This window comes from Mycobacterium sp. NGS66 (assembly GCF_059812225.1).
The window spans coordinates 1-56,385 of record NZ_JCALCG010000022.1 but is presented as its reverse complement, the minus strand read 5'-3'; the positions used below and the strand labels follow the sequence as shown (position 1 = coordinate 56,385).

At 66.5% G+C, this 56,385-nt stretch carries 55 protein-coding genes and 2 pseudogenes (1 of these 57 only partly in view); 39 read left to right on the top strand and 18 right to left on the bottom strand.

What is annotated here, in order from left to right; all coding sequences use genetic code 11:
• A protein-coding gene (locus AC5Y2L_RS27680; protein WP_499945564.1) for a class I SAM-dependent methyltransferase crosses the window boundary here: on the bottom strand, window positions 1-137 show its 5' portion. Its footprint begins 520 nt before the window's first position; only the first 137 of its 657 coding nucleotides appear in the window; it begins with the start codon at window positions 135-137; the stop codon falls past the left edge of the window.
• 148 nt (window positions 138-285) lie between these two features.
• Between AC5Y2L_RS27680 and AC5Y2L_RS27675 the strand changes: the two genes are divergently transcribed.
• The 3 genes from AC5Y2L_RS27675 to AC5Y2L_RS27665 all read left to right on the top strand — a co-directional run bounded on the left by AC5Y2L_RS27675 (window position 286) and on the right by AC5Y2L_RS27665 (window position 3,909).
• Window positions 286-1,809 carry a multicopper oxidase family protein gene (locus AC5Y2L_RS27675; protein WP_499945562.1) on the top strand — a complete coding sequence of 508 codons (1,524 nt, stop codon included), beginning with the start codon at window positions 286-288 and terminating at the stop codon, window positions 1,807-1,809.
• A 298-nt stretch (window positions 1,810-2,107) separates the two neighbouring features.
• On the top strand, window positions 2,108-2,404 hold the full coding sequence (locus AC5Y2L_RS27670) for a PE family protein (protein WP_499945560.1): 297 nt from the start codon (window positions 2,108-2,110) through the stop codon (window positions 2,402-2,404).
• Window positions 2,405-2,406: 2 nt separating this feature from the next.
• Complete coding sequence (locus tag AC5Y2L_RS27665) at window positions 2,407-3,909, top strand: PPE family protein (protein WP_499945558.1); 1,503 nt, start codon at window positions 2,407-2,409, stop codon at window positions 3,907-3,909.
• Window positions 3,910-4,304: 395 nt separating this feature from the next.
• On the opposite strand, the gene AC5Y2L_RS27660 is transcribed toward AC5Y2L_RS27665, so the two are convergent.
• Window positions 4,305-6,275 (bottom strand): heavy metal translocating P-type ATPase, encoded by a 1,971-nt coding sequence (locus AC5Y2L_RS27660; RefSeq protein ID WP_499945554.1) that lies wholly within the window; start codon window positions 6,273-6,275, stop codon window positions 4,305-4,307.
• Between the two features lie 95 nt (window positions 6,276-6,370).
• On the opposite strand from AC5Y2L_RS27660, the gene AC5Y2L_RS27655 reads away from it, so the two are divergent.
• The 3 genes from AC5Y2L_RS27655 to AC5Y2L_RS27645 all read left to right on the top strand — a co-directional run bounded on the left by AC5Y2L_RS27655 (window position 6,371) and on the right by AC5Y2L_RS27645 (window position 7,723).
• The gene (locus AC5Y2L_RS27655) at window positions 6,371-6,733 is read left to right on the top strand and encodes an ArsR/SmtB family transcription factor (RefSeq protein ID WP_499945551.1); all 363 of its coding nucleotides are present in this window, start codon (window positions 6,371-6,373) and stop codon (window positions 6,731-6,733) included.
• A 220-nt stretch (window positions 6,734-6,953) separates the two neighbouring features.
• Complete coding sequence (gene ricR, locus AC5Y2L_RS27650) at window positions 6,954-7,244, top strand: copper-sensing transcriptional repressor RicR (protein WP_499945549.1); 291 nt, start codon at window positions 6,954-6,956, stop codon at window positions 7,242-7,244.
• Window positions 7,245-7,390: 146 nt separating this feature from the next.
• A complete protein-coding gene (locus tag AC5Y2L_RS27645; protein ID WP_499945547.1) occupies window positions 7,391-7,723 on the top strand; it encodes a hypothetical protein in 333 nt (110 codons plus the stop codon).
• Window positions 7,724-8,223: 500 nt separating this feature from the next.
• Here AC5Y2L_RS27645 and AC5Y2L_RS27640 read toward each other — a convergent pair whose 3' ends face one another.
• Entirely contained in the window at window positions 8,224-8,391 is a 168-nt protein-coding gene (locus tag AC5Y2L_RS27640; RefSeq protein WP_499945545.1) for a hypothetical protein, read from the bottom strand.
• A 274-nt stretch (window positions 8,392-8,665) separates the two neighbouring features.
• Here AC5Y2L_RS27640 and AC5Y2L_RS27635 point away from each other — a divergent pair, with 274 nt between their 5' ends.
• Together AC5Y2L_RS27635 and AC5Y2L_RS27630 are read left to right on the top strand one after the other, a co-directional pair.
• Window positions 8,666-9,718 (top strand): site-specific integrase, encoded by a 1,053-nt coding sequence (locus tag AC5Y2L_RS27635; protein WP_499945543.1) that lies wholly within the window; start codon window positions 8,666-8,668, stop codon window positions 9,716-9,718.
• Between the two features lie 199 nt (window positions 9,719-9,917).
• Window positions 9,918-10,256: a hypothetical protein gene (locus tag AC5Y2L_RS27630; protein WP_499945541.1), complete on the top strand. Its 339-nt coding sequence runs from the start codon at window positions 9,918-9,920 to the stop codon at window positions 10,254-10,256.
• A 337-nt stretch (window positions 10,257-10,593) separates the two neighbouring features.
• Here AC5Y2L_RS27630 and AC5Y2L_RS27625 read toward each other — a convergent pair.
• Window positions 10,594-11,936: pseudogene (locus AC5Y2L_RS27625) on the bottom strand (IS256 family transposase).
• 302 nt (window positions 11,937-12,238) lie between these two features.
• Between AC5Y2L_RS27625 and AC5Y2L_RS27620 the strand changes: the two are divergent.
• The 3 genes from AC5Y2L_RS27620 (at window position 12,239) to AC5Y2L_RS27610 (ending at window position 14,668) form a co-directional block, all read left to right on the top strand.
• Window positions 12,239-12,538, top strand: a complete 300-nt coding sequence (locus AC5Y2L_RS27620) for a hypothetical protein (protein ID WP_499945538.1) — start codon at window positions 12,239-12,241, stop codon at window positions 12,536-12,538.
• A 76-nt stretch (window positions 12,539-12,614) separates the two neighbouring features.
• On the top strand, window positions 12,615-13,124 hold the full coding sequence (locus AC5Y2L_RS27615) for a hypothetical protein (RefSeq protein ID WP_499945534.1): 510 nt from the start codon (window positions 12,615-12,617) through the stop codon (window positions 13,122-13,124).
• Window positions 13,125-13,129: 5 nt separating this feature from the next.
• Entirely contained in the window at window positions 13,130-14,668 is a 1,539-nt protein-coding gene (locus tag AC5Y2L_RS27610) for a hypothetical protein (protein ID WP_499945532.1), read from the top strand.
• Here AC5Y2L_RS27610 and AC5Y2L_RS27605 read toward each other — a convergent pair.
• Complete coding sequence (locus AC5Y2L_RS27605) at window positions 14,665-14,955, bottom strand: hypothetical protein (RefSeq protein ID WP_499945529.1); 291 nt, start codon at window positions 14,953-14,955, stop codon at window positions 14,665-14,667. The two genes, AC5Y2L_RS27610 and AC5Y2L_RS27605, sit on opposite strands and share 4 nt — an antisense overlap.
• A gap of 99 nt (window positions 14,956-15,054) precedes the next feature.
• On the opposite strand from AC5Y2L_RS27605, the gene AC5Y2L_RS27600 reads away from it, so the two are divergent.
• Window positions 15,055-15,480: a hypothetical protein gene (locus tag AC5Y2L_RS27600; protein WP_499945527.1), complete on the top strand. Its 426-nt coding sequence runs from the start codon at window positions 15,055-15,057 to the stop codon at window positions 15,478-15,480.
• Window positions 15,481-15,498: 18 nt separating this feature from the next.
• Here the strand turns inward: AC5Y2L_RS27600 and AC5Y2L_RS27595 are convergent, their stop codons facing one another.
• A complete protein-coding gene (locus AC5Y2L_RS27595) occupies window positions 15,499-16,359 on the bottom strand; it encodes a ParB/RepB/Spo0J family partition protein (RefSeq protein WP_499945525.1) in 861 nt (286 codons plus the stop codon).
• A complete protein-coding gene (locus AC5Y2L_RS27590) occupies window positions 16,359-17,072 on the bottom strand; it encodes a nucleotide-binding protein (protein WP_499945522.1) in 714 nt (237 codons plus the stop codon). The genes AC5Y2L_RS27595 and AC5Y2L_RS27590 overlap by 1 nt, the downstream gene beginning before the upstream one ends.
• Window positions 17,073-17,812: 740 nt before the next feature.
• On the opposite strand from AC5Y2L_RS27590, the gene AC5Y2L_RS27585 reads away from it, so the two are divergent.
• Complete coding sequence (locus AC5Y2L_RS27585; RefSeq protein ID WP_499945519.1) at window positions 17,813-18,607, top strand: ParA family protein; 795 nt, start codon at window positions 17,813-17,815, stop codon at window positions 18,605-18,607.
• Window positions 18,600-18,992: a hypothetical protein gene (locus AC5Y2L_RS27580; protein WP_499945515.1), complete on the top strand. Its 393-nt coding sequence runs from the start codon at window positions 18,600-18,602 to the stop codon at window positions 18,990-18,992. The genes AC5Y2L_RS27585 and AC5Y2L_RS27580 overlap by 8 nt, the downstream gene beginning before the upstream one ends.
• A 173-nt stretch (window positions 18,993-19,165) precedes the next feature.
• On the opposite strand, the gene AC5Y2L_RS27575 is transcribed toward AC5Y2L_RS27580, so the two are convergent.
• Complete coding sequence (locus AC5Y2L_RS27575; RefSeq protein WP_499945512.1) at window positions 19,166-21,076, bottom strand: hypothetical protein; 1,911 nt, start codon at window positions 21,074-21,076, stop codon at window positions 19,166-19,168.
• A gap of 2 nt (window positions 21,077-21,078) precedes the next feature.
• Window positions 21,079-21,774 (bottom strand): hypothetical protein, encoded by a 696-nt coding sequence (locus tag AC5Y2L_RS27570; protein ID WP_499945506.1) that lies wholly within the window; start codon window positions 21,772-21,774, stop codon window positions 21,079-21,081.
• A gap of 564 nt (window positions 21,775-22,338) precedes the next feature.
• On the opposite strand from AC5Y2L_RS27570, the gene AC5Y2L_RS27565 reads away from it, so the two are divergent.
• From AC5Y2L_RS27565 to AC5Y2L_RS27545, 5 genes are all read left to right on the top strand, one after another.
• Complete coding sequence (locus tag AC5Y2L_RS27565; RefSeq protein WP_499945504.1) at window positions 22,339-23,808, top strand: DUF4226 domain-containing protein; 1,470 nt, start codon at window positions 22,339-22,341, stop codon at window positions 23,806-23,808.
• Between the two features lie 9 nt (window positions 23,809-23,817).
• Window positions 23,818-24,162 carry a hypothetical protein gene (locus tag AC5Y2L_RS27560; protein ID WP_499945503.1) on the top strand — a complete coding sequence of 115 codons (345 nt, stop codon included), beginning with the start codon at window positions 23,818-23,820 and terminating at the stop codon, window positions 24,160-24,162.
• A 91-nt stretch (window positions 24,163-24,253) separates the two neighbouring features.
• Window positions 24,254-24,559 carry a type VII secretion target gene (locus AC5Y2L_RS27555; protein WP_499945499.1) on the top strand — a complete coding sequence of 102 codons (306 nt, stop codon included), beginning with the start codon at window positions 24,254-24,256 and terminating at the stop codon, window positions 24,557-24,559.
• A 130-nt stretch (window positions 24,560-24,689) separates the two neighbouring features.
• Window positions 24,690-26,261: a PPE domain-containing protein gene (locus tag AC5Y2L_RS27550; protein ID WP_499945497.1), complete on the top strand. Its 1,572-nt coding sequence runs from the start codon at window positions 24,690-24,692 to the stop codon at window positions 26,259-26,261.
• Window positions 26,254-26,544 (top strand): hypothetical protein, encoded by a 291-nt coding sequence (locus AC5Y2L_RS27545; RefSeq protein ID WP_499945495.1) that lies wholly within the window; start codon window positions 26,254-26,256, stop codon window positions 26,542-26,544. Before AC5Y2L_RS27550 ends, AC5Y2L_RS27545 begins: the two co-directional genes overlap by 8 nt.
• 58 nt (window positions 26,545-26,602) lie before the next feature.
• Here the strand turns inward: AC5Y2L_RS27545 and AC5Y2L_RS27540 are convergent, their stop codons facing one another.
• The 3 genes from AC5Y2L_RS27540 to AC5Y2L_RS27530 all read right to left on the bottom strand — a co-directional run bounded on the left by AC5Y2L_RS27540 (window position 26,603) and on the right by AC5Y2L_RS27530 (window position 28,824).
• Complete coding sequence (locus AC5Y2L_RS27540; RefSeq protein ID WP_499945493.1) at window positions 26,603-27,802, bottom strand: helix-turn-helix domain-containing protein; 1,200 nt, start codon at window positions 27,800-27,802, stop codon at window positions 26,603-26,605.
• 249 nt (window positions 27,803-28,051) lie between these two features.
• Window positions 28,052-28,252: a toxin-antitoxin system gene (locus tag AC5Y2L_RS27535; protein ID WP_499945491.1), complete on the bottom strand. Its 201-nt coding sequence runs from the start codon at window positions 28,250-28,252 to the stop codon at window positions 28,052-28,054.
• Between the two features lie 143 nt (window positions 28,253-28,395).
• On the bottom strand, window positions 28,396-28,824 hold the full coding sequence (locus AC5Y2L_RS27530) for a WhiB family transcriptional regulator (protein WP_499945490.1): 429 nt from the start codon (window positions 28,822-28,824) through the stop codon (window positions 28,396-28,398).
• A gap of 279 nt (window positions 28,825-29,103) precedes the next feature.
• Between AC5Y2L_RS27530 and AC5Y2L_RS27525 the strand changes: the two genes are divergently transcribed.
• The gene (locus AC5Y2L_RS27525) at window positions 29,104-29,619 is read left to right on the top strand and encodes a helix-turn-helix domain-containing protein (protein WP_499945488.1); all 516 of its coding nucleotides are present in this window, start codon (window positions 29,104-29,106) and stop codon (window positions 29,617-29,619) included.
• Window positions 29,620-29,629: 10 nt separating this feature from the next.
• A complete protein-coding gene (locus AC5Y2L_RS27520) occupies window positions 29,630-30,325 on the top strand; it encodes a hypothetical protein (RefSeq protein ID WP_499945486.1) in 696 nt (231 codons plus the stop codon).
• Between the two features lie 22 nt (window positions 30,326-30,347).
• Here AC5Y2L_RS27520 and AC5Y2L_RS27515 read toward each other — a convergent pair whose 3' ends face one another.
• Window positions 30,348-30,719, bottom strand: coding sequence for a hypothetical protein (locus tag AC5Y2L_RS27515; RefSeq protein WP_499945484.1), 372 nt, complete (start codon window positions 30,717-30,719; stop codon window positions 30,348-30,350).
• Here AC5Y2L_RS27515 and AC5Y2L_RS27510 point away from each other — a divergent pair.
• The gene (locus AC5Y2L_RS27510) at window positions 30,718-31,218 is read left to right on the top strand and encodes a helix-turn-helix domain-containing protein (protein ID WP_499945482.1); all 501 of its coding nucleotides are present in this window, start codon (window positions 30,718-30,720) and stop codon (window positions 31,216-31,218) included. The genes AC5Y2L_RS27515 and AC5Y2L_RS27510 overlap by 2 nt on opposite strands.
• A 154-nt stretch (window positions 31,219-31,372) precedes the next feature.
• Here AC5Y2L_RS27510 and AC5Y2L_RS27505 read toward each other — a convergent pair whose 3' ends face one another.
• Complete coding sequence (locus AC5Y2L_RS27505) at window positions 31,373-31,903, bottom strand: hypothetical protein (protein ID WP_499945480.1); 531 nt, start codon at window positions 31,901-31,903, stop codon at window positions 31,373-31,375.
• Between the two features lie 110 nt (window positions 31,904-32,013).
• Between AC5Y2L_RS27505 and AC5Y2L_RS27500 the strand changes: the two genes are divergently transcribed.
• The gene (locus tag AC5Y2L_RS27500) at window positions 32,014-32,154 is read left to right on the top strand and encodes a hypothetical protein (protein ID WP_499945478.1); all 141 of its coding nucleotides are present in this window, start codon (window positions 32,014-32,016) and stop codon (window positions 32,152-32,154) included.
• A 35-nt stretch (window positions 32,155-32,189) separates the two neighbouring features.
• Here the strand turns inward: AC5Y2L_RS27500 and AC5Y2L_RS27495 are convergent, their stop codons facing one another.
• Window positions 32,190-33,269: a hypothetical protein gene (locus AC5Y2L_RS27495; protein ID WP_499945476.1), complete on the bottom strand. Its 1,080-nt coding sequence runs from the start codon at window positions 33,267-33,269 to the stop codon at window positions 32,190-32,192.
• Window positions 33,270-33,487: 218 nt separating this feature from the next.
• Between AC5Y2L_RS27495 and AC5Y2L_RS27490 the strand changes: the two genes are divergently transcribed.
• The 7 genes from AC5Y2L_RS27490 (at window position 33,488) to eccCa (ending at window position 43,942) form a co-directional block, all read left to right on the top strand.
• Window positions 33,488-33,763, top strand: a complete 276-nt coding sequence (locus AC5Y2L_RS27490; RefSeq protein ID WP_499945474.1) for a hypothetical protein — start codon at window positions 33,488-33,490, stop codon at window positions 33,761-33,763.
• Between the two features lie 195 nt (window positions 33,764-33,958).
• Window positions 33,959-34,408: a hypothetical protein gene (locus AC5Y2L_RS27485; RefSeq protein WP_499945472.1), complete on the top strand. Its 450-nt coding sequence runs from the start codon at window positions 33,959-33,961 to the stop codon at window positions 34,406-34,408.
• Between the two features lie 8 nt (window positions 34,409-34,416).
• Entirely contained in the window at window positions 34,417-36,783 is a 2,367-nt protein-coding gene (locus AC5Y2L_RS27480; protein ID WP_499945468.1) for an EspK C-terminal domain-containing protein, read from the top strand.
• A 5-nt stretch (window positions 36,784-36,788) separates the two neighbouring features.
• Window positions 36,789-36,986 (top strand): hypothetical protein, encoded by a 198-nt coding sequence (locus AC5Y2L_RS27475; protein WP_499945464.1) that lies wholly within the window; start codon window positions 36,789-36,791, stop codon window positions 36,984-36,986.
• 142 nt (window positions 36,987-37,128) lie between these two features.
• Window positions 37,129-38,208: a VldE C-terminal domain-containing protein gene (locus tag AC5Y2L_RS27470; RefSeq protein WP_499945462.1), complete on the top strand. Its 1,080-nt coding sequence runs from the start codon at window positions 37,129-37,131 to the stop codon at window positions 38,206-38,208.
• Window positions 38,205-39,743, top strand: coding sequence for a type VII secretion protein EccB (eccB, locus tag AC5Y2L_RS27465; RefSeq protein ID WP_499945460.1), 1,539 nt, complete (start codon window positions 38,205-38,207; stop codon window positions 39,741-39,743). The genes AC5Y2L_RS27470 and eccB overlap by 4 nt, the downstream gene beginning before the upstream one ends.
• Window positions 39,740-43,942 carry a type VII secretion protein EccCa gene (gene eccCa / locus AC5Y2L_RS27460; RefSeq protein WP_499945458.1) on the top strand — a complete coding sequence of 1,401 codons (4,203 nt, stop codon included), beginning with the start codon at window positions 39,740-39,742 and terminating at the stop codon, window positions 43,940-43,942. Before eccB ends, eccCa begins: the two co-directional genes overlap by 4 nt.
• A gap of 22 nt (window positions 43,943-43,964) precedes the next feature.
• Here the strand turns inward: eccCa and AC5Y2L_RS27455 are convergent, their stop codons facing one another.
• Window positions 43,965-45,479 carry an RNA-guided endonuclease InsQ/TnpB family protein gene (locus AC5Y2L_RS27455; RefSeq protein WP_499945456.1) on the bottom strand — a complete coding sequence of 505 codons (1,515 nt, stop codon included), beginning with the start codon at window positions 45,477-45,479 and terminating at the stop codon, window positions 43,965-43,967.
• Entirely contained in the window at window positions 45,476-45,823 is a 348-nt protein-coding gene (gene tnpA, locus AC5Y2L_RS27450) for an IS200/IS605 family transposase (RefSeq protein WP_499945454.1), read from the bottom strand. Before tnpA ends, AC5Y2L_RS27455 begins: the two co-directional genes overlap by 4 nt.
• 310 nt (window positions 45,824-46,133) lie before the next feature.
• Between tnpA and AC5Y2L_RS27445 the strand changes: the two genes are divergently transcribed.
• The 9 genes from AC5Y2L_RS27445 (at window position 46,134) to eccE (ending at window position 55,669) form a co-directional block, all read left to right on the top strand.
• On the top strand, window positions 46,134-46,430 hold the full coding sequence (locus AC5Y2L_RS27445; RefSeq protein ID WP_499945452.1) for a PE family protein: 297 nt from the start codon (window positions 46,134-46,136) through the stop codon (window positions 46,428-46,430).
• A gap of 20 nt (window positions 46,431-46,450) precedes the next feature.
• A complete protein-coding gene (locus AC5Y2L_RS27440) occupies window positions 46,451-47,629 on the top strand; it encodes a PPE family protein (protein ID WP_499945450.1) in 1,179 nt (392 codons plus the stop codon).
• 147 nt (window positions 47,630-47,776) lie between these two features.
• Window positions 47,777-48,073: a WXG100 family type VII secretion target gene (locus AC5Y2L_RS27435; protein ID WP_499939929.1), complete on the top strand. Its 297-nt coding sequence runs from the start codon at window positions 47,777-47,779 to the stop codon at window positions 48,071-48,073.
• Between the two features lie 43 nt (window positions 48,074-48,116).
• The gene (locus AC5Y2L_RS27430) at window positions 48,117-48,407 is read left to right on the top strand and encodes a WXG100 family type VII secretion target (RefSeq protein WP_499939931.1); all 291 of its coding nucleotides are present in this window, start codon (window positions 48,117-48,119) and stop codon (window positions 48,405-48,407) included.
• Between the two features lie 80 nt (window positions 48,408-48,487).
• Window positions 48,488-49,402, top strand: a complete 915-nt coding sequence (locus AC5Y2L_RS27425; RefSeq protein WP_499945442.1) for an ESX secretion-associated protein EspG — start codon at window positions 48,488-48,490, stop codon at window positions 49,400-49,402.
• Between the two features lie 118 nt (window positions 49,403-49,520).
• The gene (locus AC5Y2L_RS27420; protein ID WP_499945438.1) at window positions 49,521-50,846 is read left to right on the top strand and encodes a MinD/ParA family ATP-binding protein; all 1,326 of its coding nucleotides are present in this window, start codon (window positions 49,521-49,523) and stop codon (window positions 50,844-50,846) included.
• A complete protein-coding gene (gene eccD / locus AC5Y2L_RS27415) occupies window positions 50,843-52,357 on the top strand; it encodes a type VII secretion integral membrane protein EccD (RefSeq protein ID WP_499945434.1) in 1,515 nt (504 codons plus the stop codon). Before AC5Y2L_RS27420 ends, eccD begins: the two co-directional genes overlap by 4 nt.
• A 10-nt stretch (window positions 52,358-52,367) precedes the next feature.
• Entirely contained in the window at window positions 52,368-54,095 is a 1,728-nt protein-coding gene (mycP, locus tag AC5Y2L_RS27410; protein ID WP_499945431.1) for a type VII secretion-associated serine protease mycosin, read from the top strand.
• Window positions 54,092-55,669, top strand: a complete 1,578-nt coding sequence (gene eccE / locus AC5Y2L_RS27405; protein ID WP_499945429.1) for a type VII secretion protein EccE — start codon at window positions 54,092-54,094, stop codon at window positions 55,667-55,669. The genes mycP and eccE overlap by 4 nt, the downstream gene beginning before the upstream one ends.
• Window positions 55,670-55,952: 283 nt before the next feature.
• Here eccE and AC5Y2L_RS27400 read toward each other — a convergent pair.
• Window positions 55,953-56,385, bottom strand: a pseudogene (locus tag AC5Y2L_RS27400) (hypothetical protein); the annotation flags it as partial.

Genomic DNA, 56,385 nt, shown 5'->3' with positions numbered 1-56,385 from the left:
AGTTGGACAAACACGCGGGCGCGTCGTCCCAGGAACCACACGTCGGTGATGAGTTCATAGCTGCGGGGATAGTTGATGAGCCACCCAGTGCCGTCACCGTGGTGGTGATGAGCAAACGGTCTTTGTGTCAACCCCATCGCCAAGCCCTTCCTAGATACTCATCACTACGGTCAAATTTGAGGTACGGCATACCCCTATAGAGTACCCTTTCATATCGGGATGAGTCGCCGGCTCTCCGCGTAGTGAGCGGAGTACCTAACGACATACCGGATGAAGGGAGCCCGTATGGGCGGGTCAACCATCGATGAGGTGACGCTGAGCAGGCGTGGGTTCATGGCCGCCACAGTCGCCGGCGGGTTCGCGCTGGCCGCCTGTGGCCGGCCCGGCAATCCGAAAAGTAACAGCAAGACGGCGATGGCGGCCGCGATCGCCACCGCCGAGGCGGCTCGTCCACACACCGGACGGACCGTAGCGGCATCGTTGACGCCCGGTCCTGCGACGGTCGACCTCGGTGGTGTCGCCGTGCGCACGCTGGCCTACGGCAACGCCATCCCGGGTCCACTCATTCGCGCCAATGTTGGCGACGAGCTCGCAATCACGGTCGCCAACCGGCTCAACTCCCCCACCTCGGTGCACTGGCACGGCATCGCGCTGCGCAACGACATGGACGGCGTCGAACCCGCCACCCCCAACATCGCGGCCGGACGCGACTTCACCTATCGGTTCTCAGCACCCCATCCGGGCACCTACTGGGCGCACCCGCACGTCGGCCTAGACGCCGACTATGGCCTGTATCTGCCCGTGATCATCGACGACCCCGCCGAGCCCGGCCGCTACGACGCCGAATGGATCGTCGTACTCGATGATTGGACCGACGGCATCGGCCAAACCCCCGCCCAGCTCTACGACGACCTGACCAATCAGCGCAGGCCGAGCGTGAGCAATATGCCCGGCATGGACAACATGCCGCCGATGGAGATGGGCGGCACCGGGACCAGCAGCCTGCTCGGCGGCGATGCCGGCGATATTGCGTACCCGTACTACCTGATCAACGGTCGGATCCCCGCCGCTGCCACTACGTTTGGCGCCAAGCCCGGACAGCGCATCCGCATCCGCATCATCAACGCAGGCTCCGACACGGCCTTCCGTGTCGCGTTGGCCGGTCACTCGATGACCGTCACCCACACCGACGGCTACCCCATAGTGCCCGCCGAGGTCGACGCCTTGCTGATCGGCATGGCCGAACGGTACGACGTCATCGTTACCGTCGGTGACGGTGTTTTCCCGCTGGTCGCGCTCGCCGAAGGCAAAAACGCCCTAGCGCGCGCGCTGCTGTCCACCGGCGCTGGTAGCGCTCCTGACTTGGGATTTGAGCCGCCCGAACTGAACAAGCGAGTCGGGACTGTCGAGATGTTCTCCGCGGCACCGCAAGTCGACATGGGTCAGGTCAAACCCGACGTCAACCTTCCGGTCGTCCTCAACGGCGACATGATGAAATACGACTGGATGATCAATGACAAGCCCTACAGCAAGACCACGCCGCTGCAGATCCGACAGGGTCAGCGAGCCACGTTGACGTTCGACAACACCACAATGATGTGGCACCCCATGCACCTGCACGGCCACACCTTCCAGATGATCAAGCCCGACGGCACGCCCGGCCCGCGCAAAGACACCGTCGCCGTACTGCCCAAGCAGAAATCGACCGCCGTCCTCATCGCGGACAATCCCGGTACCTGGGTGTTGCACTGCCACAATACTTATCACCAAGAAGCCGGCATGATGACCAGCCTCAACTACCTCACCTGACCGGTCCCAGCGGGCGGCGCCAGGGCGCCAGTGTTAGCGTCGCCGACCCCGGCCGGAGCGCCGAACTGCGAACCTAACGGTCCCCACCTACCAAAGTCAGATCGCCGGCATCGAATGCTGACATCGCTGCCGACAGCACCGGAGCGGCGGCTCGGGGCGGTCGTCCTTTCCGGGACGCGGATCGCGGTCGGCGCTTCCAAACCTTCCATCGTTGTGGTATCCATCTAACGATAATGACAATCATATTCAACTATCTCCGGGCTGAGGTGTGTGAGCACCGTGATTGAAGAGGTGTGCCATGAGGTCGCACGTCGTTCCCGAGTGCCCGACCCACACCGGTGCCGCTGCCGAAGCGTTGACAGCGCAGCTGCTGGGCGCGCATGCCGGTGCTGTGCCACCGATTACGCCGGCGCTGCCGTCGGTGGCTGATCCAACCTTTTTGCCGAGCGCTGCTGAGTTGAGCATTTGCCGCAGTGAGCACGCGGCCGCAGCACAAGGCGTGAACGAACTCGGCCGTCCGGGTTCCGGGTGGCTAAGTCCGGCCAGGTACGCAACCGGCGACGCGGCGTCGTCGTGTCTGATCGTGCGTAGCTGACCATGACCGCGCCCATCTGGATGGCCTTTCCGCCGGAGGTGCATTCGGCGTTGCTGAGCAGTGGGCCAGGGCCGGGACCGCTGTTAGCGGCGGCAGTTACCTGGTCATCGCTGAGCGCCGAATACGCATCGGTGGCAGACGCACTCGGTGCGATAGTGGCGACGGTGCAAGCCGGACCATGGGAGGGCCCAAGCGCGGCGCAGTATGTGGCCGCACACGCACCGTATCTGGCGTGGCTGACGCAAGCCAGCACCAACAGCGCCGCCGCGGCCACCCGGCATGAGACCGTGGCCGCCGCCTACACCGGCGCGTTAGCGGCGATGCCGACGCTGGCCGAGCTGGCCGCCAACCACGCGACCCACGCGGTACTGGTGGCGACCAATTTCTTCGGGATCAATACCATCCCGATCGCGCTTAACGAAGCCGACTATGCGCGGATGTGGACTCAAGCGGCCACCACGATGAGCACCTATCAGGCTGTCTCCGACACGGCGGTGGCATCGACGCCGCAAACCACACCGGCGCCAACGATCATGAAATCCGACAGCAATACCGGCTCCAGCACCGGCTGCACCGGCACCGATCCGTGGACGGGCAGCACCGTGGACGTCTTTTGCCCCGACGATCCGCGGTTCTATACCGACTGGATGAATGAACTATTTGGTGAGCAAATTCCCGACCTCATCAACACCATCCTGACAAACCCTTCTCAGGTGCCCACCCTCCTCGCCTTGATGGAGGCCGATTTCATGTTCCACGTGCAGGCGATGGTCTCCTACTTCGCTCAATCACCTCAGTTGCTGACGGTCGGCCTCGGCCTGGTGATCGCCAACCTAGGCGCAATCGTCAGCCTGGGAGCGGCGGGCGGCCTGGCGGGGCTCGCTGGTCTGGCAGCGGCGCCGGCGCCATCCCCAGCTGTTGACACGGTCCCCGTCGAGCCCACATTGCCGGCCGTTGGACTCACACCGATCTCCTCGACGGTCATAAGCACAGCGACGGCCCCGACTGCCAGTTCTGCGCCCATGTCCAGCGCCGCCCCGGCGGCCAGCGCCCCCCCACCGTCGCCGCCGCCGACTGCCACCGTGGGTTTCGGCTATCCCTACCTGGTGGACCCACCCGGCGTCGGGGCCGGCACCGGGATGGGCGCCAGCAGCAGCTCCAGTGCCAAAAGGAAAGCGCCGGAGCCCGATTCCGCCGCGGCGGCGGCAGCCGCGGCCGCGCGCGAGCAGGCCCGGGCCCGACGCCGGCAGCGGGGAAAGCGGCGGGGGCATGGCGACGAGGTGATGAACATGAATGTCGAGGTTGAGGCAGACTGGGGCGCGCCGCCGGACGAGGAGCCTATCGCGTCGACGACGGCCTCAGACCAGGACGCCGGACCACTGGGATTCGCTGGAACGGTACGCAAGGAGACCACCGCGGAGGCGGCGGGGTTGACCACGCTGCCCGGCGATGAATTCGGCGGTGGCCCGCCCATGCCGATGGTGCCGAGCACCTGGAGATCATGACGAGCCCGGGGCCAGAGCAGATACCACTGACCGTCGATTTCGCCCGGGTCTGCTGGCGCAGTACAGGTATGTCGAAACCGGCGGTATTCCTGACCGAGCCAGCACAGGGGCTCTCGTTAATGAGAGTGCACTTGTGGCCGGCGGTTATCCGTGGTTGAGCGCCGTGCCGATGCAGTGAGGCGGGCGATCCTAGGTTTGGGATCGGGTGACTGTTCTTTCGCGTTCCGCCGGCCCATCGAGTTGACGATCGCGGCGTCGCGTCACGCATGTTTCCCGGTCATTTGGCCGCCTTCGCGACCTCGGTTTCAGCGGCCGCATCTTCTGGGTCGGCGCCGCGAAGGCCGAATAGCGCGCCGCCAATCAGACAAATTACTTACCTGCCCACAGGCAGCGCGTCAGCCCGTCGCTGCCCGGCGCCAGGTGCGGCCGGTGAGTAGCCGGAGACCGTTGAGGCCGACGATGACAGTGGAGCCTTCGTGGCCGGCGACACCCAGCGGCAGCGGCAAGGTGCCGACAAGGTCCCAGATGACCAACGCGGTGATGAAGGTGGCGGCGATGATCAGGTTGGCGGCCACCACCCGACGTGCTTGACGGGACAGCTTGATGACGGTGGGTATGGCGGTCAGGTCGTCGCGGACAACGACGGCGCCGGCGGTTTGCAAGGTCAGGTCGGATCCCGCACCGCCCATGGCGATTCCGGTGTGCGCTGCCGCCAGGGCAGGGGCGTCGTTTATGCCGTCTCCGACCACCGTGACCTTCTGCCCGCGAGCTTGTAGCTGGTGAACGGCGGCGACCTTGTCGTCAGGGAGCAGCCCGGCGCGCACATCTGTGATGCCGAGCTGTGCGGCAAGCCGCTCAGCGCTGGCCTGGTTGTCTCCGGTGATCAACACCGGGGGCATCGCGGTGAGCTCGCGCGCGGCTTCGACCGCAGTGCCGGCTTCGGGGCGCAGTTGGTCGCTGATGGCCAGCACACCGACCGGTTGGTGGTCACACGTCACGACGACGGCCGTATAGCCGCGGTCCTGCAGCGCGTCGACGGCGACAACCACGGCGTCGGTGTCGGCGGTGCCCACCAGCTCGGTCAGCCTGGCCGGTGAGTGCACGCCGACCAACCGTTCGCCCACCGATGCGGTAACACCGCGTCCAGGATGCGCGGTGAACTGGGCCACCTCAGTCAGTGGCAGGCCGCGTGCACGCGCGGCACGCACGATCGATGTCGCCAGGGGGTGTTCGCTAGGGTGCTCGGCGGCCGCCGCCAACGCCAGCAGCTCGTCCTCGCTGAAACGCGGATCCAAGCAATGGATCTCGGCGAGCTCGGGAATACCACGCGTCAGAGTGCCGGTCTTGTCGAACGCGATCTGTGTCGTGGCGCCGAGCTGTTCCATGACGACCGCGGATTTGGCGAGGACACCGTGGCGCCCGGCGTTGGCAATGGCGGCCAACAATGGCGGCATGGTGGCCAATACCACCGCGCAGGGGGAAGCGACGATCATGAATGTCATCGCGCGCAGCAGCGCCCGCTGCACCGGATCCCCCAGCATCAGCGGCACCACGAATACCGCGATAGTGACCGCGACCATGCCGACCGAATAACGCTGCTCGACCTTCTCGATGAACAACTGGGTGCGCGCCTTGGTCTGGCTGGCCTGCTCCACCAGGCTCGCGATACGGGCCACCACCGAATCCTCGGCGCGGCGGTCAGCCTGGATCCGCAACACTCCGGCGCCGTTGAGGGTGCCCGCGAACACCTCATCACCCACGGTCTTGTCCACGGGCAGTGGCTCCCCGGTGATGGTGGCCTGATCCACCTGGCTGCTCCCGGAAATAACGGTCGCGTCGGCGGAAACCCGTTCACCCGGCCGCACTATTACCATGTCGCCGACCTTCAAGTCGGCGACCCTCACTGTCTCCTCGCCCCCGTCGGCAAGGACTCGGGTCGCGGTGTCGGGCGCCAGATCCAGCAGCCCACGTACCGAATCCTCGGTTCGCGCCATGGCCAGCGCCTCCAGCGCCCCCGAGATGGCGAAGATGACAATCAACAGCGCGCCATCGGTGATCTGGCCGATTGCGGCCGCACCGAGTGCCGCGGCCACCATCAGTAGATCCACCTCGAGAGTCCTCGCCCGCAGCGCGCGCAACCCGGCAAGACCGGGTTCCCAACCGCCGGCGGCGTAGCAGCCCAGATACAGCGTCCACCACACCGATGGCGATCCACCGGCCAGCTGCAATGCCAGGCCAGCCAAAAACAAGCCCGACGCCAGGGCAGCCCACCGCATCTCCGGCAGCGCGAACAACTTTGTCCGGCGCACCGGCGTCACCCCGGACGCCGCAGCCGGGTAGGCCGATGTCAGGGTGGACGCGACCACAGCTAACCCTCCCGAGCAAAAGAACTGTCGCACTGACCTTACCAGAAGATATGAACACGTCTTCATACGTGGCTGGGTGCGGTAAACTGCCTGGTATGGGACACGGGGTCGAGGGCCGTCATCGACCGGCGGCCCACCTGGATGCCACCGCCGCTGCCCACGTGGCGACCACCCTGCAGGCATTGGCGACGCCCAGCCGGTTGCTGATCCTTACCGAGCTACGCCACGCACCGCTACCAGTAACCGAATTGGCCGACAAAATCGGCATGGAGCAGTCCGCGGTCTCACACCAGCTGCGCCTGCTCCGCAACCTCGGCCTAGTGGTCGGCACCAGAACCGGTCGTAGCATCGTTTACACGCTCTACGACAATCACGTCGCCCAGCTGCTCGACGAGGCCATCTACCACAGCGAACACCTACGCCTCGGCCTGGCTGATCGACCCCAGGCAGCCGGCTGAACCGCGACACTGCGCAGCGCGCGGCCGACACCGCCCGGTACCCCTTCGGGGTTTTCAACGGCGGAGGCCCCTTGTCGGTGGACAAAAGGTTGTCGAAGAGGTCGCCGGTTGCAAATAGCGGGGGTAGCGAGCGGCTACGGCGTGTGGCGCGGCGCTCGCCTAAACAGTCGTGAAAATCCATTTGCATACCCAACTGGGGTATTGGCGCTAAGCTGGCTGCATGGCAACCGTACAGGGTTATTCGGCGCAGAAGGACAACTACGCCAAGCGGCTGCGCCGCATCGAGGGCCAGGTGCGCGGGATCGCGAAGATGATCGACGAAGACAAATACTGCATCGACATCCTCACACAAATCAGCGCCGCCAACAGCGCCCTGCGGTCGGTGGCGCTGAACCTGCTCGACGAACATCTCGGTCACTGCGTGAGCCACGCGATCGCCGGCGGAGGCGAGGAAGCCGATGCGAAAATCGCTGAAGCCTCGGCCGCGATCGCGCGGCTCGTTCGCTCTTGATCACCACAGGCCGTTTGAGCGAATACCGCATGGGCCAGGCAGCGAGATCCTCGACCGAAGCGAGATCACACAAGGCGCTCACCTACGCCGGCCGCCCATTGGAGCAAAGGACAACTCGCTGCGGCGGTAAGCACAGGGGGTGGAGGGTGGCCCGGCGCAAAGGAAAGCGAGCGAAGTGGGATCCATCCAGTGAATACCGGGCGGTGGCTGCCAGGTTGTTCGGTATTGCCGACACACTTGAAGCGGATGTCACCGAAGGAACGGTTGCGCGCGAGGCCACGATTCAGGCCTTGGACGACATCGCGGGGCATGAGTCCCGGCATAACACCCGAGCGGCGATGGTCTATGTGACGTCCCGCTTGCGTCGGGCCGATTCGGTGAGCGCGGAGACGCTTCGTGAGATAGCTTCCGCATTGGAAACCCTTGCGGCTAACCGCGACGACGCGCGGGTCCGGTTCCGTGAGATCTGGAGCGACTAAGTCGGGCTCCTCCCCTGGCGAACGGGCCAGCGCATACCGATTCGCACGCGCACGGAGCCCGATCCCGCCGCGGTAGATGTAGAACCTCCCATATCCATCGGCGCCGATTCCACCGATGAACAAACTGAAGTCCTGCGCGCGCGGACTTTCGACGACATGGGCGTCGAACCGCCGACACTCCTCGGCACGCACACGCGATCCACCCACAGCGCCGCGGCCGTCCTGTTCGCCATTGCCGCACGCTCAGCGAACCCACCGACACCGCGGTTCACCCCGCGCAAAGTGCTCGCGCATCCGAGTCCGCAGATGCGCGCGCGTCCACAACGCGGTCCGGCACCTGCTTGACTAGCGCGCGCAGCTCAGCCACGCTTATCTCCGCCAAAGCGGCGATAGTTTGCAGCGATTCACCACGCTGCCGCAGCCGAGCGACCGCCGCGGCCGCCTCGCCACGGCGCTCTTCGCGCCGCCGCTGCCCCTCGGCGCGAATCTGGTTGACGCGATCAGCCTCCCACCGATTCGATGCCGGCAAGCCGGCTCTGGGCCACCACCAATGACGCGATGTCCTCAACATTGGCACGCTCACGCAGCATCCGCTTCTCACTCGCCCGTGCCTGGGCCTCTCGCGCCCGTCGGCGGGCCTGACTTTTAGAACTGGTGGTGTTGCCCATGCCCCGCACCATAGAAGCCACTGCATCCACGTGACTACCGCCAACACCAACTTTGCCCCCGAATTCGTTCTCCGCCGCCAACTGCCCCACACCCCCACCCCACACAACACGCCGTCACTCCAAGGCCTAAATTTCCCCTCCCCAAGCCCGACACACCTCTTGCATCCCGGCGAAGCCGAAACACTAGCCGATCGAGATTCTGGCGCGCTGCGACACGACCACATCAATCATGGATAACTGCGGTTAAACACGAAAGAGTGCGAATATTGGGTCCATGGCGAAGACCTCTCAGAGATCGCGTGACACTCCGACCTCAGAATCGGCTTGCCCGCGGTGGTTCTCGGCGTTTCTGGCCGATCGCGCTGTACGCAAGCCATCGCCCCACACGACCACAGCCTACCGGCAGGACTTTTCCGCGATCGCCGAGCTGTTAGCCGGCGATCGCGCCCAGGTTGCTGAGCTGGAACCGAGCGTCATCACAAAGGAGGCGATGCGGGCGGCGTTCGCCGCATACGCCGACACCCACGAACCGGCCTCCATCCGGCGGTGCTGGTCGACCTGGAATACCTTGTGCGCCTTCCTTTATAACAGCGAATACATCCAGTCCAACCCGATGTCAGTGATCGGCCGCCCCAAAGTCCCGAAATCAATTCCCAAGGGACTCGGCGCCGAGACGGTCTCGGGGCTTCTGGCGGCGATTGAGGCCGACAGCGGTTCGCAGCGCCGCAGTGAATGGCCTGAACGCGACGCGGCGCTGGTGCTGACTGCGGTGCTGGCGGGATTGCGGGCCGATGAGCTCATTCGCGCCAACGTGGGTGACATCCGCACCACCACCGAGGGTGGCGGTGTCATCCACGTGCGCGGCAAGGGCAATAAGGACCGCCGAATCCCGGTGGAAGAGGGGTTAATTAAGGTTCTCGAACGCTACTTGGATTCGCGGGCGGCACGGTTCCCTGGCGATACGAAGCGTCGCGGCCAGAGCATAGGGCTAGCGGCCTGGCCGACAACCGTGGCCCTGTTCGTCGGCAGTGATGGTCACAGAATCACCCGGGGCGTGCTCCAATACCGCATACTGCGGGCCTTCAAGAAGGCCGGCTTAGATAGTCAACGCGCGCGTGGCGCCCTTGTGCACGCACTGCGCCACACCTACGCCACAGAACTCGCCAACTCCGATATCAGCGTCTACGCGCTGATGAAGCTGCTGGGACACGAGTCGATGGTGACATCGCAGCGCTACGTCGACGGTGCCGGCGCCGAGAACCGTGCCGCCGCTGCCCGCAATCCCCTGTACGGGCTCATCGAAGCCGATTCACCCCCTGTGGAGTGACTGATAGTGCACAGGCAGACAGAAGACGGCGGCACCGTGGACTACAGTCCAACCGGACGGTTCTTGGTTGACCATAATCGCTACTATAGGTGGAAGATGTTGTGGTGCAACGTGTTTACCTGCGGCATCTTATTAAATCGCCAGACTAGGCCGTCATCGACATCAGGGACCGAATCAGTATCGCTTTACGGTGTCTAGCATGTCGGGCATCATCGCCGCCATGAACATGAATTTGTGGACGAGCCATGACTGGACGATCGCCGCGATCGGCATGGCCGCAATGCTTGTGCAAGTTGCCCACGGCCTGCGGCTGTGGGCTGCGAGCTCCGCCTTTGCCGCCGTCACCGGCGTTGTCTTCGGGGTGTTTGGATTGACGTGCATCGAGGTCGGTTCAGATTACGAAACCCGCTGGGGTCAACCGCTGTGGGCAACAGTTGCGATTGCGACGATGGTTTTCATACTGGGAGCGCGCCACGCTGTGGGTGACACATGCCACTTCCTGGCTGGACACCATGCTCCGCGCGCCGACCAAAAGTAGAGAGAGAGCTGACGACGTCCCCGCTCCCCTGGTTCCGCCCGTGAAAAGCGGAATCTCCGGGAAAACGTCACCCGTGACGGAATACTTGAGGTAGCCGGCACGCACGCGTGCACCGCCGCCAATGGCCACCAACGCGTGCGTGAGGAGTTGTCCGTTCTCATTGACCTTGGGGCAGTCTCGTCGAATCCGGGGTAAGCACGTGTCTTTCTCATGGAATCTGGGGCAACGGGCTTAGCGTTTTATGTGTGCTGACGTCGGCAGTGTCGGCTCGGCAGGGGTGGCGTCCGGAACCCGGTGTAAATCAGGCCTGCGGAGGTTCTGACTTCGGTGGGTGATGTTACGCGGTGGCGCTGATGGCTTCGGTGGTGCTGCCAGCGGAGTTCGGGGTGTCCGATGGCCGCAGTTGCTGGGGAGGTTGCAACAGGCTGCGGCGCAGGTCTTGGAGCTGGCGCAGGCCAGCGGGGGTCATGGCAAGTCCGCGCCAGCCGCGGGATGCGCGGTCGAGTACGGCCCAGGCAATGCTGACACAGCTGGTCTCGCCTGGAAAGCGGCCGATAACCTTTGTGCGACGGCGGGTTTCGCCGAAGGTGCGTTCAATGAAGTTCGAGTGGCGGATACGGTGATGACGTTCGGGCGGGAACCGCAGATAGGCGGTCAGGCCCTCGCGATCGGTGAGCAGGATCTTCATCGCTGCCGGGTAGATGGTCATGTAGCGGGTAGCGAACGCGCCCAGCCGGGCGTCGATGAGTTCGACTAACCGCGGGCCGGGCTCGGTGTTGAGGTCGGCGGTGTCGAAGCAGGCCCAGTAGCCGTCGCGGATCTCGGCCTGCACCCCGGCGGGGATCTTGGCCAGCACATTGCGCAGCCGGTGAATCAGGCAGCGTTGCCGCAACGCGGTCGGGAAGACCTGCTCGATCGCGGCGATCAGGCCGCGGGCGCCGTCGGAGACGACCAGCAGCGGACACCCCAGCCCCCGGTCGGTGAGGTCGGTCAGGAAACCGGTCCAGGCGTCGGTGGACTCGACCACGCCGGGGGCCAGGCCCACAAAGACGGGCTTGCCCGCGGTGGTGACGCCCCACGCGGCCAGGATCGGCTCGGCCGGCGAGCCGGGATGCATCCGGAAGAAGGAGGCATCCAGGAACAGATAATCGAGCACGACATCGCCCAGTGGGCGCCGCGCCCAGGTGTTGTACTCGGTTTTTATCGCTTGGCATACTTGCGCGACAGTCGATTTCGAGATCGCGGCCTGATCCCCCAGCGCATCGGCGAGGGTGGCCTTGACATCACGCACCGACAGTCCGCGCACGAACGAGGCGATCACCAGCGATTCCAGCGCGTTGGTCTTGGTGACGTGCTTGCCGAACAACCGTGAAGCGAACGCGGCGGTCGTACCGCGCAGCTTAGGCCGCTCCAGGGTGACGGGGCCGGCGGTGGTCTTTGACTGTTGCTGGCCGAAAGCCATTGCGCGCCCCGGACCGGGCATCCGGCGCGCTCGCGGCGCGTTGGTAGCGCTCACGGCCGAGGAACTCGGTCATCTCGGCCCTCCAGCGCGGCCTGCATCAGCAACTGTGCGCCGAGCCGGGCCACCTCCTCCAGAATTTCGGGCAGCTCACGATCGGATGCGAACAGATCGTCGATCTTGGCGCGAACACGATCAGTCGGCGATACTCGTGCAGGCACGGGCATAGGTCCTTTCCTCGATGACTTGGTAGGTCTCGAAGCAGAACCTATGCCCGGCCCCATTTACACCGGCTTTAGGACGCGACCCCGGCAGGTCGTGGCGAGTGTTGTGGACTTGGAGTTCAACACTCGCGAGGGTTGCGTGCGCCAAGGACTGGATCGGTGCACCCCCTCGCAGTTCGAGTTAGATTGTTCGCCGGTGCGGAAGTTCTCGTCATTTCAGGGTCAACGCAACTTTCCCGGTCTGTATAGCAGGACGCCTCAGCGCGTGGACCGCTCGTCGAATCGTAGAGAGCTGACTAGTGACAGATCGATGGCCGCTGCTCGTCGCCGAACCCCTTGAGGGCGAACAACTGGTCAGCAGTCAACTGCGACCGCGAACCGGGGCCGTGGCTATCGACCGGTCCGACTACATGTCGGCGTGCGATAGTGTGCGTGACCTCTGCGGAACCTGGGGCGGCGCCAGCACTCCACTCATCCCGGTCAGTTCGTCGGAGAACATCGATCCGCGCTGGTCAAGAATTCTCAATGAGAGCAATATCGACGGAGTCGAACGCTCCAATCTTCTGGGGGATGACGCGGTGCGCTTACACCGATGCTGAGGGACCGGCCGCGGCGCAACTCATCCGCATCGTGGTAGACCTCGAACGGAAGCCTACCGTCCAGACCATTCGAGGTATGGCACCCGACGATCCTTGGCATCTCGCGTATCTCACTGTCGCAGGCGATCTCTCACCCTATCCGCATCCACAAAACACATGGAATGATCTCCGCCGCGACCTCAGCTTCGACGATGTCTTGACGATCCGCGGTGTTACCGAAAACGGTTCGGCAGCAGGTCTTCTCGCGTTGATGCGCGATTTTACGGCGGTGTCGGCAGTCGAGTTAAGCCGATCGAAGCTGCCGAGTGGGCTCCAGGGCGGCTACAACAAAGGCTTTCCGTCGTCATCGCGCTTCGAGTGGAGCGACGATGTCATCTCGCAACAGTTCGGCCCTAATATCGTCACGGTCTACGAACCCAGTAACCCCGAGGACCTCGCGCTCATATGGAATCTTCGCGCGAGATTCCTTCACCCGCCGCGATTTCCACTCGCCGTGCCGGTGACACCGACAGTTGAAGATGACATCCGACATCTGAACGACGCAGGCGCTGCCCACCACTTCGGATTCGCCACAACCTCGCACTGACGTCTATGTCCATCGCACCCGATCGCATCGCGACACTAGCCGCACGTGTCGGATTTGACGCCGTCGACCCGTGGGAACTCCTGCGGCCCATCGGCGGCTATTGCTCTATGTCCACCGACGTCGTGCGATTTAGCGGTGGCAAGGCCCGGATCGCCTCTTTCTCACCGAGCGACTTCCAGGCGATCGGAGGTGGATATCTCGGCGGCCATCAACGCACCTGGATGAAGCGCAAAACGGTGGTAGTCGACGCACCTCTCCCGCCGTCTCGGACAATGAGACGCCAGATCTATCACGCCGACTCGCACTATCTCGAAGGACCGATCACCAGCGGCGGCCAATCCGATGGATTCACGACAATACGCATGCCATCAGGATTGGAGGTTCTTTCAGCCCGAGCAGTCGACCACGGGCTGCGATTGACCGAGAGTGCTCCGGGTAAGGCGGCAGAGCACCTGGTCCGCGCGGCGGGCAGGCACCTCTCGATGTTCGCATCGCCGGGTGTCGTTGAAACGTTGAACGAGCTGACGCGCGGCCGCAACGTCAGCATCGTGAAGCGGCGGGTGAACCAGTTCCTCGCTGGTCCACAACCCGACGAGTCGTCCGACCGTTATCAGGCGCTCCTCGAGCGCCCGGACCGAGGCCTCGGGTATCCCGATTCCGAAGAACTCGGTTATCCGACGTTCGATCGGATAAAGCAGTTGCTGCGCATGCGTCGCGACGCAGCCCAACAGTGGCTCAGCTGGGCGATGACCGGTGGCCTGGTCCTCCGCGGCGTGGAAGCCAACTGCACCCGGTGCGGTCACAACCAATGGCGGCCGCTGAGCGAGGCCATTCCGTCGCTCGTCTGCCATGCCTGCGGCTGCACGATAGACAGTCCCCACGGCTACAACCAGATCAACTACCGCTACCGGGCCAGTGAACTCCTGTTGCGAGCAATGAGCCACGACGTGCTTTCGCACGTCCTCGCCATGCGCTACGTGTGCAACGAGTTGGGTGGCCGATCATTTGTGTTCGGCAGCTATCCGGGTGTGGAGTTCCGGAAGCCCGACAACGATCGCGTCGAGGCGGAAGCCGATGTGCTCGTTGTTCTTCGCAACGGGGAAATCGTTTTGGGAGAGTGCAAGGCGAACGCGCGTGGCCTTTCTCCGGATGAGTTGGACAAATTGTGGCGCTCAGCCGACCAGCTCGGCGCCCGAGCTACCTTCGCCGCAACACTGGATCGCGCCGCCAACTGCGGCCAAGAATGGCGAGTGACCGAGGGACCCACAGGACGGCCGCACTTCGCCCTCACCGCCGAGCACCTGTTCGACCTCCACGGCAGGATGGGGTCACACGAGGATCTCTTCGCTTGGCGGGCCGACTACTCCCCGAGATTCAACACCAACCGCGAGGAAATCACCGGGGTTGAGCTCGAGCGTCGGATCGACGATGAGTTCGGTGAGTATGTCGAGCGGACCCCCGCAGACAGCTGCCGCCATGCGAACACCTCGAACCGGTTGTCGCGGAAATTAATTCGCTGTTGTATGCCTACGGGCAATGGCTAGGCGCTCAGCGTTTCCTCTAGCAGTGGTGTCGCCAACAGGTCGGCGACGGTGGACTCGAACAGGGTGGCCACGTTGACGCCGCGCTGTTGGGCTAGCAGGGTGAGGCGCTGGTGATCTTCGGGACGAAGTCGTAAGCCGACCATTTTTGTGCGTTGCCGAGTCTCGGTGCCGGTTCTGGCTCGCGGTCGGTGTTCGGTGTGTGCGGTCACGCTGGTCCCCTCGAACGTCTTGTCTCGCAGTGGTCGTTGCGGCCAGTTTAGGGCATGAATGTCGTTAATTAGCGACATTGCGCCTAGTTTGTCCCTCTGATGTGGCTACAATGCTGTTAATTAGCGGCATCGTGTCGTTATGGGAGGAGCACTCGCCTCTGCGCGTGGGTCGAGACGATGAAACAGCCTAAACAGGTTCCGCCGGGCGTAGAGACGACGCCGACGGGGCCGTATGTGTCGTTGCGCGAGGCCGCCGCACGGCTGGGTAAAGATCCGCGCACGCTGATCCGGGCGATTAGCGTCGGCGAGTTGCATGGGGGTGCGATACCGCGCCCGGAGCGGCTGCGTTGGTATGTCTATGAAGATGCCCTGCCGGCGCGGAGCCCCTCCCCCACCCCGTCCACTAGCGCCGAGATCGACGATCTGCGTGCGCAGCTGGTCACCCAGACAGAGGTCAACCGCCTGCTGATCGCCGCGCAGCAGAACATGCTGGCCGGTGAGAGTGTGGCGGAGCGCTATCGCGCGGTGGCGCAGAACTACCTGGATGCGCTGGCACAATTTGTCACGCCAGGCCATTTGGGCGAATTGGCCCGCGGCCTGTAGGGCGGCGCTGTGCTGCGGTTAGGTGGCCGCCGCGACGTCGGAGCTGGTGACCTGCGTTTGCAGGGCGGTCAGCAGTCGAAGCACTCCATCGGCGCCCAGGCAGTGACGTAGCGCATCGGCGAGCAGCTCGGGTTGGGTGTCGAATTTGGTCAGGGCGGTGGCGATGATTCCTGATCGCGAGGGTGCAGGCTTGGGTTTGTCGGTGGGAGTCCTGTCGTTCGAGTCCTGTTTGTCCAGGCTCGCGCGCCAGCGAGCGACTTGCTGTTCGAGCGGGACCCGCGCCAGTGATCGGGCTTCGCGGATCGCCAGTTCGCCGCGCCGCAGGGCGGTTTGCAGTTCAGGGGCGAGTTTGAGCAGGGCGCGCCGCTGGGACACCCAGCCTTCTGTGCGGTGCAGTCTTTGGCCGGCCAGGTCGGCGCGCCCGCATTCGGCCACCAGGGCCTCCACGGCGCGGGCTTCCTCGATGACGTCGAAGTCTTCGCGGTCGACGTTTTCGGTGATGGCGGCCGAGATGAGCGTGATGCGGTCACGCGCGATGGCGTCGTTGACGACGATGTCGAGATGTTGGCGGCCGTATTTGCGGGCGGCGGCCAGGCGCCGGCAGCCGTTGATGACGACGTAGCGGGTGGTGATGCGGTCCTCGGGATACAGCGCGCGGTAGGCGGCGGCGGTGACCGCGACGGCGGGCTGCAGCTGCATGTCGGCAATCGATGCCAGGCCGGAGAGGTCGCCCAGATCCTCGCGGGGGTTGCGCGGGTTGGCGGTTAACTGCGACAGCGGCGCACTGCGCGGCGGCCCGGCGGCGGTTTCCTCGACTGGCGAGTTGTCGCCGACGTCGCCGGCGAGCGCGGCCAGGCTGGTGCGTTTTCCGCGCGCCATCACCGTCCTCCCCCGATGTTGAGTTCAAGTGCGAAGCGGTAGAAGTCTTCGCGGGCTTGCAGCGCGACCCGGTTCAGGGGGTATTCGGTGACGACTTGCCCGTCGGCGCTGGCGCGGGCATGCAGTTTGTAGTGGCGGATGACGGTGTGCGCCAAGGACCAATGGTTAAGTTTGACGAACTCTTTCGTCTCGTTGAGGTCGTGGGTTCCGTCTCGGGGGTCCCAGTTGTTGATGACAACGATGTAGGGCACGCCGCGGGGTTTGACGACCTTATTGATGGTGCGCGCGGTCGGGTCGAAGGACAGCGGCTCGGTTTCGATGGGGATGATGACTTTGTCGGCGACATCGAGCACGGCGCGCAGCGCATCGGCGGCGGGGCCGCGACCCAGCGGGTCGGTGGAGTTACTCCCACCGTCCAGGTCGATCCAGCCGGGGGTGTCGACGTAGACATGCGCGATGTTCGGCAGGTCCTTCAGCCGCGCCAGGCCGGCCAGGTCATCGTGGGCCTGCACGATGTGAAACGGCAGATCGTTGATCCGGGCGGCCCACCACACCGCCGACCCCTGCGGGTCCACGGAGATGGCGGCGACCGGTGAACTCGCACCCGGATCGTCTTGGTGGTTGCAGACGTCGGCGGTCACTGCGGCCAAGTTGACCGCGATGGTACTTTTGCCGACGCCGCCCTTCTGGTTGAGAACGACGTGCACAGCCATGGAAGGCCTTCCGTATGCTTCCCCCGCGCAGCGGAGTACTTCGGATGGGTCGCCCTTACCCTACCGGCAGGTTCCGGGCGCGCGCCGCAACGAAACGCAGGCTTGATTCCCTGGTTCTGCGCGAGATGGTCCCGGCGTGCTGCTTTACCGCGGTAAAGCAGCACGCCGGCCCGGACGTCGTCGTTCCTGGGGTTTTGCCTGGTCATGGACCTCCACACACTCCTCGCATTTGCTGACTGCCGTTCCGTGGCCGGTCGTCGGTGCGGATCGTGCGATTGGGTCACCTCGTCGCAGCGTCGCCGCGTTACGTGATCACGCAGCGTCGGCATCATCGGGTGACGGCATCGCTGCATGACGTGATCGCCTACCGACTTCATCACCAGGTGGCGGCATCACCGCATCGCCGGATCACGGGCGCACCTGGTGAGCGGGTGATCGCGTGTTGGCATCGCTTCGTCGTCCGATCACTTAATTACCGAGCAATCCTGTGATGGGGCGATCCGATCGCCGCGTTGCCTGGTGATGACGCGATCGTGTCCTCTGATCACCACGCCACCAGGTGATGTCGTTCCGCTGTCGCGCTGCGATTCGGTGATCCGATCACGGCGTCGCCGCGTTACCGGGTGAGCCGATCGCCGGGTGACCCGGTGCTCGCAACACGCCGTCACTGGATCGCACCGGGATCCGGTCACACCGTGCTCTAATCACCATGTGTGGCCAGTGTGACTTGAGAGGCAAATGTGAGAGCAGAAGTGATCGCGATCGCCAACCATAAGGGCGGTGTCGGAAAATCGTTCACCGCCGTGAGCCTGGCTGCCGGGCTGGCCCATGGCGGCTGGCGCACGCTGCTGGTGGACTGCGACGCCCAGGCCAATTCCACCTCGATGTTTGATCCCGATGAGGACGTGGAGCTGGACCTTTACGACCTGATCGGCGAGTCGACTCCTATCGACCAGGTGATACGCAAGACGCGGATCCCGAATCTGGCGTTGGTGCCCTCAACGTTGGCGGTTGCCAAGCTCGACCAGCAGCTGGTGATGATGCATCGCCGTGAGTATCAGATGGCGATGCAGTTGCAGCCGGTCTTTCACGACTACGACGCGATCGTGCTGGATTTGTCGCCCAATCTTGGGCAGCTGGTCATTACTGCGCTAAATGCGGCTGACTGGCTGATCATTCCCACCGATGCCAGCAAGTGGGGGAGGCGTGGGGTGCTGATGTTCGTCGAGTGGACGGACTCGCTGCGCAAACACCAGGTTCTTTCCGCTGAGCTGCTCGGGGTGCTGTTGACCAAGTACGAGCCCAACACGATCGTGAGCCGCGAAACCCTGGCCGGTTTGCAATCGGACGGCCTGCCGCTGTTTGACACGCTGATCCCGAAACGCACGGCCGCCGAACGAATGGTGAGCGGCGGGTTCGTGCTCGGGGATCCCGAGGCCGACCCGGATCTTGCGCAGGCCTACGCCAGCTTCACTGTCGACGTGATGAAGCGCGTCGATGAGGGTCGCAGCAACCGAGGGAGACATCGTGGCTAAAAAAGTGCAGGACGTGGTGATGGACATGTTGTCTACTACCGGGTCGGCCACCCGCGCAGCACAAGTCAGCACCCCTGAGCCGGCGCCCGCCCGGGTCGCGCCACCCCGCAGCCCCGGTCCGCAACCGCAGGTCGCGCAGGACCAGGTCGATCCCCAACCAATATCCAGCACCACGGCTTCCCCCCAGCCACCGGTCAAGGCTGCGAAGGAACCCGAGGCACCCCGCACTCTGCGATTACGGCCGAAGACCGCGAGTTTGTTGCGTGAGGCGTGGGTGGAGGCCAAGCATCAGGACGTCTTCTTGACCGCGCAAGATTTCGCGTCCAATCTGCTCGAGGAAGCTTTGGTACGTCGTCGACGTCGCAGCACTAGCGCCACGGCGTAATTTGGCCAGCTGGCAACGCCGTCTTGCCAGCCCAACCCAACAGGTCGGCGAGCGTGACCTGGTGCTATGGCGTCGGTAACGGATCCGGGCCGATTTACCGCGGTAAAGTGGCAAACGCCACCGCGCTCGGTGGGACTCCCAGCTTCCGGTGCGGGCGCCCCGCGCTGCAGGGGTTACTGCGCCGCGATGACCCGTCCTCCTAGCAGTTCACTGAGCAATTCGATGGCAACGTGGTCCTCATCGAAGATTGGGGGTCCGGTCGCCAATACTGCGCTCAGGTATTCGTGGCGGTCGGGATCAACGGGCGCAGCGGTTCCGATCCCCCCGCTGTTCGCGATGTGTTCGGTCGGGTGTCGTGCGTCTTCGCGCGCCTGCAGCCAGTCATGCCAGACCGCGCGTTCGCGCTGATGTCGCTCGATCCGCTGCTGGCGTTGCTCATCGAGGTGGTGGGCGGCGGCGATGTCGTCGAGGCTGACCGGTCCGGGGCTCAGGTGTCCGCGTTGCCGACAAATCAGTCCCGCCGTGGCCAACGCGGCCAACGCGGTATATCCACTGCTAGGTGCGATGTGGGCGGCGGCGAACACGTCGTGCGGGTTATCCAGGCCCCGGTGCACGATAAGCTCATAGATGCGGCGGTGGCGGTGACCAACCGCTTTCCACCCGATATGCACATCTTCCACACGGGCTGCCGACATCGCTTGACGACTACTGTCCACGACGTTCTGCCGGGTTAACGCGTAAAAGTCAGGCTGGCGTCCTTGTGCGACGCGGGTTCGCACCAGCGGGGATCCAGGCCGGTCGCGCGTGTCGCGCAGGAACTGCCAGACGGTGGTCTCGGGCAAAAGACCGGCCGCGATCGACAGGGACCGCCCGCCCACGCCTACCACGGGGACGCCGTTGATGACTTCCCCGGCCCGTACTGCGTGGATGGCCAGGGCCTGGTATACCGCGGGTCCGATCCAGCGGTAGGGGTGCCCGCGGAATTCCCGTTCTGCCCAAGCGGTGGCGTTTGCAAGCCAGCGTCGGTGAAGTTCGGGCCCCTTACCGCCCCCCCGTGTGTGCAGTACCTGTTCTTGTGCGCGGGCAGGTCGGAAAAACCGGCTGTTGGCAGCCGCCCAGGTTAACGCGTTGTGGAAGTCGCGTTCGAGGGCCTTCTCGGCGTGGTGGCGGTACCGGGCGTACGCGCCGGCCAGCCCGGTGTGCCAAGGCCTGCCAGGGCTGATGAGAGCTTGGACGCTGGCCAGGCTGTGGCCGTGCAGGACGGCGTGGGCCAGCACCGATTGACGGGCTTCGGAGTGGCTGCGCCAGGCGGTATCGGGGGGGATCTGGCCGGTGCTGGCGTAGCGGGTGATGCGTTCGGGCAGTTCACCGCTGCGGGTATATCGCGGGTGCAGTCGAGCCTGGGCCCCGGTGCCAATGATCGCCTCGTAGGTGGTGGCGTCGGGCGGCCCCAGACGTGCTGTGGGCGCGACAGTGCTAGCTGGGGTCAGGGCGCCGAGCAGGACAGCGAGGCGGGGGAGCAGGGCCGGGTCGGAGCGTTCGGCGAAGGCCTGCACGGCTTCCTCGAGGGGTCCGTCCAGGCGGCGGTGCCCGCCTTCGCGGCACGGGGAGCCCGGTGCGGTGATGCAGCCGGTTTTGGGGTTGGTCATCGGGGTTTTGTCCAGGCTGGGCAGCCGGGCTTCCAGCAGCCGCAGCAGTGGGGCGATTTCGTCGGCGGTGGCGGTGGTGCCGGCGGCCAGGGGGATCAGGATGTGGCGACCTCCGCTGGCAGATTGATCGGTGACGGCCCGGCCGCCGGCTTCGGTGATCCAGGTCAGCGCGCGGGTGAAGTCGGCGTCGACGGTGTGCTGGCCGTGGCGTTTGGTGTCGAAGTCCAGCGCCAGGATCTGGGTGCGCCCGCGCAGGTAGAGCATGACGGCGGCCGGCCGGCGGGGCAGTCGGCTGGTGAGGTTGGCGCTGCGGTCGAACTTGTTGGTGGTTGGATTCCAGACCCGGACGGTGGGGCGCGCCGCAATGAGAGGGGCGAGCGCTTTCCATACGGCGCCCGGGTCGAGGGGAGCGTCGGCCGCCACGGTGGTGGCCACGGTCAGGCGGTGGCGGAAATGGCGGCGCCGCCGGCGGGGTGTAGGCGGCCGCGGGTGTCCAGGTACACCCAGCGGTGGTGGCGCCACAGCATGGCGGCGGTGCTGGTGCAGCGCCGCGCATCCACCAGGTAGCCGAGGTCCAACGCGGTGGGGGTGTCGGTGTGTTCGATGAGGTCGATGCAGTTGGCGCAGGCCGCGACGGCGTCGGCCGGGCTGCTTGCTGCGCCGGTCCGGCGGCGGGAGAAGATCGCCGACTGCTGATAGGTGCAGGCGGGCGCCATGATTTCGCAATGACCGCTGGCCCGGGCGGCGATGAGTGCGGCAATCGCGGGTTCGGGGGGGGTGGTGCAGAGGGTGCCGACTCGGCTGCGCCGCCCGAGTTGGGCTGGGCGATCGCGCCACGCCGGGGCTGCTGGTGTTGAATCGGGCTGTGGTGCAGTGGATTTCGTGTCAGTGCCGGCCGGTTGAGCAGTCAGACCGAGCAAATGTCTTTTGACGGCGAAGTCGCCGTCGATCCACACACCCGCCCACATGCCGTAGCTGGGACGATGGCGTTGCGCGGCCGCAGCGCAGCCGCGCAGATGGGCGCAGCTTAGGCACTGGCGGCGGGTCAGCGCGCGCCGCTGGGGGTCGAGCCAGTCGCCGGGGTGTTGCACACAGGGTGCTGATGACGGGTGAATCTCAGTCTTGTGGTTCACGCAGGGTGTCCTCTATCGTGAAACCAGCCTGTCTGGGCGTGGTTTCTGGTTGTCAGAGGCCATTAACCGGAGTCGCTAGCTCCGGTGCAGTCATCCCCGCTTCGGCGGGGATTTCTGCGTTAAGGCACATATGGAGTTGTGGGTTACCTACTCAGCGGGCTGGCCTTGCGCACCATCCCGGGTTGGGCGAGCAGCGCCTCCTTGTTACTGATGGTGATGGTGTAGTCGGTGGGACAAGGGTGACACGAGTGCGCGGATTAACCGCGCACGACACGCCGCGCGGTTAAACCGCGTGTGCCGGGGTTGTTAACCGCGCGACCTCATGATTCATGCTAGGGCCGCCGATGCCGCTACACCCCAATGGCTGCGAATTGATTCGTCGGGCCACGCCTCGTCCCGCCGGGTCATGGGGCGCTGGCAGCAGGAGCCGAGACTGCCGGTGCGGTACGGGCAGGCGTGTGGGGCGCTGACACAGGTCTTTGGTGACGACCACGTATTAGCGCCTATCGCGACGGTAGCGTTTTGAGCAAACAGATCTTCAGCGCGAGCACGAGGTGGAGCCTGATGGGTGGGTTGGACGACGTGATCGATCTGTTGTCGCCTTGGCGGGTGGTAATTGACGGGGCTAAGTGGTTGTTCGGGCTGGATGACGGTGGTGGCGGTGGGGAGGAGCGGTATCGCGAACCGCCGCCGGGGTTTCCGCCGATGATCGGGAATCTGCCGCCGACGAGGCCTGCGGGCGGTCCAGGGGGGGCCGGCGCGTTGCAGCGTGGTGTTGATCTGTCGACCGATATCTATGACCGGGCTGGCGGACGAGTGGCGCTGACCGATGCCAAGTTACGTGATCAGGTGAAGCAGATTTTTGCCGCCAATGAGGCGGCGCGGGCCAAGGTGAGCGCGATCATCGATGAGATCAATCAGTTTGAAGCGCGGCTGATGTCTGATCCCAAGACGGCCAAGGATCCGGCGACGGGAATGCTGTTTCAGGCGTTCGTGAACGGCAAACTGAGCGAGATTGAGGACGTTCTGGCCGACGCAAAGGTTGATTCCAAGAAGCAGGCGGAGTTGCTGGCCGCGCTGGGCGATGAGTACCGCACCAACGGCGAAGGGCTCAAGAACGGCGGCAAGGATGACAAGAACGGCGCCGCTGGCGGTGGGGGCGGCGGGGGTGGCGATACCGGGGCCGGCGGCGGGGCAGGTGGTGGCGCGGGCGGCGGCGGTGTTGGCGGAAGTGGGGATCCTGGGGGCGTCCCGGCGGTGGCTGACCCGCTGGCGGGCATGGCGGGTCTGCCGGGTGGCGGGTTGGCTGATCCGCTGTCGATGCTGGGCCCGGCTTTGGGCGGTTTGGGATCGATTCCTGGCGCGCTGGGCGGTGGGGGAGGTTTGCCGATGGACGCGCTGGGTGCTTTGGCGCCGTTGGCCAGCGGGCTGGCCAATGGGCACGGCGGCAGCGCCGGTGACGGGTTCAACGACGGCGGAGGCCGTGAGCGCGACAAGCCTGCGGATTTCAAGGACCACCACGACGACAAGCAGGACGACAGCGACCCTAAGGAGGCCAAGGACCGTAAGGAGAAGGCCGAGACGAGTCCCGCGGCGGCGGCGGGTGCGCCGGGGGTGACGCCGGTGGCGGCTGCACCGGCGAGCGGCCCGGGCGGGGATGCGGCCCTGGTGGTGCAGATGCCTGATGGCACCCCGGTCACGGCGACGAGCGGCCCACATGCGGCGGCGATACGTGCGGTGCTGGCCGGGGGCAGTGTCACCGACGCCTGGAAACCCTATGTGGAGTTACCTCCGCCGGGCACACCGGTGACCACTCCGGCTGACCCGGCCCATCTGCCGCCGGGCGCGGTGGCCCAGTTTAAGAGCCGCGATCCGGTGATGTATATGGGCAATGGCAAGATTTGGCTTGATGGGCAGCTGCAGCCGCTGCGGGTGTTGCCGTCCGGGGACTTCCTGGGCTGGCTGGATCCGGCGCCGCAGAGCGGGACCAGCGCGGTCCAGGCGCCGGCGGGGCCGAAGCTGTCCGGGGTGTAAGTGCTGCAGATGTTGAGCGAGGGAGCCGCGGTGGTGGCCGATAACGACGACGAGGTGGACCCGACCGTGGTTGAGTCCCCTGTCGCGGAGTGGTCGGCGGACGGCGCTGTGATGGTTGAGGTGGATAGGTTCTCCGAGGCGCCGCGGGTGGTGATTGAGCCTGAGGCGCTGAGGTGTTTGCCCATGGAGGTGTTGGCGGATCGCATCGTGCGCCTGCATCGTTTGGCGTTGATGCGGGTGCGCGCCGACCGCCGAGTTGCCACGATGGAGAAGTTCGCCGCCGAGGTACCGACTACTCGCGGTTTTCCCTCCCACGCCGACGTCGAAGAGTACCGCGCCACGATCGACTTTTAGTGCGCCGAATTGTTCGTTTGCGACCCGCGCATAACCCCTAGTGGCGTTGTTAGGCTAAAACAGCAGTTTTGGAGCGTTGGGAGGTGCGTCGGTGGCCGATGACGTGACGGTGGACTTCGACGAGTGGCACGAGCACGCACGCTGGTGGGACGCTGAAGGTCCGCGGGTGCGCGAGGAGCTTGCGGTCGACGCGGAGACCCTCGAGCGGGCCCGGACGATGTTCGGTGAGTTGGGGGCCGACACGGTGGGTGCGGCGTTGCAGGAAGTGCTGCGGGCGCGCGCGGCTGCCGGTCATGCGCTGGGGTCGTATTGCGAGGATGTGGCCGCCCACATCCGCTCGTCTTTGGACGCGTACTCCTCGGCCGAAGAGCACAACCAGCGAACGCTGAGCACCTAGCGGCGTGGCCGAGTCGGTTCGGGCTGATCCGGCGGCGCTGAGGGCGGCGGGGTGGCGGGCCGACGCCGCGGGGCAGGCCGCGGTGCCGGGCAGCGCCCAAGTCCGCCCGTGTGCCCCTGATTGTGTGTCGGTGGGCGTTAGTGATCGGTTCATCACCTTGGTGGCGTTGGCGCGCGACTATACGCAGATCGCTAACGGGATGGCCGGTGAGTTCGGGGTGTTGTTGGATGCAGGTGCGGCGGCCTACGACGATCAGGAGGCGGCCTCGGCCGCGTCGCTGGGCGGTAGGCATGGGGGCGTGGCTTCGGCTGGGCCGGTGGCGGCGCCGGTGGCCCGTGGGGCTTCGCTGCCTGGTGGGCCGCCGGTGGGGCCGGTGTCAGGGGCGGGGGTGGTGCCCCAGTCACCGCGTGAGATCGCCCGCCTGATCGACGAGGGCCGGTTTGGGCCTGGGCCGGGGGCCTGGGAGGCGGCCGAAGCGAGCTTGCGAGCCGAAGCGGTGCGGCTGCAGGGGGCCGCCGAGCAGCTGGGCGCGGCGGTGCGCGCCACCGACAGCGGCTGGGCTGGTGAGAGTGCGCAGGCGGCGCGGGTGCGGCTGCTCGGGCTGCAGAACTGGTATGTGGGCCATGCGGATTACGTTCGGGGGCTGGCGGATGCGGCCGCGGGCCATGTGCGGGATTTCCGGGTGGCTGCGGCTGAGATTCCGACGTTTCAGGCGGTCAGTGACGGTGAGCGGGAGTTGCGTGCAGCCGTTGCGGCCAATGCCCGCAGTGGGGGCAAGCTGCGGGCGGCGGTGGTTCGCGCGCAGGTGGCGTTGAGCAAGCTGTATCAGGACTCGGCCAAAGGCTTTGGCAGTTACACGTTTGTTTCGGCCCCCTCGACGGTACGGCCGCCAGAGCCGCCGCCGGCCCCACCGGCGGGGCCGGGGCCCGCGCTGGCCCAGCACGCGGGCGGGGATTCGTCGATTGACCGTGAGCTCAGCCCTGCGGGTCGATCGGCTGCGCCGGGGCCGCCGGCGGATGCGGGACCGGGGGCCGGTGGTGATGCCGGCACCGGGATGGCCGGTGTGGCATTGCCTGTCGAGGCAGTAGATCCGCCGCCGGTTGGCGCCGGGGGGCTGGCCCAGGTGGTTCCGGTGATCGTGGGCGGGGTCACGGGCGGCTTGGGTGGTGCGCTGGGAGGGCTGCTCGGAACGGGGGAGCGGATGTTGCAGGGGGTACCTGCTGTGGCGAGTGCGGCGAGTGCGCCGATGATCAGTGGTCTGGGCGGGCCGCACCCTGGGGGCGGGAGCCAGCCTGACAACGGTGGCGCAGAACCGGCGGCCCCGGCAGATCCCGGTGGTGGTGGCGGTGACGTGAAGCCGGATGTGGGCGGGGAGCCGGGCGCAATGGAGCCGGCGGGGCAGGACGGGCCGCTGAGTGCGCCTACGCCGATGGCGTCGGCTCCAGCTGCCGCGGCTCCTGCGGCGGCCCCGGTGGCCGTGGCCTCGGAGGCGCCGTCGCCGGGTCCGGCGCCGGCGATGGGCGCGATGGTGCCGCCGATGATGGGCCCGCATGGCGGCCGGTCCGGGCCGGACAATAAGCAGCTGTATAAGGAGCGCCAGCTCGAAGTGGTGGCCCCGCCCAACAGCGAGCCGGTCAAGGGCCGCAGGGAGCCGCGTCGTGCGGCAGCGGCAAGTGAGACTACTAAGGTGCGCGGTGAGTGAGGCGGTGGAGGCGCTCGAGCGCGCCGCGGCCGCGCTGCATGCGCGGATGGCCGAGTTCTGGGCGACGACGCAGCAGGCGATGATGTTCGACCCGATTAGTGACGTGGTGAGCGCGACGTTTGACGGCGATGGGTATCTGGTGGATCTGTTCATCGACGCCGTTGCGGCGACGCGTTACACCAATACTGAGCTTGAGGAGTTGGTCACCGAAGTCCTGCGTGATCAGTTTGGGCGTATGCGTGCGGCGGTGGACGAGGTTTTCCATAGCTTTTTTGCTTCGTAAAACGGTGCTGACGCGTCGGGAATCGGCACCTCGGGCGTAGTCGAGTCCACGAAATATCTCACGGTGTATCGCGCCGATTATTTTGCCGGATATCTCGGGATCGGCGGGCGCGGCTGAGGGTGGCGTCAAGGTGGGCGGCTTCGGTGGCCGCGGCGTGGGTGCGCCGTGCTGCGGCGCGGCGGGCTAGGCGGGCGGCTTCGGCGCGGGCGGCAGCATGCCCAGGACCTGTGAGTGCGGCGTGGCCGATGTCGCGGGCGCGGGCGGCCGCGGCGCGGTCATCGAGTTGGGCGGCGATCCGGGCTTGGGCGGCGGCCAGTTCAGCGGCCAGTTCGGCGGCTTCGCGGGCGTCGTCGAGGGCGGCCGGGCGCTGGTTGAGGTTGTCGTGGCCGTGCCAGGACAGGATCGCGCCGAGCAGCCCAATCGGCTTGTGGGGGGTGTCGGGTAGCCAGTGCCCGACACCGATCCAGTCGGTGATGAGCTGGTTGAGGTCGCGCGCAGTCCAGCCGTACGCGGCCGGGCCGGCCAGGATCGTCGCCCACGCGGCGGCACTGTGCCGGTGTGCCCAAGGCGGGGCGTGGCTATCGGCGCGCCAGGCCCGTGCGAGTGCCGATCCCCCCTCGTCTGGTGCTTGGCGGCGCGTAGCGCCGCGTTGCCGGCGGCCCGGTGGGCTGCCGGTGCGGGTAGTAACTGAGTCCTTAACGGAGGTTTTATTCCTAACGGGACCGCTACGCGGGTGGGGTGACAGGTTGTGCATAAGTCGGGTCAGCAGGGGGTTGTCGTGCAGCGCCCAGACGGAGGCCCAGCCGCGGTGCCGGTCGCCGACTCGCCAGGAAGCCAACCGTTCGGCGCGGGTGCGTTGGCGGCCGCGCAGCACCTCGGTAGCCACCCCCAATAACCGCAGCACGGTATCGGCGCGCTGCACGGTTCGCACCGAGTAGCCGGTGTCGGCGGCCAGGCGCTCGTTGGTGGGCCGGCAGTTGCGGCCGGTGGCGTGATCGGCGTAGCGGGCGCGGGCGGCCGCGATGGCCACAAGGGCTTGGCGACTGATCTGGTTGGCGCCCATGACCGGGCGCACGATGGTGTTGTAGCGGCAGTCGTAGGCCACTGGAACCGTCCAGGTGGCCCACCGTTCGAGTCGCCCGGTCCAGCACGGCACGCCGGCATAGGGGGCCTCGCCGAGCTCGAGGGTGATTGCTGCGGCGACGCGTCGGCACTCGGCGGCCAGCAGGACCTGAGCGCGAGGGCCGGTGCGCGCCACACCTCGGCGCGGCCGGCTGGTAGTGCACCCGCGGTACGGGCGGCTAGTTTCTGAAACTTCACGGGGCGCGCCGTCTAGAACTGCAGACGGGTATGCGCTACCGTGAGACGAGTCAGGCACGACACGTCCCTTCGGGGAAGCGGAAACCCTCGGTTGCAGCCGGGGGTTTCGCCGTTTATTGCGCTGTCACATCTGCCCGTGCGTCACGACCAATAAGACACAGCAGCTCTTTGACGCCGGGCGCTCGTGTTACATCGCCAGCGGCAACACCTCCCTGTCGTCCAGCTCGCGTACCAGGTCTGTCCGGCCCACATGCTGGGCGAGGACATCCGCTGTGTATTGCGACATCGACATGCCTCGCGCAGCCGCGCGTGCACGAATCTCCTCATAGACGGGCAGGACCGGCCGACACATGATCTGCGCCCGGTCACCCTTGTGCGGTTGAGCCATGCGCCCACCATTGCGCATCTATCTGATAAAAGCCGACGCGACAGCCACCCTGTGTGATGTTTTCGTGACCGTGCGGGTTGCGCGGTGACCTGCGTGATCGGTGTGTACTCACTCGGCGGGAATCAGCGGGAAAACGCGCGTGATTATGCGGCGGCGGCACCGGGAAGGAGGGCGTCGTCGCCGTCGACGTACTGCGTGGGATTAGGCAGGGCGGCCACGGGTATGTCGGCGCCGACTTCGATGGGTCGGCGCGCTTGGAACTGTTCGGCGAGGCGCTGATAGATCGGGGCTAGCTTGGCAGGGTAGCGTCCGGGCAGGACCATTCCGCCCCACACTCCGTGGGTGGCGCTGACGGCGATCGCGTTGTAGCCGCAGCGGCCCAAAAATGGACAGCTCGCGCACAGGCGGGTGGCGCGCTGCATCGAACGCGGGTCGAAGAACATCTCCGGGTTGGTGCGGCAGGGCACGGTGCGGCTGGTCTGGAAGAGCCGCACCCGGGCCGGAAGGTGAATGCCGATGAGTAGGCGGCCAGTGGCCGGTGTGTCAGGCGGCAAGGGTGCGGTTGTCGTCATGGTGGGGTCCTCTCGAAAGTCGGCCTGGTTCCTCATCGGTGATCCACACACGTGAATGATCGGTAATCTATCAGAGATTGACGTTTTTTATGCTTTAAACACCTAAAATTTTAGGTCATGGGGAAAGTTTGGGTCGGAGAGAAGCCTGTGGCGTTGCGGTTCGGTGCCGCGCGACATGGGCTGTTGTGCCACGCGATAGGTGGCACGGACGGCCCGCGGGGTGGTGTTTTAGCGGCGAGGGTGACCAAATTTAATACGAGGTCGGGCAAGATACCGGACATGTCGTGGCAGCGGCTCGGCGATCAGGTGCGGCTTCGCCGCAAACAGCTGCAGCTGACTCAGGAGCAGCTGGCCGCCCGCGGCGGCATGTCGCTGCCGACTATTAGCGCGATCGAGACCAATCGTGCGGGCCGGATGAGCGTGCGGTTGCGTAGGGCGCTCGAGCAGGCGCTGCACTGGGCGCCGGGCAGCATCGATGCGGTGTTGGAGGGCGGCGATGCGCAGGTGATCGCCGTTGAGGGCCGGGCGGGTGGTGCGGTTAGGCCGGTGAGTGAGGAGTCGGCGGCGCAGCGTTTGGCGATGGCCGAGCGGCTGCTGCGGATGCAGCAGACTTTCGCCGAGCACCGCGAGGAGATGTCTGAGTCTGCCCGCGCGGCGATGCAGAAGGAACTGGCCGCGGCGGTGCGCGAGATCGAGGAGGCGCTGGTCTGGATGCTGCCGTGGTTGGCTGATGAGGAGCGGGCGGTGGCGATCCGGATCTTGGCGCAGCTCACCGATGTCGGTCCACGAGAATAAGGTCGCGGCTATGGATATCCCAGGTTTTACCCCGCCGGGTCCCAGACGCCTGCCGGCGCTGCTTCCGCAGTGTGTTCCGGCGCGTACCAGTGTGCCGCGCGGCCGCGCGGGCGGCGGGCGGCAGGGCGGGGGGATGGGCCGCTGGCCGCGGACACCGGCTGAGCAGTGGTGGGAGTACAGCTGCAGCTGCGCGGCGGGTCTGCGGTCCGGCCGGATGCCGCCGCCGGTCAGTGTGCATGGGCCGGTGTTGCAGCCGGGGGAGCAGGCGCTGCTGAGCGCCGAGATCGGCTATAGCCGTTATTGCCAGACCAGCGCCCGGTATTCGGAGTTGCCGCTGATGGTGGCGGGCCGCCCGGCGGTGATGTTCGGGGCGTTGGCGCTGCAGGGTGTGGTCAACCATCGGCGTAAAACGGCTGCGGCGCGGCAGGGGGCGGCGCAGTGGCGGTGGCATCAGACCTCGGCGGTGATCGTGACTACCGAGCGGCTGCTGTGCGGCACGGTGCAGCACGGGATGCTCAGTTTCTGGTTCGGGGACTGCACCGAGTTTTACCCAGACCTTGATCAGTGGACGTTGACGTTGGGGTTCGAGTCGACCTACCCGCTGCGGTTGAGTGGACCTGCGGCCCCTGCGCTGTGCTTATGGAGCGGCTATGGGGTGCTTGGCGATGCCTGGGTCGATGACCCGCGCCTGGCCGCGCTCACGTGATGCTTGGGTTCTGCCCGTTCTGTTAACACCGCGGATCCACCGGATCGCCGGACAATTTGCGGTGCTGCGCCCGGCGAGCCAGTCCTTCACTGGCTTGGCGGTGCAGCTCGATCGCGTCCTTTATCCTGGTGACGATATCTTGGCGGGGGCGATCGAGGTCACCCTCGGTAAGGCCGCACTCGCGGAGGTCTGCGAGGAATTCTCCGCGCTGCTGGGCTGAACGGATTTTTTCTGCCTGCTTCTCTTCTTGTCGAGCCTTGCGTGCCCGGGATTCTGCCAGCCCGAAATCGATTTCCCGGTAGATGATGTAGCCAATTAGGTAGAGCGTCCCCGCCAGGACAGTAAGGGCAACGATCAGCACCATCATCTGGTCTGGATCGTCCATAGGGTTCATGCGGAGGACGCTACCTGTCCTGGCCGACAATCGCGGTTCGGCGGGTTGGGGCCGCTATGATTTCGGAGTGTCCGAGCCTGAGATGCGGTCGCCGCGCCGAGGTTCTACGTCAGCTCGACGCTCGATAGCCGTACTCCCGTGTTGGTCCCGTTACGTACACCTCCTCGAGCTGCACGCCGCCGGCCAGCACACCACTGCCGAACTCGCCGAACTGTTCGGAGTGGCCCGCTCCACCATCTACCGGGCCGTCCAGCGTGCGCAGCGATCAGGCGTGAGCGCGCCCGCGAATACACATGCTGAGCTGCCGAGCGTGACAAAACCCCGGCGACATGGCCATCACAGCCAGGGGTCGTCCGGGGCATCCACCGTGACTAAGGTGTGCTCGCTGAAGTTACTCGAAGCAGCTCTTAATAAGCCGATGCTCGCGTTTCTCGTCGAGAGCGAGCTTGCGGGGGACGGCCCCGTGGCGGTCATTTCGGGCCTGGCCGGCCATCAGTGACGAAAAGCCGCCACGCCGTCAGGTCTCCACATCGCGGAACGATTCGCCCGAATCGGCGGTATTATCAAGGTGCCTGTTGCGCTGAGCTTCAGGAAGTGAACCCGGCAGCCTTCCGGACGGTGGGCGGGCCGGGTTTCGCGCATTCGGGCGACGCTCACACCTGTTTAACGGCGGCGATCACAGGCTCGATTCGCCGCCTCCAGTGGCCGCCGCGCGCCCAACACCACGCGATCGCATCCGGCACCGCCAGCAGCAGCTCGGACCTGGCCCGATGATGCTCATAGCGCAATGTGTCGCGGCGGCCTTCGGCACGCGTCAACTCGACGAGTCGCTGCCGGTCCCAATGGATGATCGAATCGTCTTGCTCAAGCACCAGTCGCGTTTGCGCGCCAACCGTGATGTCCCTAATGAGGGCTTGGAGACAGGCATCTCGCGCGTCAAGGGGGTCCTTATAGCGGCCGGCGTCATAGATGGTGGCATTTACGGCCGCCGCACAAATGGCGTCGCATATCGCGCGTCGGCGCGGATCGCTTTCCTTGGCCATGTGGATGCGGGTCTGTCCACGCAAGATCAAGCCCCGCATGGTTTTCCGCAGGTCCCCAAGTTCGGCGGCGATGTGGACGCTAGCAACCAGTACGTAGCCGCGCTGCTTGGTTTCATCAACGTAGATATGCCGCGCGGTCACCCACCAACGATCACACGCCGCAAACCCCCTGCCACAACCCCAAACAAATTCATTCGACCGGTTCGGGCTTACCCCCGCTGCGTCGCAATCGCGCCACCGGCGTGCTCAGCGTGAGCACCCAGCACGTGGTCGACCGTCATGGCGACCTGCTCACCGTTGCCGACCTCATCTCACCGAACCTGCGGGACTACATCGCGGCAACCAGTACCGTTCGCGCCCAGATTGACAACATCACTCGACGACCAAGCTGACCAATCGAAGTGACCAGCATCTCTAATGGCGGTCGTCAGGGTGATAGCAGGTCGGTGGTGAGTTGCTTTGAGCGTTGCGGTATTTCGGTGTTCGGGAAGTAGCGGTGAATGATTGCCCATACCTCGGCTGGCGAGGTGATGTTGAGGTGGGTGAGCAGGGTCTGCAGGTCTTCGCCGTCGCGGACGGCGCGGGCGGCGAGGACTTTCATCGCGAGCAGGTGCTGCGCCGGTGTTGCTGCGACTTGCAAGTAGGAGTGATCGAACACGATGCAGCCGTCTCCGGGGGTTCGGGCGACGTAGCTGGCGGCTTGGTTATTGAGCCAGGTGGAGGGCCATCCGTGTTGTGCGGCGACTTCGCGGATGGCAGCGATCATTGGCTCGTCGGGAGAGAACAAAGCATCAATATCCCGTGTGGCGGTGCGGGTTTCGTCGTAGGCCAGTATCATCGCGGCGCCGCCGAGGACGTGCACATGGCCGATGACGCGGCGGCGTTGCAGATTTGTAGCCAGAGCATCAAAGGCGCGGTAGAGCTCGGCGCGGTCGAATAGGGGCTCGGGCATGGGGGTGACTCCGTCGTGGGTGAGGTCGTGGCGGTCGAGGTAGATTGCGCGCCGGCGAAACGACGCTGGAGTCCACAACATGGCGTGCGTTCGAGCCGACGGCAGGCTTGAGATCCACCACGGGGTATCGAGGAATCGGTCGGTGGTGATGCTCCACAGCGGGCCGGGCAGTCCATAGCGGGCGCAAAGGTGTTCGGCCATCGCGCCCAGCAGTGCGTCATAGCGGCGATCACCGGTGCTCGGCGGCTCGCTGGTGATCAGGGTCAGTGCTGCCGGTCCGGATTCGTCGGCACCGCGGATGAATTCGAAGAAGATCCGCAGCCGGGTACGGTCGCCGTCGGCGCGGGCGATGGATTGCGCGGTTTCGGTCAGGCTCAGCGCGTGCGCAGCGCCGGCCAAGTCGGTTCGGGCGCCCTGGTGGCGGCGGACCGCCCAGACCTCGGGGGCCGGATACCCCGAGATCCGGCGAATGCCGCGGTTCGACAAGATCCCGCGCGCCCGCGACGGGGTCACGTCCCAATGGCGGGCCGCCTGATCGACCGTCCAGAGCTCCACACCACCAACATACGCGCGTTACGCTCGTATGTCTTGGGCGTAGTTAGCGGAGGGCCCTGAACGGCCGGGCTTGCGCGCTACGCCAACCGGTCAGCTCGACGCTCGATAGCCGTACTCCCGTGTTGGTCCCGCGTGGCCCGGGCGTTCAAGGGCCGCATTGTCCATGCGCGCGCATCGAACCGTGTATAGCGTCGGAGTCCGGCAGTAGGATCACAGGCATGAATTCCCGGTTTGCGATGGATCCGGCGGCGACGCACGGCGAATTGTCGGGGGCAGAGGCAGCAACGGCGGCTGGTGCGGCACAGCCGGGTTCAGCGGTGGGAGGCGTGAGGGTCGGCCATGCGTTGCCGTTGGTGAGCGCGATTGGTGGGGTCCTTGGGATGCGCCAGGCGCACTTGTCGGGGCGGGTTGCGGTTCAGGGTGTGCAGCTGTCGACCAGCGTCGCTGCGGTCGAGGCAGCTGAGGCAGAGAATTCTGGGACGCTGAGCACATAAGAGCAGGAGGCGGAGCATTTGAGTACGACGAAGTCGCCGTGGTCCAGGGAAGCTGAACCGTCCTCGGTGACCGTTTCTCCGCCGGTTTCGCAGGCGCCTGCCCCCCCAGTACAAGCTGCACCCCTGCGGCGCGCGCCGCGGCACGCAGGCCGGCGGCGGTGGATGTTTGCGGGGGTGGTGGTGCTAGCTGCGGGTGTGGCTGCCGCCGTTGGGTCGGTGGTGACGTTCGTGGCAGTGCGCTCTGATGGCTCGGTGCGGCCTCCTGCTGCGTCGTCGGCACCTGTGTCGGCCGCACCCTCGGCCCCGCAGTTCAGTCCCGCGCAGGTCGACGCGGCCAAACAGAATGTCTGCCACGTGTTCTCTGTTTCCGTGGGCCACGAAGGCGAGGGCGGGTTTCGGGTTGACGGCAAGCTGAATGTGCCGGTGGCGCTCCAAGCGACGACCAGCGCGCTAGCGGTTGAGAATGCGCTTGTCCCGGCAACTCCGCCGGACGTGGCCGCGGCGGCGCACCGCTATATCAACACAACGCTGGATGCTGTGACCGCAACAATGGGCGGTCTGCCGACCAGCGAGATCGCCCGACTGACCAACATCTCTAACGAGGCGGTGTATGCGTTCCTCGACGTGTGTGGTCTGCCGAGGTAACAGCTGCGATGGCGGTGGCGGCTGGGGCCGGCGGTGAGGCGTGGGAGGCGCGGAATAACGAGCAGGCCCAGCGGCTGCTGCAGACGTTTTTGAGGACGACACCGCGGGCCGGCTCACCGGGGGTGGGCGTGCCGCGGGTGGGTGGTGATCATCCGAAACCGCGGGGTCTGTTCGCCGATGCGCTATTGCCGCCCGGTGTGTGGCCGGAGGATTCGGAGACTTCTTTAGCCGAGCAGTCCGCGGAATTGCATCAGCGTGTAAAGGCGGGCGAGCAATTGTCTGAGGACGCTGTCATGTATAGAAGGCGTGTGTTCGACGGCGCTGATGCCGTATGGGTGGGTGAAAGCGCGGATGCTGCCCGGGCGGCGCACGTGGAAAACGAGGGACTGTTACTGGAGTTGCTTGCCGCAGGCCGGCTGTCGGCAAATCTTCTCGGACAGATGTCGTCAGATGTGGAGCGTACAAAGCGGCTGATGACTGCGCAGTATCAGGAGATGAAGGCCGAGATTGAGGCATTTTTGCGCAGCGGCAGCGGACAGTCGATCGCCCAGGTCGCGGTCATCATGAGCAAGTACCGCCCGATGGTTCACGCACTCGACGCGGAGCTGCACACTTTCGCAGGCCAGTACACCACCAGACTTCTGGGCGATTTCCCCTTTCACCCAGGAAACAACAACCACGTCCACGCGGCAGGAGCAGGAACCGATCAACCAACTGACCCGACATCGGGGACTCCGAAAGGCGGAGCTCCAGGCTGGGGTGATCCATCAGGGGTGCCAGAGCCTGTGTCAGGGCGTCCGGGTAAAGGCATGCCTTCAGGTGTTCCTGACCCGGTAGCCGGGCATCCAGGAACGGGCGTTGCGACGGATGCCCCCGGCCTGTTCGGCCCGCTTTCTCGTGGGGGCGGGCTGTTGGGTTCGGGTGGTGGCGTGCCGATGTCGGGGTTGCCGGGTATGTCGGGTGGTGGGTCGGGTTCGCCGTTGTCGGGTTTGCATGGTTTGTTGGGCGGGTTTGGGTTTCCGCCGGGTGGGGGCGGGTTGTCTGCGGCGGGTTTGGGTTCGTCGCCGGTTTCGGCGCCGCCGGTTTCGGGTGGGGGGTTGGATTTTGGCCGTGGTTTGGCGGCTGGTGTGAGCGCGGCGGGCGCGGTGCCCGGTGCGGCGGCGGCGCCGCCTGCTGCCCCGGTGGCTCCGTTGGTTGCGCCGGAGGTGAGTGCGCCGGTGTCGGCCGCTCCTGCGGCGGCGGCGGGGCCGGTGTCGGCGGCCACGCATGCGGCTTCCCCGGTGGTGGCGGCCGGTTCGGGCGGCGCGGGCGCGGCCGGGGGCGGCTTGGCTGGGGGTGGGTTGGCGCCGTATGGGTCGGTGTTGCCTCCGGCGGGGGCGGCGGCGTCGTCAGCTGCGGCGGTTGCGCCGTCGGCGGCGGGGCTTGGTGAGAGCGTGGCTGGGGGTTCGTCGCCGGGTGCGGCGGGGATTGTGCCGGCGGTGGCGACGCGTCGGGAGGGTGTGGCGTTGCGCCGGGATGAGACGGCGGCGGATTTGATGGTGGCGCGCCTGGCTGTGGCGGAGTTGGCGGGGGCGTCGTGTGTGGTCGATCCTGGCTTGGATTGGGCTGTTGCGGTGGGGCACAACGTGTCTGGGGCGACCACGTTATGGGTGGCCAGCAACGATGGCGCTGCTTATGTCCCGCCGGGTGTGTTTTTGCGTGTCCGGATGTGTGTGGCGGCGGGTTTCGATGAGGATTTTGATGCGCGGTGGTTGGGTTGGGTGAATCCTGCGGAGAAGGCGGTTCGGGCGGCCCGCGCTTTCGGGGATACGGTGGGTGCGGTGGCCACGACGTGGGCTTATCCGTCGGAGTTTTTGAGCGATCCGGACGACGGGGTGCGCGAAACCGCGATCGGTGTGGCGCATGCGCTTGATAGCGCGGCTGCGGAGTTGACGGCGGCGCGGCTGCACCGTTTGGAGACGGTTCATTCGCGTCTGTATGCGGATTTGAAGGCAGCTGATAAATCGGCGGTAGAGGCGTTTTGCCGGGAGATTACCCAGCGGGTGGCGTTCGGTGGTGGTGGCTGCGGGTGGGAGTTGTCGGCGGTTGCGCAGGATGTGGCGCGGGCACTGGTGGCCGGTGAGTGGCCGAGCGCACAGCAGTGGATGGCGGTTGAGGCGGAGTATGAGTCGGAGCGGCTGATGATGGCCGCGCAACGACCGGGCCTTGACGGTGTTGAGGATGCGGACCAGGTGGCCAGCTACCGCAAAGTGTTTATCAATTGCCGGCGGCTGGAAACGTTGTTGTGTTGGAAGCGATCTGAGCCGGCGGTGATGGCCGCGGACGTGGCGTATGCGGCGTTTGTGGCCGGTGTGCGGGCAGAATTGGGGAACTAAACCGAGTGGCATCGATGCTGGAACGCCGCATCGCGGCCTTGGAGGCACGGCTGGCCGACATCGAGGGCGGTTATGGTGACACCCTGTATTACCTGCGACGGGCCAGCATCAAGTCTGAGGTTCGCCTCGGAAAAATTCTCGACCACCTCGATATCGACGACGTCGGTGAAGACGACGTCGAGCACGTCCTCGACGAGCAATAGCAGCAGCGGTTCCTTGCCGTTCGCTGCTTGCGGCCGGTTACGTTCAGCGGTCTGTTTAAGGGGGCGCTGCGGCGCCGCGGGGTGGCTGTGTTTTCTTTGCTCGGTTGTGGTTTGGGGGTTTTGGCCGGGTTAGGTTTGGTGGGTGGGTGCTGATGTGTCGGCGTTTGTGGCGGCGGTGGATCGGGTGTTGACGCGTGGGCATGAGTTGTTTCCGGCGGGTGGTGGTGGTGGTTCGGTGTTTGCTGCCGGTGGGGGTGGGGGTGGGCCGGTGCCGGTGGCCCCGGCTGGTGGTGGTGGTTTGGGTGGGGGTGCGCGGGGTGCGGGCGGGGTGTATGGGCGTGTGCGGGCGTCGGTGACGGCGTTGGATGACCACGCGGGTGCGGATGTGGGTGCTGGTGGTGAGGCCGGTGCGCGGGGTCGGGTGGCTTCGGGTGTGGTGCGGGATCAGGCTCGTGCGCAGGCGGCGGCGTTGGGGTCGTTGTCGGATTCGCCGGCGGGGTTGCGGTTGTTGGTGTCGACGATGGATGAGCGGTTGGCGGCGATGCGCCGGCAGGTGGCGGTGACTGGTGCGGAGAATCGGTTGTTGGCGGCGCGGTTGCGGCAGCTGGCTGCGGGCTATCGGGGGATGGGCTCGGGTTTGCCGCTGGGCGGTTTGAGTGGCTTGTCGATGCTCGGCGGCCGCGGCGGCGGGCTGGGTGGGCTGGGCGGGTTGAGCAGCGTGCCGACTTCGTTGATGGGCGGGTTGCGGCCGGGCGGTATCGGCGGGCGCGGCGGTATCGGCGGGGCGGTGACGGGTTTGGTGGGCCGGTCTGTGGGGGGTGAGTTGGCGCCGGGTGTGGGCTCGGAGAGGGGTTTGCAGCGGGACACGATTTTGGCGAAGCGGGCGGTGTCGGCGGCGTTTCCGGAGATCCGCGATATTGGGGGGTGGCGGCCGGATTCGTTGAAGTGGCATCCGAATGGTCAGGCGATTGATGTGATGATTCCTGATCCGAGTTCGCCGCATGGTAAGGCGTTGGGGGACGCGGTTTTACGGTTCGCGTTGCAGCATTCCCGCGAGTTCAATTTGAATCATGTGATTTGGCGGCAGACGTTGTATAACCCTGATGGTTCGTCGTCGGTGATGGAGAATCGTGGGTCGCCGACGCAGAACCATATGGATCATGTGCATATCGCGACCAATGGTGGGGGTTATCCGCGCGGCGGAGAGGTGTATCGGCTTTGACGGATATCGAGACCCAGACCGGGGAGGATGTGGCCCCGGCCGAGCGGGGCCGGGGTTTGGTGCTTTCCACGCGGGTGCAGGTTTCGGGGCACATGTTTTTCGCTCGCCGCGCGGTGTTGGCGATGACGCGGCGGCGGGTTCGGATGGAGGCCGAGCCCGGGCGGCGTCAGTCGATGGCGTTGTTGGCGGGTGTGACGGCCACGGTGGTGTTGTGTGTGGGGGCGTTGTTTTGGTCGTTTGTGCGGCCGGCGGGGTCGGTGGGGTCGTCGCGGATTGTGGCTGATCAGCGTTCGGGGGCGCTGTATGTGCGGGTGGGGGAGACGCTGTATCCGGCGTTGAATTTGTCGTCGGCGCGGCTGATTGTGGGGGAGCCGCTTAGTCCGGATCGGGTGCGGCGCAGCGAGATTGAGTCGCGCCCGCGGGGTGCGTTGGTGGGTATTGCGGGGGCGCCGCAGGATATGTCGGCGACGTCGCCGCGGCGCTCGTCGTGGCTGGTGTGTGATGAGATCACCAGGTCGTTGGGGGTGGCGGGTGCGCCGGAGCCGGTGACGGTGACGGTGATCGATGGGCAGCCGGATTTGGGGACGCGCCGGCATGTGTTGGGTGCTGATGAGGCGCTGGTGCGCCGCTTCGGTGAGCAGGTGTGGCTGATCCGGGCGGGGCGTCGTTCGCTGGTGGACCGTGACGCGCGCCCGGTGTTGTTGGCGTTGGGGGTGGCTCCTGATGCGGTGGAGGCGGCGCGGCCGATGAGTCGGGCGTTGTTGGATGCGATTCCGGTGGGGCCGGCGTTGTCGGTGCCGGTGATCACCGGTGCGGGTTCGTCGGCCCGGTTTAGCGGGGCGCCTGGGCCGGTCGGCACGGTGGTGTCCACCCCGCAGATGGGGGGTCAGACGGCGTATTCGGTGGTGCTGGCCGATGGGATGCAGCCGGTGTCGGTGGTGGTGGCGCAGGTGTTGGCTAACGTGGGGCCGGCGGCGCCGGCGCCGGTGGTGGTGGCGGGTGCGGTGCTGGCCAAGTTGCCGGTGGTCAATGATCTGGATTTGTCGGCGTTTCCGGCGGTCCCGGCGCGCTTGGTGGATAGCCAGGTGAATTCGGTGGTGTGCTGGGGTTGGCAGAAGGTGGCCGGTGAGTCGGCGGCGTCGACGTCGGTGGTGGTGGGTCCGACGATTCCGGTGGCGGATTCGCAGGTGAGCAAGGTGGTGGAGCTGGTGGCACCGGGACGTACCGGGGTGCAGGCCGACCGGGTGTATTTTGGCCCGGATTTCGCTAATTATGTTGTGTCGACCGGTAATTCATCTTTGTCGGCGACGTTGGATGCGTTGTGGTGGGTTTCGGAGTCGGGGGTGCGGTTCGGGGTGGCGCGTGAGCAGGAGACACTGCGGGCGTTGGGGTTGTCCAGCGCGCCGAGCCCAGCGCCGTGGGCGGTGTTGCGGCTGTTGGCGCCGGGCCCGCTGTTGTCTCGCGCGGATGCGCTGGTGCGGCACAACACGTTACCGGTCGACGCCAATCCGGGGGAATTGGAGGTGCCGAAGTGAAGCGTGCGTTTGCCCGACCGAAGCCGGTTGCAGGACCGCGCCCGGTGCCGGAGACACTTGAGTTGCCGACACCGTTGAAAATGCCGCCGCCGGAAGGCAAGCCGTGGTGGACGGTGGTGTTGGTGGTCGGTTTGATCGGTCTGGTCGGCGCGATGGTGGGGGTGAGTTTCGCCAGCGGGGCGCGTTCGTTCACTGGGGTGGGGTCGTTGTTTCCGCTGATGATGGTGGGCGGGTTGGGGATGATGCTGTTCGGGGGGCGTGGCGGCTCGCAGGAGCCGGCGCGCACCAAGCTGGATGCGCTGCGGGCCCGGTTTTTGCTGGTTTTTGACGAGTTGCGCGCGAGTACTGCCAAGTGTGCGGATCGTCTGGATGGTAGTTACCGCTGGTTTCACCCGCCGCCGGCGACGTTGGAGGCTGCGGTGGGCGGGGTGCGGATGTGGGAGCGCACAGCTGACGGCAGCGACACGTGGTTCGGGGTGGGTCGGGTGGGTGTGGGGATGACCGACCTGCGGGAGGCGGGCGCGTTGGTGGTTGGTGAGCCCGCGGACATGCCGACCGATATCGAGTTGGAGCCGGTCACGGGCACGGTGTTGCAGCAGTTCGTGCGTTATCAGACGGCGGCTTACGGGACACCGGCGTTGGTGTCGCTGCTGGTGGAGCCGGGTTATGCGTTGCGTGGTCCGCGTGAGCGGGTGCTGGGGGTGATGCGGGCGCTGTTGTGCCAGTTGGTGTTTTCGCATGGTCCTGATCGTCTGCGGCTGGTGGTGGTGACGTGTGATGTGGCGCAGTGGGATTGGGTGAAGTGGTTGCCGCATGCGGGTGATCCTGCGGTGGTTGACGCGGCGGGCCCGGTGCGGATGGTGTATCAGTCGGTGCAGGATCTGCTGGCCGCTCAGCAGGAGGCGTGGTCGCTGAGCAGTATCGGGGCGTTTGAACCGCGCACCAGGGCGGGCGGCAAGGGCCCGATTACGCCGCTGCCGCACACGGTGGTGGTCTGCGACACCGAGGGGCCGTGGGAGCTGCTGGGCGATCGTGGCGGGGTCAACGGGTTTACGTTTTTCGATGTGTGCGGCGCTTCGGTGCCGGCGTGTGCGGACCCTAAGCGGGTCTTGCATGTCAGCGCTGATGGGGTGATGACCGCGGTGCCGCGTGACCCGGTGTCGTGGGATCCAAAACACGCTGAGCTGCCACGGTTTTTCGCGGTGGCCGACCAGTTGGGCCTTGAGGAGGCCGAAACGTTTAGCGAGCGGATGGCGCGCTGGCGGCTGGCCGAGGCGTATGAGACGGTGGAAGTCGGCGCCGCGGCGCGGCTGGCGCCGCGAGATGTGTTGGGGTTCTACGGCATTGATGACGCGGCGCGTATCGACTTCGAGGCGGTGTGGGCTGCGCGCGGGGACATCAATTCCGCTCAGCGGCTGAAGGTTCCGCTGGGAAACCGTGCGGATAACAAAGAGCTGTTCTTGTTGGATATGAAGGAGGCCTCTCAGGGCGGGCAGGGTCCGCATGGGGTGATGGTGGGAACCACGGGCTCGGGCAAGACGGAGATGTTGCGCACAACGATCATGTCGCTGGTGTTGGGGCATCGGCCGCAGGACGTGCAGCTGGTGCTGGCCGATTTGAAGGGCGGCTCGGGTGTTAAACCGTTCACCGGGGTGCCGCATGTGGCGCATGTCATTACCGACTTGGAGGAAGACCAGGCTTTGATGGGGCGGTTTATCGACGCGTTGCAGGGCGAGATCGCGCGGCGAAAGTCGGTGTGCGACAAAGCCGGTGTGGATGATGTGACCGAATACAACAAGGTGCGGGCCGCTCAGCTGGCGAAGGGGCAGCCCGCGCTGGCGCCGCTGCCGGCGTTGGTGGTGGTGATCGATGAGTTTGAGCAGTTGTACAAGATGACGGGCCAGGACATCGATAATGTGTTGGACGACATCTGCCGGCAGGGCCGCTCGTATTGGGTTCATTTGCTGATGGCGAGCCAGACCATCACGAGCAAGGCCGAACGGTTGATGGCGAATATGGAGTACCGGATGGCGTTGAGGCTGAACCAGAGTTCGGCGGCCTCAACGATCGGGGTGTCTAACGCGTTGAACCTCAAGCGGCCCGGCGAATGCTATTTTCTGCAGGGTTCGCCGACCGCTACCAACCCGAACCTGACGAGGTATCGCGGGGAGTGGCTGTGGCGGGAGTACCGCAAGCCCGGCATCGACGAACTCGATGACGCGCGCCCCGAGCTGACCGGTTCTGCGGCGCCGACCTACTTTGCGCCGCAATTGTTTACCACCGAGTTCACCCCGGTGCCGATGTCTGAGGGTAGCGAGGTCGAGGCGCCGCTGGCGGGGGAGGCGGCCGAGGCGGATGCGGGCGCGGGGGAGGAGGACAACGGCGATGCGTTGATGCGCCCGAAGGTGGGCCGGATCATCATCGACCAGCTGCGCCAGATCGACTTTGAGCCCTACCGGCTGTGGCAGCCGCCGCTGGATGAGCCGTGGAGTATCGAGCGGCTGGTGAACACGCATTTGGGCCGGCGCTGGGACGGCGACTATGCCCGCAGCGCGGATTTGGTGTTCCCGATCGGGGTGGTGGATCGCCCGTTCAAACACGATCAGCATCCGCTGACGGTCAACGTGTCGGGCTCGGGGGCCAACGTGTTGATTGTGGGTCAACCCGGTTCGGGCAAGACCACCGCGCTGCAGGCCCTGATCTGCGCGGCGGCGCTGACGCACACCCCTGAGCAGGTGCAGTTTTACTGCCTGGCGTTTTCAGCTGAGGCGCTGGGCTCTGTGGCGGGGCTGCCTCATGTCGGCGGGGTGGCAAAGGCGCTGGACGGTGACGGTGTGCGCCGCACGGTGGCCGAGATGAGAGAGTTGTTGGTGTCGCGGCGGCGCAGCTTCGAAGAGTGCGGTGTGATGTCGATGGAGTCGTTTCGGCGGCGCAAGTTCGGCGCAGAGCCCGGCCCGGTCCCCCAGGACGGGTACGGCGACGTGTTTTTGGTGATCGACAACTACACCGGGCTGGCCAGCCAGTACGAGGCGTTGTTGGATCCGATCGCCCAGTTGATCATCGACGGTCCGACGTTCGGCATTCATGTGGTGGTCGCGGTGGGCAAGGAGGCGGAGTTGCGCCCGATGGTGCGCGACAAGTTCGGCTCTCGGGTGGAGCTGCGGTTGGGGGAGTTGACCGATGCCAAGCTGGTCAAGGGACAGTTGGCTGCACAGGTGCCTGCCGGGCGGCCGGGCCGGGGGATGATTGCGCAGAACTACCTTCGCCTGGGGGCTGATCCGGTGGGTCTGCACACGCTGATGGCCCGCCCGACGATGCAGGCCGGCGCCGGCGACGGGGTGGATTCGCGCAGTGTGGTGGCGGCGGTGGCCCGGGCCGCTGCGGGGTATGCGCCGGCGCGACCGGTGCGCCGGCTGCCCGAGCGGGTGCCGGTCGGCGACCTGGTGGCGCTGGCCGCCGAATCGGGGCGGGCGTCGTCGATGGTGTGGGCGATCAGTGAGACCGAGCATCCGGTGTATTTCGACCACCAGCACCTGATGATTGCCGGACATGCGAAGTGCGGGCGCACCACGGCGTGCGCGGCGGTGATGAGCGAGATCGCCCGGGTGTATGCCCCTGCTGAGGCGACGGGCGCGGCGCACAGCTCGCCGCGTCAGGCCGCGCAGGTGTGGCTGGTCGATCCGCGCCGGCAGCTGTTGAAGGTGCTGGACAGCGCCTATGTGACGCGTTTCGCCTACACCAGCACAGCGGTCAAGCAGATGCTCGAGGAGCTGGCCGCTGTGCTGGCCACCCGCCAGCCCGAGGGCCGGTTGGGCGCTGAGGAAGCCGCCGCGCGGCGGTGGGAAGGCCCGGAGATTTTCTTGGTGATCGACGATGCCCAGCGGTTGCCGGCGGGCTACGATTCGCCGCTGGCGCCTATCGCGCCGTTTGTGGAGGGTGGCGAGGACGTGGGGTTGCGGATCGTCTACAGCCGGCTGTTCGGCGCGTTCATGTCCGGGGTGGGGGCCGATCCGGTGCTGCGGATCTTGCATCAGCAGGCCAAAGTGCCGCTGCTGGTGATGGATTCAGATCCCGATGACGGTTATGTGCGGGGTAAGTGGAAGGGCCACCAGATGCCCCCGGGTCGCGGCTATCTGCTCAGCACCGACGAGACCGGAACCTACGTACAGGTGGGGCAGTTGACATCCTCCACCGCTTGAAAGCGGTGGATTCCCTCGGCCGTTAGGCGGCGGTGGGGGGTTTGCGGTTCATCGCAGATGCCGCCGGCCCAGGGGCCGGACCCGTGTGGGGGTCGGTCTTGATCTTGCTCCCCGCCTGGCTGACGGCTTCGCCGCCCGCGTTCGCCGCGGATGTCCCAGCCAGTTGTTCGGTTTGCGCTGCCCAGCGTGTGAGGGCTTCCTCACGCACGTTGATCGCAGCGTTGGTATCAGCATTGCCAGTCCAGGCGCACGCGAGGCAACGGAAGACCGCTTGGCTTTCACGGTTTTCTTTGCACGTGTGCCCACACTGATGGCAACGCTGACTGGTGTAGGCGGCGGGCACCTCAACGAACGGCACCCCCGCCAGGTTGGCTTTGTACTCGATGCACTTGGCAACTCTGCCGAGCGCGGCACGCTGCAGCACCCGGTTGAGCCCCCGCTTGGCTGCAGCCCCCTTCCCTTTGCCCCGCCGGGTCATCCGGTCCAGGAACAGCGTCTCGATCCCGATGAAGTCGTGCTCACGCACGAGTTGGGTGCTGAGCTGGTGCGCGAAATCCTCACGCACGCGCGCCTGTTTGGCGGCCAGGCCAGCAGCGGCGGTCTTGTGCGCTTGGTAGCGTTTCGACTCCCAGAACCGGCGGCCCTGCCGGGCGGCGATCAGTTTGGACTTGGCCATCCGCCGCTGATGGAACTTGCGCTGCTTGTCCACCTCGGCGGCGTCGGGGGCGTCGTAGAACCGGCCGCGGTCATCGGCGGCGGTGTGCACCACACCGCGATCAAGCCCGATCGCCTCACCCGTTCGGACCTTGCCAGCAACCGGAAGCGGTTCGTTGACGAACACCAACTGGCGGCGTGTCCAGTTCACCCGCACCGACGTGTAGGGGCGGATCGGCTGCGACAACCGGACGTGCAGCGTGACTTTCCAGCCCAGTTTGTGCGGCTTACCGTCCGCTGCACGCCCCGGTGCGCGGTGCGTTGTCGGGTTGGCGCCGCTGATCGTCACCATGCCAGAGCGCCGGCCCGTCTTGGTGAACACCGCGTTGCGCCCACCGTTGAACCAGCACACAAACCGTTGATCGGAATCCTTACGGCGGAAACCGGGCATCGCCCCCGCCCGCCGGCCCGCAGCCTTGTTGGTCTTGCGGCGTTTGCCCGCCGAAAACCAGTCCGTCGCCTCGGTTTTCAAGGTCGCTTCCAACACCAGCGACGGCATGGCAGCCAGGAAACCATGCCGCTCGCGGGCCTGCGCGTCGGTGATGTCGGTAACCTCACGGCCGATCGGCAGCAACACCGGCTCACCGTCCGGATCGATCACAATGGTGTTGTTTCCGTCGCGGTCTTCGCACGTCATGTACCGGCAGCGGATCGAGCGGCGCTGATTGAACCGGAACCGGAACCCATCACACAACCAGCCCAACACCGCATCCGGATCGGCCGACCACACCGGGCCAACCGTGCCGGCATCGTCGGTGACCTCACCCAGATACACCGGGCTGCCGCGCAGGCGGGCGCGAGTGATCTTGACCCGTTGACTCATGACGCCAGCATCGCGTCCCACTGGTGCTCGATGTAGCGGCGCACCGTCGTCTCCGACACGTAGCCGACCGAGGCGGCGAAATACGCCGGTGACCACAACACCTTCGCGAACCTCCGCAGGTGCGGGAACTCCTGGCGCAGCACTCGCGCGGTGCGCCCCTTGAACGCGCACACCACCGCCGCCGGGGCGTCAGTCGGCCCGACCCGCACGAACAGGTGCACATGATCGGGCATCACTTCGTGAGCCACGATCTGCCAACCATGCTCGCCGGCGATCTGCTCGATAAGTTCATCGAGCCGGCGCGCGACCCGCCCGCCCAACACCCGACGCCGTACTTCGGGCACCACACCAAATGCAGGCCCAGCGAGCACACGCCTCCCGGCGTGCGACGAAACCGCTGAGCCGACATACCGCGAACCCTACGAGACGGCACTGACAAAACTCGCGTGACCACGCTGTTCACCTACGCCCCGATTCCCCCGGCCGCTAAAGCGACCGGCCCCCTCGGGGCTCATCGGTGGATTCCGACTAAAGGTGGCGGCTGGGTCGAAATTGGTGTTGCTCGACCTGCGCATAGTACGGGTGGCGTCGCTAGACTCAGATTCGGCGGGGATCTGGTGTGCAGGGTTGATCCGGTGATGCGGAGGTAAATCGATGTTCGTGACGGCGTTGCCCGAAGCGATGGACGCGACAAGCGCAGGGTTGGCGGCGATCGGCACCACCGTGCAGGCCGGCAACGCCGCGGGAGCGCCCGCCACGCTGGGTGTGTTGCCCCCGGCCGCTGAGCCGGCGTCGGTGCTGCTGGCCGCGGCGTTTAGCACTCATGCCGGGCTGTATCAGGTCACTCAGGCGATCGGCGGTGCGGTCCATGCGATGTTTGTGGCCACTTTGGGCGCCAGCGCAGCCAGTTATGCGGCCAGCGAAGCCTTGAATGCCGCGACAATGGTGTAGCCAGCCGGGCGTTACCCCTGATGGGCGATTACGAGGTCCCCCCGGAGATTAATTCGGGCCGGATGTATGCCGGCTCGGGCTCGGGGCCGCTGATGGCTTCGGCGGCGGCGTGGCAGGCGCTGGCGGCTCAGCTCGGCTCGGCGGGTGCGGCGTTTCAGGCGGTGGTCAACGCGCTGGTCGGCGGCGCGTGGCTGGGCCCGTCGTCGATGTCGATGGCGTTCGCGGCCGCACCGTATGCGGTGTGGATGATCGCCACGGCCGCCCAGTGCGAGCAGGCCGCGGCCGCGGCGGCGCAGGCGGCCGGCGCGTTTGAGGCCGCGCGGGCCGGTGTGGTTCCGCCGCCGGTCATCGAGGCTAACCGCAACACGTTGATGACGTTGATCGCAACGAATTTCATGGGGGTCAACACGCCGGCGATCGCGGCCACCGAAGCCGCCTACGACGAGATGTGGAGCCAGGACACGACCGTGATGTATGGGTGGGCCGCGGATGCCTCCGGGGTGACGGGGACGCTGGCCGCCAACCAGTTCGTGCCGCCGCTGCCCAATTCCAATCCGGTGGGTTTGGCCGCCCAAACCGCGGCGCTGGGCCAAAACGGCGCAACATCGGGGGGCCGTGCGCCGTTTAGCGCCGCTTCGGAGGCCGGCGGGTTGAGTAGTTTGCCGGTCGATGGCCAGACGATGTTGACGATGGGCCCGCAGCTGGTGGGCATGATTCCGCAGGCGCTGCAAGGGCTTTCCTCACCGCTGAGCGGTGGGCTGGGGTCACCGGCCTCGGGGTTGGGGCAATTCCAGTCGTTCTTGTCACCGTTTATGGGTGCACTGAGCAATCCGGGCCTGTTGGGGGCGGGCACCAGCGGCGCGGCCGGGGCGGGGCTGTCCCCGGCGGTGAGCGGGCTGGGTGCGGGCGGTGCGCAGGTGGAGGCGATGGCCGGTCGGGCCGGATCGCTCGGGGGTGGGTTATCGGTTCCGGCGACGTGGATGGCCGGTGCGGCCGAGTCGGGCGCGGCGGCCGGTGCGGCGGCACCGCTGACGGGACCAGTGAGCGCGGCCGGTGGCGCCGCGGGGGCTGCGCCGGCGGGCACTTCGGGTGCGGGCATGTATGGGGCGGCGCCGTTGGCGGCGGGTTTGGGCGGTCGGGGCGGCTCGGCCGGCACGCCGCGCTACGGGACCCCGGTGAAAGTGTTCGACCGCCGCTAAATCCGGTACCGGGTAAATAGCGGCGAGTTTTCGCTGAAAATGGTTTGCGTCCGCCGTTATGTTGAGCCGCACCGTGGCAATAGACTAGCCCCACAGCAATGTTCCGTTTTTTGGTTTTCACACGGTCGCGATTAAGGAGAGTAAGCGATGGCGACGCATTTTATGACCGACCCGCACGAGATGCGGGCGATGGCCGGCCGTTTCGAGGGTCATGCGCAGACGGTCGAGGATGAGGCCCGCAGGATGTGGGCGTCGTCGCAGAACATCGCCGGCGCGGGCTGGAGCGGACAGGCCCAGGCGACCTCGTACGACACCATGGGCCAGATGAATCAGGCGTTTCGCAACATCGTGAACATGCTGCACGGGGTGCGTGACGGGTTGATCCGCGACGCCAGCAACTACGAGCAGCAAGAACAGGCCTCTCAGCAGGTGTTGAGCAGCTAGCCCGGGCGCACAGAGTCAACGCAGACAGATCAGGAGGCAAATGATGTCGATCAACTACCAGTTCGGTGATGTGGATGCCCACGGCGCGACGGTGCGCGCCCAGGCCGCCGCGCTGGAAGCCGAGCACCAGGCCATCGTGCGTGATGTGCTGGCGGCCGGGGACTTCTGGGGTGGCGCTGGCTCCACGGCCTGTCAGGAGTTCATCACTCAACTGGGACGAAATTTTCAGGTGATTTATGAGCAGGCGGCCGCGCATGGGGCTAAGGTGCAGAGCGCCGGGGCCAACATGCACAGCACCGACGGCGCTGTCGGTTCCTCGTGGGCGGCGGTGTAACCGGCGCAACTGGCGGTGACGCGGCGGCATCGGCAAGGGTGCCGCCGCGGTCGTTTTTAGAAGGGAAGCAGGCGCAGGCGATGTCCGTCGATGATCTCGAGTCGACCGATATCACCGTCAATCTCGCCGGGCTGTGGCTGCTGCAGGCGCTGCTGAGCATCCCGCGGCTGGCCCCTGAGCTGCGGGCCTGGCCTTACGGCGAGCCCCGCTGCACGCAGTGGCTGGCGTCTCACCCCGGTTTGGGCGTGCTGGTGGGCGAGGGGATTTGCGATGAGGGTGCGGTGGTGCGCGGTGATATCGCTGAGCGGATGCGCGTGCTGGGGGCCCCCGACGTCGAGGTGATCGTGCTGGTGTCCGAGGGCCCATTAACCTGGTCTGCCGTGGTGGATTTCGACGATCCGGCCACGTGGCGTGCGGTGCCGGCCGGGCAGCTGCGCATCGTGTTGGCGCGCCGGGAGGGCCGCTGGGTTTCGGCGGTGCGCACCGGCGACCAGGTCACCATCGATGACTGTGCCGCGGCAGCGGACTCGGGGTGGCTGGCGCAGCTGGTGTGCGAGGCGCTGGATATGGTGCACTGCGTGCCGCCGGCCCGCTTCAGCGCGATCAACGTGCCGCTGGAGGAGATGTGCACGGCGGCGGCGCAGCGAGCCGCGGCGGGCACCGCGGCGGGGCAGGTGGCCGCGTTGAAGGCGGTCGGGCTGCGGGGGGCGGTGCTGGCCGAGCTCGGCGTGGCCCTGGATGAACCGCTGGCCGAGGCGCTGCTGTATGCGCGCGCATATGTTGAGTCCGCCACCGAACCCAGTGAGTCGGTGCTGGATTTGCGTGACACCGATTCGGGGCGGGTGGCGCTGTACCGGATCAACCCGCCGCCGGGAGCCCAGCAGCAGTGGATGACCGTGGCGCCGGCGACGCCGGCGCAGGTACGTCACGGGGTGTCGACGGTGCTGCACAGCGTGGCGCTGCGGTCTTGGTTAACTCATGAACGAATGGCCTGAGCCGCCACACAATGCCGCACCAGCAAATGGATTTTCACGAAAGATTGCGGTCCGCCGTGATGTAGCGGTAATTCGCGTTCTAGGATCGAGACATCAGCATGCAAACAGGGGTTGAGTAATGGCCGATAATTCCGATTTCATGTCGCGCTACCTGCCGCCGGAGGGGCCGCCGGATCGCCCTGAGGCGGGCCCGGCCTCCACTGGGGCGCACGCCCAGCCGCCGCCGCCGCCTGCTGCGCCGGTGAGGACACCGCCGCCCCCGCCACCAGCCGCGCCGGCTGCGACACCGCTACCGCCGGTGCACCGGCCCCCCACCCCGCCGCCGGTGGGCATGGCGCCGCCGGCGGCTAATGGGCACGCCGCTGCGCCATGCCCACCGCTACCGCTCGGGGCGCCCGCCGGCGACGCTGATGCACGTCAACGCCCGGGCCAGCCGAACGGCGCGGCTGATCAGCGGGAGCTCAGTGCGGCGCAGCGCTGGGCGCCGGTGGCCGATCCGCGCGCCAGCTGGCAGGAGCATCGCCACATTCAAGTCGGTGAAGTGCACAAGGCGCCGCGGCCTCGACCGCAAATGGGTTGGCGCAAAGCGGTTTACGTGTCGACCGGTCATTTGGTGAACTTGGGGGCCGGCCCGGCCGAGCGGCTGCTGCGTGATCAGCAGGAGCGCATCACGGCCAACATTCCGGGTACTTATCAGATCAGCGCGATCTCGATCAAGGGTGGGGTCGGCAAGACGACGCTGGTCGCCGCCGTCGGGACGGCGGTTCGCCAATTCCGCAATGAGCCGGTGTTGGCGATCGACGCCAATCCCACTTACGGCGCCCTGGGACGGATGATCGATCCGGGCGCTGTGCCCTCGCTGCGCGAGTTCCTGGCGGCCAGCGACTTAACGGATTACCCGAAGGCACGGTATTACACCGGCCGCAATGGATCCGGACTTGAGGTGCTGGCCGGAAACCAGAATGTGGCCAACCCGCTGCAGTTGACGCCGGCGGTGTTTCGCGACGCGGTGAGCCGCACCCGCCGCTTTTATCAGCTGTCGCTGGTGGATTGCGGCGCCGAGATTGATCACCAGGTGATCCCGGAGGTGTTGTCGGCCTCGGATGCGCTGATGATCGTGGGCTCGATGAACGTCGAAGGCGGCCTGGCAGCGGAGAAGACGCTGGATTGGCTGGCCAGCCGCAATGGCCATGAGCTGCTGAAGCGTTCGGTGCTGGTGCTCAACGACGCCTACCGGTGCGCGAACAAAAAGTACATCACCCACCTGCAGCACACCCTGGGCCCGCGGGTGCGGTCGGTGAAGGTCGTTCCGTGGGATAAGCATCTGCGTGATGCGTCGCCGCTGGTTTTCACCGCGCTGCGCAAACAGACGCGCTCAGCGCTGATTGATTTGGCCGCCGAATTGGCTGACGGGTTTCCGACCGCCGGGGCACTGAGCAGGTGACGCTGGAGCAGCACGCCGCGGTGAGCGCCACACCCGCGGCATCGTCGCCGGCCACGGTGTGTGTGGCGGTCAGCGCCGGGGTCAGCAAGGTGGCGCTGGTGTTGGACGCCAGCGCTGCGGTGTCGGTGCAGATGGCGGCGCTGGTCGATGTGGTCAACGCGCGCCTGTGCGAGCTGGGGCGCGAGCCGATCAGCGCGGGCGCGACGGCGCGCGGGCGGTGGGCGTTGTGCTGGGTGGATGGGACCGCGCTGAAGCCTTCGGAGTCGCTGGCCGATCAGGGCGTGACTGATGGCACGCGGTTGTGGTTGCGGTTTATTCCCGACACCGAGGCCCGGATCAATGTTGTCGAGCATGTCACCACTGCAGTGGCCGCCGAGCTGAGCAAACGGTGGCCGGGTGTGACGGCGGCATGGGCGGCCCGGGTGGGTGCGGGGATGGCGGCCGGCGGCGTGCTGGCGGCCGCTGCGGTGATGTTGCGGTGGCGCTACGGGCACCTGGGGTGGTGGCCGGCGTTGTACTGCGGCGGGCTGGCTGCGGCGTTGATTGTGGCTGCGGTGGTTGTTGTGGTGCGTGCCGGTGAGGGTGCGGGCCGCGCAGTTGGGGACACGCTGCTGTTGGTGGGGTGCCTGGCGGCGGCGGTGGCCGCCGCGGCTGCGGTTCCCGGGCCGCTGGGTGCACCGCACGCCGCGGTGGGGTTGGCGACGCTGATCGCCGCGGCGGTGTTGATCATGCGGTTCACGGGGCGGTTTCTCGCGCTGGGCACCACGGTGGTGGTTGCCGGGGGTGCCGCCGCGGTGGCGGCGGTGTTCCGGATGACGCTGGTGGTTTCGGCTCCGATCTTGTTGACGGTTGGGCTGTTGGCGGCGGTGCTGGGGATGCATGTGGCCCCGACGGTGGCACGGCGCGTCGCCGGTATACGGCTGCCGGTGTTCCCGTCGGCGTCGGGCCGCTGGATTTTTGAGACGCGTCCGGATCTGCCGTCGCACAAGGTGGTGGCCGCTGGGGAGGTGACCAGCTTGGACGGGCCGGAGTCGGTGCGTGATGTGGCGCTGCACACCGACCGGGCGCATGGCTATTTGTCGGGCCTGCTGATCGCGACCTGCACGGTGGTGGTGGTGTGCTGCGTGGGCTTGTGCGATCCGCTGTCGGGCCGGCGGTGGTTGCCGCTGGTGTTGGCCGCCGTGGTGGCGGTGGCGGTGCTGTTGCGGGGCCGTTCGTTCACCGATCGCTGGCAGGCCACGACGTTGGCGGTGGCTGCGGTGGGCATCGTGGTCGGTGTGGCGGGCCGCTATGTGGTGGGGCTGGGCACGTTGACGGCGCTGCTGGTGTGGGCCTCGGTGATGGTGGCGGTCCCGGCTGCGGGCCTGGTGGCTGCGGTGGTGGTGCCTCACCGGTTCTATACCCCGCCGTTTCGCAAGATCGTGGAGTGGATCGAATATCTATGTCTGGCAGCGATTTTCCCGTTGGCGTTTTGGTTGATGGGTGTGTTGGCCGCGATCCGGTACCGGTAGGCGGCCCCTGGTGATCGGGCGCGGCGCGGTGTCGGTGACGGTGAGCGCGGTAGTGCTGGCCGGGTCGGGGTTGTGGGGTGCTCCGGTGGTGGCGGCGGTGGAGCCGCCGCAGATCGATGTGGGAGCGCTGCCGCCGGATGGGCCGCCGGCTCCTGATCAGCCGATGCGTCAAGGCGCCTACTGTACGCGGGTGGGGTCGCTGCCGGGCACCGATTACCGGGTGCAGCCGCACTTTTTGGACATGCTGGATTTGTCGGAGGCGTGGCGGTTCGGCCGGGGCGGCGGGGTGAAGGTCGCCGTCATCGACACCGGGGTGAACCCGCATCCGAGGCTGCCGGATCTTGTCGGCGGCGGCGATTACGTGGTGGCCGGTGGCGACGGGTTGTCGGACTGCGATGCGCACGGCACGGTGGTGGCGTCGCTGATCGCCGCGTATCCGGCGGACGGCAAAACGGCGTTGCCGCCGCCGCGGCAGACCCGCCGGCCCGATACGGCGCCCAGTTCCGAGACGCCGCCTCCGCCGCCGCCGCCGCAGACGGTGACGGTGCAACTGCCTGCGCCCCCGCCCCCGCCGCCGCCGGCGGAGGGTGAGGGTGGGGCCGGTTGGCGGGTGCCGCACACCCCGGCGCCGGTGCGGGCGGTGGGCTACCCGGCGGCGCCGGTGCCGCCGGGTCCCGATGACCCTGCGCCGTCGACCGATGCGCCTGCCCCTGCCTCCCCGATACCGGCGGCGGGCCCGCCGCCCGCGCCGGCGCCGCCCGCGCCGGCGGCGGTCGACGGTTTCAGCGGAGTGGCGCCGGGGGTGCAGATCATCGCTGTCCGGCATAGCTCGCGGGCTTATAGCCCCAAGGATGCTTTTGCCGGCGATCAGGATCCGGCGCGGCGGCGCAAGGCCGGTGATGTCCGCACGATGGCGCGAGCCATCGTGCACGCCGCCAACATGGGTGCGCAGGTGATCAACATTTCGGAGGTGTTGTGCATGAGCGCATCCAACTTGGTCGAGCAGCGCGATCTGGGAGCCGCAGTTCGCTATGCCGCGATTGAGCGCAATGCGGTGATCGTGGCCGCGGCCGGCAACACCGGCAATGCCGGCAATAGCGACTGTAAGCAGAATCCGGTGTATAACCCGTTGACGCCCAATGATCCTCGCGATTGGGCGGGTGTGGCCACGGTCGTCACCCCGGCGTGGTTCTCCGATTATGTGCTCACGGTGGGTGCTGTGGATGCCAGCGGCGCGCCGCTGGATACCAGCATGGCCGGGCCTTGGGTGTCGATCTCGGCGCCGGGCAGCGGCATTGAAAGTCTCTCACCGCGCGATGACGGTCTGATGAATGCCGTTGAGGGACGCGACAATACGATGGTGGGCCTGGAGGGCACCTCGTTTTCGGCGGCGATCGTGTCCGGTGTTGCGGCGCTGGTGCGCGCCAAGTTCCCGCAGCTGAGCGCCCATCAAGTGATCAACCGGCTGCTGGCGACGGCGCGGGCGCCCGCCCGCGGTGTGGATAACCGGGTCGGGCATGGGGTGGTGGACCCCGTCGCCGCGTTGACCTACGACATTCCCGCGGGGGAACCGGTTGGGCCGGAACGGTTATCGGCGCCGCTGATCCTTGCCCCACCGATGGTGGGACGCGACATGACCCCGGTGTGGGTCGCCGCGGGCGGGGTGGGGGCGTTGGCGCTGTGCTGCGCGGTGGTGCTGGGCTCGGCGACCCTCATGCGCAATAGGGGTCCGCGGTGAGGCCGACGTTTCCGCTGGGTGTGGCGGCCGGCTGGGGCCGGCTGGTGGCGGTTTTTGCCGCCGCCGTGGCGCTGCTGTGGGTAGGGATGACGGTGGGTGGACGTGCGGGCTGGTGGGCCGGGGCGGCTGCAGCGGCGATGCTGGCGGCGGGCTCGCTGCTGTGCTGGCGGGGGGCGCCGCTGCTGACGTTGGTGTGGCGGGCCACGGTGGGTCGCCGTGGGCCGGTGGTGAGCGACCCGTCCGGTGAACTGGCTGACCATGACCATGTTGGTGCGGCGGGTCCGGTCGGTATCCGGGCGGTGGGGCCGTATTTGGTGGTGGTGGTGGCGGTGGATGGTCAACCGCACAGCCCGTCGGTGCTGGATCATCACCGCGTGGAGTCGTTGGCGAAGTTGCCGCTGGCGGCGGTGGCTGCGGGCCTGCGCCAGTTCGATGTGACGTTAAGCGGTATCGACATCGTGAGCGTCGGGGTGCGCCGCGCTGCGGAACGCCACCACAGTTATGCGCCGGTGTATTCGAGTCGGGTGGGGGATCATCCGGCGGTGGGGCAGCGCCGCACGTGGCTGGTGGCCCGCTTCGATGCAGTAGGCGGGGCCCGGGCGGTGCTGTGGCGCGAGTCGGTGGCCGCGACGATCGGGGCGGCCGCGCAGTGGCTGGCCGAGGAGGTCGGGGGCCGGCGCTGCCCGGCGCGGGTGCTGACGGCCGCGCAGATCGCGGCGGCCGACGAGGAATTGCTGGGCGGGGTTAAACCGGTGACGCTGCGTCGGGGGTTGTCGCGGCTGCGTCATCCCGGCGGTTATGTGGCGACGTATTGGATGTCGCCGCGTGACATCTCGACTGTCACGTTGGACCGGTTGTGGGGCCCTGATACCGACGCGACGGTGGTGACCGTGCAGCTGCGGCTGACCGCGGACGGCGCCACCACGGTAGGTGCGCTGGTGCGCTACCACACGGGGGCGCCGCTGGTGGAGCCGCCGGTGACGGGCCTGAATCCATTGACGGGCCGCCACGATCTGGGTATGGCGGCCGGGCTGATCACGGCCAGGGCTTATTTGGCGGTGCCGGCGCGGAAACTTGGTGAGGCGGAACAGCTTTCGGTTGCGATCGGGCCCACTGGCATCATTGTGGGCGCGACGGCGGCGGGACATCCGCTGCTGATCGATGTCGGTGATCCGACCGGCCCGGCGACGATGACGATCGCGGGGGAGCTGGCGTTGGCGGTGCAGGTTGCGCTGCGCGCGGCGGCCACTGGTTACGGGGTGCTGGTGCACACTGATCGCCCCGCCCAGTGGAAGCAGGTCACCGGGCCGGGCTTGCAGCTGGTGGGTCCGGGTGGGCTGGGAGATCGGGTGCCGCCGACGCGGCGCCCTTGGTTGGTGGTCTATGACCAGGTGACGGGGCCAGCACTATCGGGCGCGGCGGTGACGGTCCGAACGGTACCCTCGGGCACGACCAGCAGCGCCGATATTCACATCGAGCAGGACGGGGCACATAGCGCGGTCATCCGCACCTGGGCCTTCCGCTACCGCCTGCGCATCGACTTGGACTATGAGCGTCCCCTGACTGCCGCCTGATTCTCCGCCGGGACTGCGTTTGCTAGTTCGTTCTGGGAGCGACGTGTTGTATCCGTTTGGCCAAGCCATATGGAACGTGACGACCAACCCGATCGGCTTCGAAGGGTCCAGTGGCGTATCGAACTGGACATTTGGCGGTGGGCCTATGCTCGTCGACACCCATCGCATCTCTCCTTAAAGAGTCCGCTTTTTGATGGCGAGCGGCCCGTCCCCCCGACAACGTCTGTGCGTCCGCGCAGTTCGCGGCGTCGTCCAGGTGTTGTCCGGCACCCACCAAGGGGCCTTAGCGGCCTTTGACCGGTTCTTCCTCGGGTGGGTCATAGCCGCGGCGTTTAGGCCGCGGCTGTTCGGATGGCAGGGGCGAGCGCTTGGAGTCGGATTTCGGCTGGTTTGCTGGCTGGTTGGTGGCTCGGCCGGTAACGGGTTGCGTTGGTGTTGCGGCGTCTTGCGCTGGGGGTTTTTGGCGCCCGGGCGGGTTGTGCGGGGCGTTGTTTTGGTGGTCGCGGTGTAGTCGCTGTGAGAGTTGGCCGGCTGCTTGGGCGGCGATGACGGCTTCTGGCGCGACCACTGCGGCGGCGGCTTCTGCACCGCCGGCGGCTTCTGCTGCGCCGGCGGCGGCGGTGCCCGTGGTCGTAACTGAGCTGGTTGGGGCGCGGCCGGTGGCGGTGACCGGAGTAGTCGAGGTGGGCGGGGGTTGGGGTGAGGTTGTTGGGGGG

Bases quoted from the DNA above. Each gene is read 5' to 3' on its own strand.
- AC5Y2L_RS27665 (WP_499945558.1), top strand. From the start codon at position 2,407: ATGACCGCGCCCATCTGGATGGCCTTTCCGCCGGAGGTGCATTCGGCG.
- AC5Y2L_RS27595 (WP_499945525.1), bottom strand. From the start codon at position 16,359: ATGGCGCGCGGAAAACGCACCAGCCTGGCCGCGCTCGCCGGCGACGTC.
- AC5Y2L_RS27565 (WP_499945504.1), top strand. From the start codon at position 22,339: ATGGGTGGGTTGGACGACGTGATCGATCTGTTGTCGCCTTGGCGGGTG.
- AC5Y2L_RS27430 (WP_499939931.1), top strand. From the start codon at position 48,117: ATGTCGATCAACTACCAGTTCGGTGATGTGGATGCCCACGGCGCGACG.
- AC5Y2L_RS27425 (WP_499945442.1), top strand. From the start codon at position 48,488: ATGTCCGTCGATGATCTCGAGTCGACCGATATCACCGTCAATCTCGCC.
- AC5Y2L_RS27675 (WP_499945562.1), top strand. From the start codon at position 286: ATGGGCGGGTCAACCATCGATGAGGTGACGCTGAGCAGGCGTGGGTTC.
- AC5Y2L_RS27530 (WP_499945490.1), bottom strand. From the start codon at position 28,824: ATGACGACAACCGCACCCTTGCCGCCTGACACACCGGCCACTGGCCGC.
- AC5Y2L_RS27455 (WP_499945456.1), bottom strand. From the start codon at position 45,479: ATGAGTCAACGGGTCAAGATCACTCGCGCCCGCCTGCGCGGCAGCCCG.
- AC5Y2L_RS27610 (WP_499945532.1), top strand. From the start codon at position 13,130: ATGTCCATCGCACCCGATCGCATCGCGACACTAGCCGCACGTGTCGGA.
- AC5Y2L_RS27630 (WP_499945541.1), top strand. From the start codon at position 9,918: ATGTCGGGCATCATCGCCGCCATGAACATGAATTTGTGGACGAGCCAT.
- AC5Y2L_RS27445 (WP_499945452.1), top strand. From the start codon at position 46,134: ATGTTCGTGACGGCGTTGCCCGAAGCGATGGACGCGACAAGCGCAGGG.
- AC5Y2L_RS27510 (WP_499945482.1), top strand. From the start codon at position 30,718: ATGCGGAGGACGCTACCTGTCCTGGCCGACAATCGCGGTTCGGCGGGT.
- AC5Y2L_RS27600 (WP_499945527.1), top strand. From the start codon at position 15,055: ATGAAACAGCCTAAACAGGTTCCGCCGGGCGTAGAGACGACGCCGACG.
- AC5Y2L_RS27670 (WP_499945560.1), top strand. From the start codon at position 2,108: ATGAGGTCGCACGTCGTTCCCGAGTGCCCGACCCACACCGGTGCCGCT.
- AC5Y2L_RS27605 (WP_499945529.1), bottom strand. From the start codon at position 14,955: ATGTCGCTAATTAACGACATTCATGCCCTAAACTGGCCGCAACGACCA.
- AC5Y2L_RS27480 (WP_499945468.1), top strand. From the start codon at position 34,417: ATGGCGGTGGCGGCTGGGGCCGGCGGTGAGGCGTGGGAGGCGCGGAAT.
- AC5Y2L_RS27560 (WP_499945503.1), top strand. From the start codon at position 23,818: ATGTTGAGCGAGGGAGCCGCGGTGGTGGCCGATAACGACGACGAGGTG.
- AC5Y2L_RS27490 (WP_499945474.1), top strand. From the start codon at position 33,488: ATGAATTCCCGGTTTGCGATGGATCCGGCGGCGACGCACGGCGAATTG.
- AC5Y2L_RS27440 (WP_499945450.1), top strand. From the start codon at position 46,451: ATGGGCGATTACGAGGTCCCCCCGGAGATTAATTCGGGCCGGATGTAT.
- AC5Y2L_RS27515 (WP_499945484.1), bottom strand. From the start codon at position 30,719: ATGAACCCTATGGACGATCCAGACCAGATGATGGTGCTGATCGTTGCC.
- AC5Y2L_RS27655 (WP_499945551.1), top strand. From the start codon at position 6,371: ATGGGACACGGGGTCGAGGGCCGTCATCGACCGGCGGCCCACCTGGAT.
- AC5Y2L_RS27525 (WP_499945488.1), top strand. From the start codon at position 29,104: ATGTCGTGGCAGCGGCTCGGCGATCAGGTGCGGCTTCGCCGCAAACAG.
- AC5Y2L_RS27640 (WP_499945545.1), bottom strand. From the start codon at position 8,391: ATGGGCAACACCACCAGTTCTAAAAGTCAGGCCCGCCGACGGGCGCGA.
- AC5Y2L_RS27535 (WP_499945491.1), bottom strand. From the start codon at position 28,252: ATGGCTCAACCGCACAAGGGTGACCGGGCGCAGATCATGTGTCGGCCG.
- AC5Y2L_RS27635 (WP_499945543.1), top strand. From the start codon at position 8,666: ATGGCGAAGACCTCTCAGAGATCGCGTGACACTCCGACCTCAGAATCG.
- AC5Y2L_RS27420 (WP_499945438.1), top strand. From the start codon at position 49,521: ATGGCCGATAATTCCGATTTCATGTCGCGCTACCTGCCGCCGGAGGGG.
- AC5Y2L_RS27590 (WP_499945522.1), bottom strand. From the start codon at position 17,072: ATGGCTGTGCACGTCGTTCTCAACCAGAAGGGCGGCGTCGGCAAAAGT.
- ricR (WP_499945549.1), top strand. From the start codon at position 6,954: ATGGCAACCGTACAGGGTTATTCGGCGCAGAAGGACAACTACGCCAAG.
- AC5Y2L_RS27435 (WP_499939929.1), top strand. From the start codon at position 47,777: ATGGCGACGCATTTTATGACCGACCCGCACGAGATGCGGGCGATGGCC.
- AC5Y2L_RS27615 (WP_499945534.1), top strand. From the start codon at position 12,615: ATGGCACCCGACGATCCTTGGCATCTCGCGTATCTCACTGTCGCAGGC.
- AC5Y2L_RS27520 (WP_499945486.1), top strand. From the start codon at position 29,630: ATGGATATCCCAGGTTTTACCCCGCCGGGTCCCAGACGCCTGCCGGCG.